This is a genomic window from Rhodanobacter sp. FW021-MT20 (genome assembly GCF_041107475.1).
In the GTDB taxonomy this organism is placed as follows: domain Bacteria; phylum Pseudomonadota; class Gammaproteobacteria; order Xanthomonadales; family Rhodanobacteraceae; genus Rhodanobacter_A; species Rhodanobacter_A glycinis.
Genome location: NZ_JBGBPX010000001.1, coordinates 336,382 through 394,052 on the forward strand (window position 1 = coordinate 336,382; position 57,671 = coordinate 394,052).

Genomic DNA, 57,671 nt, shown 5'->3' on the forward strand with positions numbered 1-57,671 from the left:
GCACGATGCGGTCGCGATCCTGCGGCGCGCTGCGCACCACGTAGTTGCCCATCATGCCGTCGGGTTGCGACGGATAGAACACGCTGGAATAGCGACCTCCGGGGCCACTGGTGGTCGGATCCATCGCCAGCACATCGCTGACCACGCCGACCACGGTCCAGCTTTTGCCGTTGGCATACAGCTGCTTGCCCAGCGCATCCTTGCCGGGCCAGAGCCGTTTCGCATCACTGGCAGTCACCAGCGCGACATGCGCAGTGGACTGGAAATCCTTCAAGCCGCTGTCCGCATATTCCTCGGCGTTGAAAAAGCGCCCTTGCAGAAGATGCAGCCCAAGCGCCTGCTCGCCGCCACGCCCCATGAAATACACCGACGTGTTCACTGTGGTCTTGCCGTCTGGTGTCGTGGTGAATCCGGTCAAGGCCGGACTCTGATCCAGCGGCATGCTGGTCACCGCTGCAGCCGCCGTGACGCCGGCAACGCCACGCAGGGCAGCCAGGTCACGCGGAATGTTGCTGGCGGCGAGTTTGGCATCGGTGCCGTTCACCGTGATGACCGAGATGCCGGCCTCGTCGATGCCATTGGGCCAATGGATGTTCGCCATGCGCTGGCCGATCATGAACACCGCATTGCACAGCACCGCGCAGGCCAGTGCGATCTCCAGCACGATCAACAGGGCCGGAATGCGATGCCGACGCAGGCTGGAGAAAATCGGACGGATTTCCATGGGTGTTCTCCTTTAGGCGTCTTTCAGTTGCGGGGCGGGCGCCACCACGCAGGCGCGCCACGCGGGCAGCAGGCCAGCAACCAGGCTGGCGGCCAGTGCCACCACGAAGGTAAACAGGAACATCGACAGATCCAGGTGCGCGAGGCTGGCGTACTGCGCCGGCTGATGGCGGATGCCGAGCAGGCCGAGTTCCGCGAAGCACAGGCCAAGCACGCCGCCGGCCAGACCCACGATGGCCGCCTCCACCATGAACTGCGCGAAGATCGCTCCGCGCGATGCCCCCAGCGCACGACGCACGCCGATCTCGCGCGAGCGCCGCAAACACTTGGCCAGCAGCAGACCCACCGTGTTCACCACGCAGATCAGCAGAAAGCCGAAGGCCAAACCCGCCTGCAGGCGCACGTCCTCGGGCACCACATGTTCGCTGCGCATCCACTCCATCAGGCCGGAAAGCGCCGTATGCGATTTCCGGAATCGGCCCAGACTCACCTGCTCCCTGGCGTAATTGCCCAGGAATGATCGATACGTCGAGACAGCGGCAGCGTTCGGCAACTGCACCCACAGACCTAGCCAGATCGCCTCGGCCGACTCCAGGTGATCCACATCAATCGACTTGCCATAGCCCATCATCGCGCTCGGCATCAGTCCATCGGCGCGCGCGCCCTGCAGTGGCAGGAACACCGCATCACCCTTGCCGTAGCTGCGCCCGCCCAGGTGCAGCGCATAGAAGCGCGGTTGCGGCGCCCATGCGCGCAACACTCCGATGATGCGGAAGTCGTGATCCTCGATGCGGATCATCTTTCCCACGCTATTCGCGCCACCGAACAACTTGTCATTGAGATAGCCTGCGATCACCACGACCTGCGCGCGGCTGTCATCGTCCGCCGCCGTCCACCCCGATCCATATTGGAATGGCGCGTCGAACATCGGGAAAAAGTCTGCCGTAGCCAGCACGCCCTGCGCGTAGAACGGCTTGCCCTCGCCCGATGGCGGCATCAGCTTGACCTGCGACATGGCCATCGCCGCCTGACGCTCCGCCTTGTGCGCATGAATCAGGTTCATCGCGTCGACATAGCTCATCAGGAACGGCAACCGCTTCCCGCTGCGCGAGAAGGGTTGGTTCGCCGGATAGGGGTCGAGTTGCGGATAGAACAGCTGCGCACTCTTCTGCGGAATCGGATCGCCCGACAGCAGCTTGAGCACGGTCAGCGTGGTGATGCACGCGCCGATACCCAGCGCCAGCGCCAGCACCATCAGCGTGGTCAACACCTTGTTGCGCCTCAGGCTGCGCAAGGCCAGGTCGAGGTAGTAACCGAACATCATCCCATCACTCCTGTTCCGCATGGTCCGCAGGAGCGCACCCTGTGCGCGAATGCACGTTGCGACACTGCTGCAGATTGTTTTCGCGCACATGGTGCGCTCCTACCGGTTCCCGGCCTCATCACACGCTCCTCGTTGCGACGACCGGCGGCACCGCCGCCGCACGCAAGGCCGGTCCCAGCACCGCCAGCTGTCCCAATCCCCACAGCGCCAACGCCCCGATCGGCAGGTAATACAGCGGCAAATGCGGCAGCTCGTAGAACTTCATCAGCACCGCGTTCAATACGAACGCCAGCAGCATGCCGATGGCGATGCCGAACGAGACAATCAGGAAATTCTCGGTCTGGAAGTAGCGCAGGATGTCGCCACGTGTCGCACCGATCGCGCGACGAATGCCGATCTGCTTGCGTCGCTGCGCGACCCAGAAGCTGGTCAGACCGACGATGCCCAATGCGGTGACACCGAGCAGGGTAAGGACCACGCCGATCAACAGATCGATCATGACGCGGTCGGACTTGAAGTAACTTCTACGCAGCTCGCTCAGCGTTTGGCTATCTTCACGATCCAACACCACGTCTGGAGCAATTTTCGCTACGGCGGCACGCGCGGCTTGCAACACGCGCCGCACGTCCTGTGGCTTGGCCCGCAGCAAGTAGGTGCCAGACAACGTGCCACCCGGCGCCGTCGGCGTGAATACCGTCCACTGTGCCTCTGACATGGCGTACTGGTGCGGCTGCGCGCGCGCAAAGTGATCCACTACACCGATGACGCGGAAGTGAAATTTGTCGCACCAAAAATCTTTGCCCAGCGGGTCTTCGTTCGGCCATGCATGTTCCGCCAGCGCACGAGTGACCAACACTTGCGCATCATTGGGGACGAAGCTGATGGCAGGTTGATAGTCGTCGAGTTGCGGCAGCCTGCCCGCGACCAGCTTCAAACCCAGCGCCTTGAACGTGCCCGGCCCACCCAGTACGAAATCCACTACGCCAATGATGTTCTTGAAGCTTCCTGGGTCATGCGACACGCCCGCGGCACCCGCCTGCGGCCCGAATGGCACCTCGTTGATCAAGGTCACCGATTTCATACCTGGAATGGCCTGAAGACCCGCCAGCATGCGTGCGTTGACATCCGTGGCCTGGGTCGGCTCGAAGCCATTGACCATCAGCACCGCCAACGAGCTTTCGTCGACGCCGCTTTTTGTCTGGATCATTTTCCAGCGCTGGGCCACCAGGAAGCAGGCGTTGCACAGCACCGCGCAAGCCAGCGCGATTTCGATCGCGATCAGCAACGTGGCGAGTCGATGGCGGCGCAGGGCGGCGAGTATCGGTCGAATCTGCATGGTCATCCTCCTCACAGCGCCTTGAGCTGCCAGGCCGGAACCACCCGGCTGGCACGCAATGCAGGGATCACTCCCGCCAACAGGCTGGTCCCGACCGCCATCACAAAGGTGACCAGGAACATGCCGGTATCCAGATGCGCCAGGTGGGCGTAATCCACCGGCTGTTGCCGCACCAGCCACAAGCCGCCGAGCGTCAGTAGCCAGCCACCAATGCCGCCCAGCAAGCCGATCACGCCGGCCTCGACCAGGCATTGCGAGAAAATTGCTCGTCGACTGGCGCCAAGCGCACGTCGCACCCCGATCTCGCCACTGCGGCGCAGGAATTTCGCCAGCAGCAGGCCTACCGCGTTGAACAGGCAGATAACGAGAAACGCAAACGCCAGCCATGCCTGCAAGCGCACATCGCCAGGCACCTGGCCGCGGGCTTCAAGCCACGTCATCACGTTGCGCAACCGGACATGCTCCCGACCTATCGCAAACCGTCCAAGCGCCTTCTGTCCGTCCGCGTATCCGCCCAGGAAACGCGCGTAATCGCGCACCTTCGCCGGGCTGTCCAGCTCCACCCACAGCCACACCCACACGCAATCCGAGTTCTGCATGTCACGCGGATCTTTGGGAACCTGCCAGCACGTATAAGGCTGAAAATTGCCTTTGTTGATTTCCAGGCCGCTGCTGAAAGGGGTGAACACGTCTTCCGTCTTGCTGAAGTTCTGGCTCCACGGATCGTAGAAAAGCGGCGCCGGGCGCCAGGACTTGAGCACGCCGACGATACGCATGTCGGAATCTTGCACTCGCAAGATGCGACCCACGCTATTGGCGCCCCCGAACAGTTTCTGGTTGAGGTCAGCCGAAATCACCGTCACGCGCGCATGGCTGGCGTCGTCCCCCGAGCTCCAACCGGAGCCGTACTGGAACGGCACGTCGAACATCTGGAAGAAATCCGACGAGGTGGAGAGCATGCTCAGCATCAGCGGCGGGTGGCTACCGTCGGGCACGCGCACTTTCACCGCGCTGGCGGTGATGATCGCCTGGCGGTCTGCACGATGCGCGTTCCACAGGTCGGTCGCCGAACGGTAGTCCATCGCCGGATACGGCTCGGGATGGCGTGCTGATGCAGGCGTCTCGGGATCGACCTGCGGGAAATACAGCTCGCTGCTCTTGTTCGGTATCGGGTCGCCTGACAGGAGATGCACCACTGTCAGCGTGGTCATCGACGCGCCAATGCCCACCGCGATCGCCAACACCATCAGCACCGTCAGCACCTTGTTGCGCTTCAGGCTGAGCATGGCCAGGTTGAAGTAGTAGCCGAACATCGTCAGTCTCCTGCAACAGTTGCAGCGCTTTCGGTAGGAGCCCGCTCGCGGGCGATGCTTTTGATTAGACCCACGCTTCGCACCGGAACAGGAGCATCGCCCGCGAGCGGGCTCCTACCGGAGATGGGAAGGCTCATGGTTTCGCGCTTCATCACACGCTCCTCGTCGCCACCACGGGTGGCACGTTCGACGCACGCAACGCAGGGCCAAGCACCGCGATCTGGCTGATGACCCACAGCGTCACCGCACCCACCGGGAAATACCAAGCCGGGAGATGCCCCAGTTCGTAGTGCAGCATCAGCAACAGGTTGAGGCCGTAGGCCAGCGCCATGCCCAACGCGATACCGAACGTGGCGATAAGGAAATTCTCGGTCTGGAAATAACGCAGGATGTCGCCACGGGTCGCACCGATGGCACGGCGGATGCCGATTTGCCTGCGCCGCTGCGCCACCCAGAAACTGGTGAGGCCTACGATGCCCACCGCCGTGACGATCAGCAGCAACAGGCACACGCCCACCAGCATCCATGCCATCGCACGGTCGTTGCGGTAGTACTTGGCCCGCGCCGCTTCAAGTGTGGTGGCATCCTTCGGCGACACCAGCCGCAGCGGACCATCAGTCTTCAGCGCGTGCAATGCGCCCTGGATTACCGCCTGCCGTTGTGAGGCGTCCCTGACTCGAATCAGGTATCTGCCTCGTGAATACGGCATCTCCACCGGGAACATCATGGCGTAGCCGTAATGCTCGCCCGGACCGTAATCGCGCGGCTGCACCAGACGGTTCACAACACCTACCACGGGGTTGGTGCCAAAGGCGTGGATGGTCTTGCCAACGGCCGACTGGCCCGGGAAGAAATGGTTCGCCAATGCCTTGGTGACGATGACGGGCACACCCGAACTGCCGTTTTCCAGCTGTGCGTAACGGATGAACTCGTCCGGCTTGAACCAGCGACCGTCTGCCAGCTTCAGGCCAAGCGTGTCGGCCAACTGCGCATTGCCGAAGTATTGGGCGACACGGACGCTGGGGGCCTGCGGCGCATCACTGAGGCTGACACCGCTGAAACTGATGTTATCGCCAAACAGTGTCTGATTGACGACGGCCACATTGGCCACATCGGGAATGGCGCGCAGCGCCACCAGGTCGGTGTGTGTCTGCGCCATGATCGCATCCGCCGAACCAGGCGTGACACTGCGCACGCCTACTTGGATCAGGTGCGCCTCGTCCACGCCGGTTGGCCGGTGCATGCGTTCCAGCCGCGTGCCGATCAGGAACAACGCGTTGCAGACCACCGCACAGGTGAAGGCGATCTCCAGCACCAGCAGGCATACCGCGATGCGATGACGTCCAAGCGCGCTGAGAATGTGGCGGAAATGCATGCAGCGCTCTCCTAGTTCGACTTGATCGCGATGGCAGGCGACAACTGCATCGCCCGCCACGCCGGCAGCAATCCGGCCAGCAGGCTGCTCGACAAGGCCAGCACGAAAGTGGCCAGCAGCATGCGCAGATCCATGTGGATGTAGGCGGCGTAATCGGTGGGCTGGTGGCGTACCAGAAGCACACCGAGGCCAGCCAGTACCAGCCCGAACACGCCGCCGACCATCCCCACCATGCCGGCCTCGATCAGGCATTGCAGGAAGATCGATCGGCGCGACGCACCCAGCGCGCGACGCACGCCAAGCTCACTGCCACGACGCAGGAACTTCGCCAGCAACAGGCCCACCGTGTTGATCAGGCAGATACCCAGGAAGCCCAACGCCAGCCACATCTGCAACCGTACGTCGGAAGGCACCACACCTTTGGCATCCAGCCACTGCATCACGTCCTGCAGCTCAAGTTGCCCGGAATGGGTGAAGCGTCCGGCCTTCTGCTGCAGGGCGATGTAATTCTGCAGATACTGACGGTAGGCAACCGCCTTTGCGGGTGTATCCAGTTGCGCCCAGTACTGCAGCCATATGCAGGGGGCATTGGCGTCGTGTGCATTGCCGTTGTTGCCCCAACACCATGTCTGGCCGCTGGTTGGCAGCTTCATGTCCAGCGCAGTGGACAGCGGTACAAACACGTCTTCGCTATCGCCGAACTGGCCATTGCTGAGATCGTAGAAACGTGGATTCATGTCCCAGTCGCCCAGCACACCAATGATGCGCAGGGACTGATCGCCAACCAGCAGTGCCTTGCCGACACTGTCCGCGCCGCCGAAAAGCTGCTCGTTGAGCGAGCCCGAAATCACCGCCACATGCGCATGGCCTGCGTCATCGCCACGGCCCCATGCATGGCCGTAGCGCAGCGGCACGTCGAACATGGGGAAAAAATCCGCATTGGTGTAACGCGCCTCCACGTTAAGTGGATCGCCCTGTGCGGACATGACCACCATCGAGCCCGCCGACATCGCCGCCTGCCGATCGCCGCGCGCATCATGCAGCAATGCTTCGGCATCGCGCCGGGTAAGGTTGTCAGGCACCCTGTCTCCACGCTTGAACGCGTCATCGGGAAACACGTTCATGCGCACGCGGAACAGTTGCGCGCTCTTCTGCGGAATCGGGTCGCCTGACAGCACGTGCATCACGGTCAACGTGGTCATGCTGGTGCCGATACCCAGCGCGATGGTCAGCACCATCAGCGCCGTCAGCACCTTGTTGCGCTTCAGGCTGAGCATGGCCAGGTTGAAGTAGTAGCCGAACATTCCCTTTCCCCGTGGTTGTCTCCTCCCCCTGCAAGCAAGGTAGAGATCGGGATGGGCGGCTTTTCCTCGCGGCAAGAGCACCCCACCCCAGCCCTCCCCTGCGCGTCCCAAAGGGACTTCCTTCGGTCGCAGGGGAGGGAGCAAAGCAAGTTCACGCCGCCCGCGTCGCCGACACCGGTGGCACGTTCGAGGCGCGCCGTGCCGGCACGAACACCGCGAGTTGGCCGAGGATCAGCATCGCGACCACGCCGACCAGCACGTAGAGCACCGGCATCCGGTCCATCTCGTAGCGGGTGATCAGCCACAGGTTGAGGCCGATCGAGAGCACCACACCGATCACCGCGCCGGCGCCGGCAATCAGCAGGTTCTCGATCTGGAAGTAGTGCAGGATGTCGATCTTGCGTGCGCCCAGCGCGCGGCGCACACCGATCTGCCGATGCCGCTGGCCGACCCAGAAACTGGTGAGGCCGACGATGCCTGCAGCGGTGACCGCGATCAGGATCAGGCAGATCACGCCCATCAGCACCGCCATGCCCTTGTCGGCACGGTAAGCCCTGGCGCGAATCTCGGAGAACGGCCTGACACTATGGTCGTCAAGCACGCGCAACGGGTTCACCTTGTACAGCAGCGGCGTCACCGCGCGCATGGTTGCGTCCAGCTGGCCGGGTTTGGTACGCACGGCGTAACGCGCAAAGTTCGCATCGATGCGGGTCGGCACCAGCGTCGAATACCACGCGAAATCATTGCCCCAGCTGCCACTAGCTGGCGTCTGCATGCGTGCAACCACACCGACGATGGTGCTCGGCGAACTACGGCCATCGCAGTAGATCGCCTTGCCAACGGCGTTGCCCTTCGGGAACAGCTTGTCGGCCAGCGCCTTGGTGACGATAACAATGGACCGTGGCGGGCTGTCACGAAGCCCCTGATGATGCTCGTCACTGGCATTAAACGCTCGGCCGGCGACCAGCTTCAGGCCCAGCGTGGGCAACACCTGCGCATCGGTGAAGTAATACGCGGTACGGGTACCGGTTTTGTCACCAATCGTAGCGCTCGGCTTGAGCGACACCGAACCCGTCCAGGACGAGTTGAGCAGCGGCAACGAGTTGATCGGCGCCACTGAGGCCACTCCGGGCAGATTGCGCAGCGCGGCGAGATCCTCGCGTTGCAGCGCGTCGAGTTTCTCCACACCATCGGGGGTATCCGCGCTGGGTGCGCCCACCCACTGCTGGCTGATCAGGAACAGGTTGCTTTCGTTCATACCGGTCGGACGGTTCACCCGTTCGACACGCTGGCCGATGATGAAGATCGCATTGCACACGATGGCCAGGGTCAGCGCGATCTGCAGCGCGATCAGCACCGTGCCGGCCTTGTGCTTGCGCAATGCGGCGAGGATGGGATGCAGTTTCATGGCTGTGTTTCCTTGAACGGGACCGACGGGACGCAGTTCGAACCGTAGGAGCCCGCTGGCGGGCGATGCTTTTCTCCATCCTGCTTTATCGCCCGCAAGCGAGCTCCTGCAGATGGCGAGAGCGATGAAAAAGTCATGGCCGTCATCCTCAATTGCTCTTCAACTGCCACGCGGGTTGCACGCGCGAGGCACGGTAGGTGGGATACAGGCCGGCGAGCATGGTCGCGATCACCGCCACCAGCAGGGTCAGCAGCAGCAGCGAGACATCCAGCCGCGCCAGCGCGGCGATGTCCTTGGGCAGCACCCAGCCCACGCTGGCCACGCCCACCGCCGTCAGTAGCAGGCCAAGCACGCCTCCGGCCGCGCCGACGATGCCGGCTTCGGTCAGGAACTGCGTATAGATCGCGGCGCGTGGTGCCCCCAGCGCGCGGCGCACGCCGATTTCGCTGCTGCGACGCAGGAACTTGGCCAGCAACAGGCCCACCGTGTTCACCAGGCACACCAGCAGCAAACCGAACGCCACCAGCAACGACACCTTGGTATCGCTGGGCACGATGTGCTGGCTGTCCAGCCATGCCGGCAGGTTGCGCAGGCGATTGTTCGGCGCCCAACTGAAGCGGCCCGCCTGCTGCTGGTCGCGTGCATAACCATTGAGATAATTGCGGTAGGCCGTCACCGCCGATGCACTGTCCAGCTCGGCCATGTAGGCGATCCACACACAGGAGGAATGTTGCAATCCGACGAAACCCGACTCCTTGGGCACCGCATTGCAATTGGTGTTGCCATCGTTCGGAATGGCTGCCTGGATGGCGGTCTGGAACGGCATGAACACCGCGTCCCCTTCCGTCGAAAAACCGCCGCTGTTGACCACGTCGTAGAAACGCGGCTGCGGGTTCCAGTCGTTCAGCACGCCGACCACGCGGTAATCCTGGCGTTCGAGGTTGATGCTCTTGCCCACGCTGTTGGCGCCACCGAACAGCTTCTGGTTGAGCTTGCTGCTGATCACCACCACTTGGGCGCGATTCTGGTCATCGCGGGCGCTCCAGCCGGTGCCGTACTTGAACGGCACATCGAGCATCGGAAAGAACTCGCTGTACACCGCGTGGCCGCTGACATTGATCGGATGCTTGGCCGCATCGGCAGGCACGATCGAGGGCGATATCTCATACATCGCCGACTGCAGTTTGGCTCGGTGATCGCGCATCAGCGCCACCGCGTCGGTGTAGTCCATCGCATTGGGAGGATCGCCATCGGCGCTGCGACCGTTCGGCCCCCACGCGTCGATCTGCGGCACGAACAGCTGCGAGGATTTCCACGGGATGGGATCGCCCGACACCGCGCGGAACACCGACCACGAAGTCATCGACGCGGCGACGCCGAAACCGATCGCCAGCACCATCAGCGCGGTGAGGCCGGGACTGCGTTTCAGGCTGCGTATTGCCAATTCAAGGTAATAGCCAAACATTCCGTCTCTCCAGATGGCAACGCCCCTTTCCCGTCGGGAGAGGGGTTGGGGTGAGGGTGCGACGAGGCCGAAACATCGCGCTTCGCCCGTACCCTCACCCGCCCTGCGGGCACCCTCTCCCAAGGGGAGAGGGGAAATTTCATACCGAACGTGTTGCCTCCACCGGCGACACGCGCGAGGCGCGCAGCGCCGGCGCCAGCACCGAGCCCTGGCCCAACAACAACAGCACGATCACGCCGACACCCACGTAGGCCATCGACATCCGGTCCATCTCGAAGCGCGTCACCATCCACAGGTTGATGCCAATCGCGAGCACCGTCCCCACGGCCACGCCGGCGATGCCGATCAACAGGTTTTCGGTGAGGAAGTAACTGAGGATGTCGTGCCGGGTAGCGCCGAGTGCACGACGCACGCCGATCTGCTTGCGCCGCTGGCCCACCCAGAAACTGGTGAGTCCGACAATGCCGGCCGCAGTGATCGCCAGCAGCACCGCGCTGATGATGCCCATCAGGATGGCCATGCCGCGGTCGCTGTCGAATACGCGATGGCGGATCTCGGCATAGTCCTGGATGCCGTCCTTCGGATCGATGATGCGCATGCGGCTCTGTGCGTACAGCGCCTTGGGTGCTTCGCGCATCGCGGCGGCGAGTTGACCGGGCTTGGCGCGCACGATGTAGAAGATGCCGCGTGCATCGTCCGGCCGTGTTGGCCAGATCAACGACTGTCCGGCATGGGCCTTGTCCCATTGGGACGCACCCTGCCGGTGCAGACGATCGACGATGCCGACGATCGTGGTCGGCGTGGCACTCATCGCATAAAAGCTCTTGCCCAGTGCCGAGCCGTCGGGAAACAACCGATCGGCCAATGCCTTGCTCACGATCACCACCGGCGGAATGACCGCCTGCTGGGTGCCCATCACGAGGACTTCGTCGGGGCGGAAATTGCGCCCCGCGATCAGCCGCAATCCCAGCGTGTGGAGCAGATGCTCGTCGCCCATGTACACCGCCGAGTCGGTGGTCGGCTTGACCTGGTCGGGTGTCATCGTGACGAAGTTGTCCCAGCCACCACCCTGCAGCGGATAACCGGTGGAAGGGGCCGCATCGCGCACGCTGGGCAGTTGTCGCAACGCAAGCATGTCGGCGCGTACCTGCGCATCGATCTGCTGGGTCGACCTTTCGGCAGCCCACTGGTTCTGGATCACGAACACGTTGGCCTCATCCACGCCACTGCGCTCGGACAGGTTGGCCAGGCGCTGGTGAATGATGAACAGCGCATTGCAGACGATCGCCAGGGTCAGCGCAATCTGCAGCGCGATCAGCAGCGTACCGGCCTTGTGTCGGCGCAGTGCGATGAGGATGGGTTTGATCTGCATGTTCATCACTGCCCCCTCAGTTCGACTTCAGCTGCCAGGCCGGCTGCACGTGCGCCGCGCGCCAGGCCGGATAGAACGCCGCGAGAACCGTCGCGATGATCGCCACCAGCAGGGTCAGCCCCACCAGCGAGACATCGAGATGCGCCAGCTTCGCGATCTGCGGCGGAAACAGCACGCCCACGCCAGCCACTCCAATGGCGGTCAGCAGCAACCCCAACACGCCACCAGCCAGACCCACCGTGCCAGCCTCGATCAGGTACTGCGTGTAGATCTCCCGGCGCGAAGCGCCCAGTGCACGCCGCACGCCGATTTCACCGGCACGGCGCATGAACTTCGCCAGCAGCAAACCAATGGTGTTGACCAGGCAGATCACGAAGAAGCCCAGCGCCACCAGCAGCGAGATGCGGCTTTCCGGCGGCACCACCTGGCGGAAGTCGAGCCATTGCATCACGTCGCGCAATCGCACGTTGGGTGCCCAGGCGAAACGGCCGGCCTTTTGCTGATCGGCGGCATAGCTTTCGAGGAAATGGCGATAGCGTGTGACGGCGGCGGCGTTGTTCAGCTCCACCCATGCGGTGATCCACACGCAATTGCTCTGCCGATAGTCTTCCCAACTGGTAAAGGTCAGGCTGCCGCGGCAGCTGTTGCCGCCGTTGCTGTACATCTGCAGATCCTGGGCGCGGGTGAACGGCATGTAGAAATCCGATGCGTCCTTGAAGCCACTGGTGTTGAACAGATCGAAAAAGCGCGGTTTGGGATTCCAGGGGCGAGTCACGCCCACCACGCGATAATCGTGGCCGCTGAAGTTGACCGTGCGTCCCACACTGTCGATACCGCCGAACAGCTTCTGGTTGAGTTCGCCGCTGATCACCACGTCCGCACTGCGCGCCTTGTCATCCTGTTCGCTCCAGCCGCTGCCATACTGGAACGGCACTTCGAACATCGGGAAGAAGTCGCCGTAGACCGCGTAGCCGTTCGCCGAAAGCGGCAGATCGCGGTTGCCACCCGGCATCACCGACATCTGCACCTGATACAACAGCGTCTGGCGCTTCGCTTCATGCGCACGCATCAACGCCATCGCATCCACGTAATCCAGCGCATCCGGCGGCTCGCCCCGGTTGTTCTGCTGCGGCCCCCAGTTGTCCACCAGCGGCGTGAACAGTTGCGCCGACTTGTCGGGAATCGGGTTGCCCGACACGGCGCGGAATACGGAGTACGTGGTCATCGACGCAGCCACGCCGAAACCGATCGCCATCACCATCAGTGCGGTAAGCGCGGGATTGCGGCGCAGGCTGCGCAGGCCAAGTTCAAGGTAGTAGGCAAACATATTCCTAGCTCCTCGCGCTCATGCCCCTCTCCCGTCGGAAGAGGGGTTGGGGTGAGGGTTCGGCCGAAGTGAGGCGCCACGCTTCACCCGTACCCTCACCCGCCTGCCGACACCCTCTCCCGGAGGGAGAGGGGAAGCTGCGGACAGGGTTCGGCAAGCATGTGCCGTTCATTGCAGCAACCCGTTGACGGCTTGCAGGTCCTGCACGTCGAGCGTGCCGGCGGCCTGCTTCAGCAGCAGTTTGTTGAGGATGAACTGGTGGCGCACGACGGTGTATTGGCTTTGCACGTTGGCCAGCGTCTGGATGGCGAACACCACGTTGGTGAGCGATTGGGTGCCGATGGCGTAGCCGGCGCGCATCGAGGCCAGCGACTTCTTCGCCGCCTCCACCGATCCGCGTGCGCTGTCCACCTGCTCGATGCCGTCCACCACCAGGTTGAAGTAATTGTTGGCGTCGCGCGCGGCCTGGCGCCGCTGGCTTTCCAGCGTGCCCTGGTCGGCATCGCGCTGGTAGATGGCCTGCTTCACCTGCGCATGGGTGAGACCGCCGCTGAACAGTGGCACGGTGAGCGTGAGCCCCACCGTGGTGGTTGCCGGCCCGTAGGCGGAAGTGCCTGGCATGGCGTTCGACCACTGTCCGAACTTGTTGTAGCCGACCCCGGCGCTGAGCGTGGGCAGGTGTTGCGCACGCGCTGCCGAAACCTTGTGCTCGTCGGCACTGACCGTGTAGCGGCCAGCCAGGATCACCGGGTTGGTCTTCAGCGCCGCATCCACCCAGGCCTTCGCATCGTCAGGCTTGGGCGGCTGCATCGGCAGGTCGTCACGCAGCTTCTTGAGCGTGCCGACCGGCTGGCCGGTGATCTGCTCCAGCGCCCGGCGCGCATCCTTCAACTGGTCTTGCGCGCTGATCCGCTGCGACTTGATATACAGGTAGTACGCCTTCGACTGTGCCACGTCCGCCGCCATCGCCAGGCCATTCTTGAAGCGCGTGCTGGTCTGGTCGTATTCCTGCTTGTAGGCGTTCTCGTAGGCACTGTTGATGTCAACGGAATCCTGCGCCACCAGCACGTTGAAGTAGGCCGAGGCCACGCGCACGTAGAGGTTCTGCAGGGCGGCGCGATAGGTCTGGTCCTGTGCGTCGCTGGCGGCATGCGCGGCACGCAGGTTGGCGAAGGCGGAGAGGTTGATGATCGGCTGGCTCAATGTGCCGCTGAGGCTGCGATCCCGGGTATGGCCACCGCCGCCGGTATTGACGATGTTGCCGTTGCCGTCAGTGGTCTGGCTGTTCCCGCCACTGTGGATCTGGTCCAGCTCCAGCCCGGCGGACAACTGCGGCAGCAACGCCGAACGCGCCACCGGCACGCCTTCGGCCACCAGCAGGCGTTGCGCATTGGCGGTCGCCAGCACCGGGTCGTTGGCAACGGCCTGGTGGTAGGCGTCCATCAAGTCCTCGCCGTGCCCCGGAAACGGGGCGACGGCGAGCAGGAGCAGAACGGGCAGCAACTTCACACGCATGGGTGGTTCTCGCAGACGGGGATCACGGAGACGGGCAATGCCGGCACTCAGGCCGGGTTGGTGTTTTCTCGCGCGGCCACCACGCTGCCGTGGAAGCGCGGGTCTTCGGCCAGATCGACCACCTGGCCATCGATGATGTGCACGTTGCGCTGTGCACGCGCGGCCAGTTCCGGGTCATGCGTGACCATCACGATGGTGGCGCCTTCGCGGTGGATTTCTTCCAGCAGTTCCAGCACGCCGCGGGCCATCTGCGTATCCAGGTTGCCGGTCGGTTCGTCGGCGAGCAGCAGGCGCGGGCTGCCGGCCAGTGCACGGGCAATCGCCACGCGCTGTTGCTGGCCGCCGGACAGTTCGGCCGGGTAGTGCTTGGCGCGCGAGGCCAGGCCCACGCGTTCCAGTGCGTCCATGATCCGCTGCTTGCGCTCGGGCGCCTTCATGCCGCGATAGCGCAACGGCACTTCCACGTTGTCGAACACGTTCAAGTCGGGAATCAGGTTGAACGCCTGGAAGATGAAGCCGATCTTCTCGTTGCGGATCTTCGAACGGGCGTTGTCGTTGAGGTTGCTCACCTCGATGCCGTCGAGGTGGTACTCGCCGCCGGTGAAGGTTTCCAGCAGGCCGGCGATGGTCAGGAAGGTGGTCTTGCCCGAGCCGGACGGACCGGTGACGGCGACGAATTCGCCTTCCTTCACGTCGATGTTGAAATCGCGCAGCGCGTAGGTCTCCACCACTTCGGTGCGGTAGACCTTGGACAGGTGGGTCATCTTCAGCATGGTTGGCGTTCCTTGGTGGTGGTGGATCTTTGGAGCCCCTCTCCCACTGGGAGAGGGGTTGGGGTGAGGGTCCGGCTGGAACGAAACACTGCGCTTCGTCCGAACCCTCATCCGCCCTTACTCGCGACATCCCTGTCGCTCGCCCCTGCGGGGCCAGCTTCGCTGTTCCGCAGGCGCATCCTGCGCCTGCAGGTCGGGCACCTTCTCCCGGAGGGAGAAGGAAAAATCGTTACCGGCTGATCGCCACGCGGTCAGCACCCTTGAAGCTATCGGTACCGGAGATCACGATCTGCTGGCCTTCCTTCAGGCCCTGCAGGATCTCCACCTTGTCGATGCTCGACGCACCCACGCGGATCGGTGTCTTGGTGGCGATGCCGTCTTTCACCACGTAGGCATAGCTGCCGCCGGATTCGTCCACGAACGAGCCGCGCTGCACGGTGAGCACGTTGTCGCGATGATCCAGAACGATGCGCACGGACAGGCGCTGGTTCTGGCGCAGCTGCTTCGGGGTGGCGCCATCGAAGCGCACGCGGGCAGCCACTTCGCCATTGACCACTTCCGGCGAGATGGCGCTGACCAGACCCTTCCAGGTGTGGCCGTTGCCGCTGATCTCGCCGGTCATGCCGATGGCCAGATCCCGCGCGAAGCTTTCCGGCACCTTCACTTCCACTTCCAGCGCGGTCAGGTCGATCACGCTGAGCAACTGGGCGTCCTTGGCCACGGTGGCCTGCGGCGCGATGAACAACTGGCCGACCTGGCCATCCACCGGCGAGCGCACGTCCAGGTCGTTCACCTGGCGCTGCAGGTCCTGCACCACCAGCATCTGGTTGTCGTGCGCCAGCTTCTTCGCCTGGATGTTGAAGTTCAGGCTATCGTTGTTCATGCCCAGGTCGGACTTGGCATGCGACAGCGCAATGCGCGCCTTCTCCAGCGCGTCCTTGGCCTGGTCGACTTCCACCCCGGTGGCGGCGCCGGCGGCAAACGCCTTCTGCTCACGGTCGAGATTGGTCTCGGCGCTCTTCTCGTCGATGCGCGCGTTGTCGAAGGACTTCTGCAGGTCGCCGCGCTTGGTGCGCGCATCCACCTGTGCCTGCAGGTAATCCACCTGCATCGCATCGGCCTTGGACTGTTCCTGCGCCAGCTTGTTGTGCAGCTCCGGGCTGTCGATCACGGCGAGGATCTGGCCCTTCTTCACGGTGTCGCCGGCACGTACCTTCAGCACGGCGGCACCGCCATACGTGGCATACAGCGTGGGGCTGTTGGCCGCCACCACCTTGCCCTCGGCGGCAATGTCGCGCACGAACGGGCCGCGCTCGACCGTGGCGAATGCCAGGCGCGACGCGCTGACCGACGATTGGGCGGAAAACAGCCGCAGGATGCCGGGCATCGCCAGCCCCAGCACCACCAGCACGGCCACGCCGATACCGATGAACAGCAAGCGGCGCTTGCGGTTGGGTTTGACCTCGACCATGCGGTCTTGAGCGGAGGTGTCGCGAATCATGATGCAGTCCCGGCCGCATACCGTGCGACCCCACACTCACTACAGCAATCCGCGTGCCAGCCTGACGTCGCCCATAAAATTCTTTCAGATCATCCACTTGGAAAACCACCCCGGGCACCATTCGGCGTCCGCGGACACTCTCGCGGACAGCCGGACGTCCGCCATACCGTCATCGGACAAGGGGAAGAACGCTGGCCAGTCGTCTGACCCGCCGCGGCCGGGACGACTCCCCGGCAAGCACATCACAGGGTTTGCCCGAGCGATGCCGCAGCCGCCACGCGATGGACATGATGCTTCCGGCGCGTGCCGACATGCGTAACACGCACGTTATGCACCACAAGGTATGATCAGCGCGTATCGTCCGTCAGGTTTTCTCATGCCCCTCGATTCGCCACATCGCGGGGACCCTGTCGCCGCCCCCTCCAGCGCCCGTGAGAAGCCACTGAAATTCAGTGGTGACAACGCCTTCCATCAGGAACTGCGACGGCGCGTCGATGCTGAGCTCAAGCGCACGGGACACAGCCAGCGCGACAGTGCGCGGATGTACCTGAAAACCGCCATCATCCTTGGCGTATTCGCGCTCTCCTACATCGCCCTGGTGTTCTTCGCCACCCGCGGATGGCAGGCCTGGCCACTAAGCATCGTGCTCGGGGTGGCGATGGCGGAAATCGGCTTCAACATCATGCACGACGGCGGCCACCAGGCGTATTCGAAGCACCGCTGGATCAACCAGGCAACGGCGGTCACGCTGGACATGGTCGGTGGCAGCTCCTACCTCTGGCAGTGGAAGCACGGCCGCTTCCACCACACCTGGGTCAACGTTGCCGGCCACGACAGCGACATCGACCTCGGCGTGCTGGGGCGGCTGTCGCCACGACAGCCGCGACGGCCATGGCACCGCTGGCAGCACTTCTATCTGTGGCCGCTGTACGGTGTCACCGCGATCCGCTGGCACTTGTATGGCAATTTCCGCGACATCATCACCGGCACCATCGGCGAGCGCCCGTTCGCGCGGCCGCGTGGCCGGGACCTGGTGATCTTCGTGCTCGGCAAGCTGGTGTTTTTCACGCTCGCCTTCGGCCTGCCACTGGTCTTTCACCCCATCGGCGTGGTGCTGCTTTTCTACACAGTGACGGCTGCGGTCGCCGGCATCTTGCTGGCGCTAGTGTTCCAGATGGCGCATGTCGTGGAAGAGGCGGCCTTTCCGGAGCCACGGGCCGACCGCATGCAGATGGACACGCCGTGGGCGATTCATCAGCTGGAAACCACCGTGGATTTCGCCCGCGACAATCGTGTACTCAGCTGGCTGGTCGGCGGTCTGAACTTCCAGGTGGAACACCACCTCTTTCCGCGCATCTCCCACGTGCACTACCCGGCGATTTCGCGCGTGGTGGAAGAGACTTGCCACGAGTTCGGCATTCCCTACCTGCAGAACCGCACGTTCGCTGCCGGCATCGCGTCGCACTACCGCCTGCTGCGCCGGCTGGGCATGCCGGTCATCGCTGCAACAGCAGAGCCGGTACCCGCGACTTGATCGAATGGCCGCCGCCAGCCTGAAGGCTGGACGGCGGCACATGTTCCGCAGGGAAAGCGAAAGCCGATCTCAGCAGATCGCGGGCCACTGCAGCTTCACCGCTTCGGCCTGCGCAATGCGCAGTGCAATATCCCGCCCCAGGGCCGAAATCGGCGTGGCCGCCGCGCGCCCCAGTGCCAGCAGCCCGGCCAGATGGCGGCGACGAAAACGTGTCACGCAGGCATCGCCCGCGCGCAATGCGTGGCGTCCGCGCGCAGCTTCCGGCGTCGGTGCAGCCGCTGCCAGCAAGGCGTCCCACGCGAGATAATCAGTATCGGGCAGCAGATGCAGCCGGGCACAGGCATTGCCGCGACGATCCAGGCATTCCAGCCATTCGCGCGGACCGTCGTCACTGACCATGCTGGCGGCCATCAACCAGTGCGTGTGCAGCAACGGGGCCAGTTCGCACTGTTCCACCAGCCAGCCAGGAGGTGGCTCGTCCAGCGCCGCGAGTGGACGCGCATCGGCCACGTACAGCACCTGCCCCAGCCGCGGCAGATGTTCGGTCAGTTGCAGGGGCGACATGCGGAAGCAGCGTCGCTGCACCGGTGGCGCAGAGGCACGCCGACACAGCGCCACGGGATGAGTTGCCAGCCAGCCGAACATGGAAACCTCCACGGATGCATGGATGGCCCGGCTGGCAACCGCTGGGGGCGGTATCGGCTTGGTCGGGGAAGGAAGAAGGAAGAGGCGCGGCACAGAGCCGTGCCATGCGAAGAGTCGGGCATCCCTGCCCGCCATGCACTTACTTGGTCAGGATCAGCTTGTCGTTGCGAGTCAGGCGCAGGTGGTATTCGTTGCCCTGGTGCTGGATCACCAGCTCGCGCTCGCCAGCCAACAGCGACTGGCTGGAAATGCGCCTGATGTCGCTCTCCGGCTCGCGGGTTGGGGAACGCTTCAGCGACAACAGGCGGAACGAACGCGGCAAGCTGGCCGCTTCGAGGGGAAGGCTCAAGGTGGTGGACAGCGACATGGCTGGACTCCGCATCAGTCAGGGGCGGAGTTGATGATAATGATTCTCATTTGACTGTCAAGCCTTTCCGCGACAGCTCCCGGGTCGGGGCTCGCACTGCTGCATTCCTTGGTTTCAGCCGCGATGCTTTCCACCGCACCCAGCGACGCAACCATCGCTACGAATAATCGCGTTGCCTGGTGATTTGAACCGCCAGCACGATCAACGCGCCGGCCACCGCCATCATCGAAACCAGCAACATCCACGGCGGCGCCCCCACCAGCAGCGCATGACGCGCATCGAAATACGGCATGGCCAAGCCGGACATGATGTGGTGGAGATTCAACGGATACCGATTCAATGGAGGGAACATCACCGTGACGGGATAAAAGATCATGAAAACGAACGACACGGCCAATGCGGCATATTCGCTGCGAAACAGCGTCGCGGCCAGAAACGCCACGGCAAAAAACACCGCCCCGCCGGCAAGCCATAGCAGGCCGAAGCGCCACATCTGCTCCAACGGATACGACACGTGCACCAGCCGTGAGCCCACGCCCAGCACGATCAGCGGCAGCGCCGACAGAGCCGCCACCTGCCCCAGTCCAAGCAGCGCCTGCGCACCTGCCAGCTGCGCACGACTCACGGGCAGCGCCAGCGTGAATCCCACCACTCGATGCAGGCGCTCACGCTGCAAGCCGCCCAACGCAAGCACCATGACCAGGATGGTAAACAAGCCGCGCGCCGCGCCGCCGTAGACCAGGCGGTAGATGTAACCCACATAGGGCGCGCCGACAAACGACGCGTTCGGGACAAACACCTTCATCAGGCTGCCGCGAAAGATGACGCCGGCGGCGCAGATTGTCGCCAGCAACGCGACGCTGAGCAGGAACCGCCCCCGGCTCTCGCGCCAGGCCTTGAACAGCAAAGGCATCATGGCATTCATGGAAAATCCCGACGTGCCGTGATGCCGCCGGCCACTCCGGTCAGACACAACGCCAGCAATGCATACAGACCCAGCGACAACCAGGGCAGTGGAACGGCAAAGGCGCCCAGCGATGCATTGCCCGGGGAGAGCAGCAGCTGCGCGCCGTGCATGGTGTCGATCAAATCGAGCGCCGGAAAGCGCTCAAACAGCGGCAGCCCCGCAGACATGGAACACCCGACCACCGCCGCCACGGAAGCGATCGCAGGCAAATAGGCCCCCGCCAGAACGGTCGAGAAGAAAAACGTCAGCGCAAAGATCACCATGCCGCAACCGGCCCACAGCACGCTGAACTGCAAGGCACGCAGGAACGGAAAGGTTTGTCCGACCCAGGGCGACAGCAACGGGATCAGCAACGCCGGCAACAGCGCGAGCACTGCCACCTCGACCCATCCCGTGACGGCCCGGGTGGCGACCAATCGCCACCGGCTCAGCGGCAGTGACAGCGTAAATCCAGCCGTACCCTGGGCACGCTCCTGCTGCACGCCGCCGAGTCCGAGCACGATCACCAACAGGATGTACAGATCCAGCGCGTTGGCCTTGTAAACCGCATGCCAGATATAGCGCACATAGCTCAAGGGTTCATCGGCATGGGCGCGTACTTGTTGTTGCAACAGCACCACGGCGCCGCACATCCACAACAAGGCCACCGCACTGATGGCGAAGCGAACCCGGCTCTCTCGCCACATCTTGTACCAAAGCATCAGGGCGCTTCCCTGACGAGGTCGAGGAAGACATCGCGCAAGTTCACGGGCGTCACCTGCACGGTGGCATCAAGCGTACGCGCATGGGCCACGATGCCCTCGACGTTGGAGCTGGCAAGCACCCAGACCTGCCGCCCCTTGATTCGCAACCGCTCGACCCCCGCAAGCGCGAACGCCGTCGGCACCGGGGCCTGCGCTCCGAACTCCATGACGATGTTGCGGTAGTTGTCGAGCAGGTCGCCGAGCCGGGCATTCATGACCAGTTGCCCGTGATCGATCATCAGCACACGGTCGGCAATCCGCTCCACCTCGCTCAGCTGATGCGAGGAAAAGAACACGCTGGTACCGCCGGCCCGCACCTCCTGCAAGGTTTGCAACAGCTCCTCGATGGAAACCGGATCGAGTCCTTCCGAAGGTTCGTCGAGGATGATCAGTTCGGGCCGTCGCGCCAGCGCCAGCAGCAGGGCCAACTTGGTGCGCATGCCTTTGGAAATCGCCTTGACCTTGCGCCCCGGCGGCAACTGGTATGCCTTGAGCAGATGCGCCTCGATGTGCGGCTGCCAATCCGGATAGAACGAGCGCGTGAAACGAATGAGTTCGGCAACGGTCATGTAGCCGTACAAGCCTTTGTCTTCGCCCACGTAGGCAATGCGTCGGCGAATCTGCAGACTCTGCGCGGGATCGGCGATGTTGTACCCCAGCACCCGGCCGGTGCCGGCCGTGGGACGGATCATGCCGAGCAGCATCTTGATCGTGGTGCTCTTGCCGGCACCATTGCGCCCGAGGAACCCCGTGATGCATTGACGCTCCACCGCCAGGCTCAGGCCACGCACCGCCTCGACCTTGCCGTAGTGCCTGGTCAGACCATGGGTTTCAATGGCCAGTTCGTCAGTCATGCATGCCGAAATCCGTCAGGTTTGATCGCATCATCCGCGAGCCGCTCGCAGGGTCATCTTGCAATGGAGGTTGAAAAACTGCCACGCCCGCAAACTCAAAAAAAACCGCGAGCCAGGCCAAGGTCCGGGCTCGATCCCGGTTCAGGCCACTGCTTGCTCAATGCGCTTTTGCACCGCTTCGTCCAGCTTCGGCAGGATCTCCAGCGCGCCGAGGTTGTGCTCCAGTTGTTCGCGCTTGCTGGCGCCCAGCATCACGGTGGAGACGTGCGGGTTGAGCAGGCACCAGGCGATGGCCAGTTGGGTGAGGCTTACACCCAGATCGTCGGCGATCGGTTGCAGGCGGCGCACCTTGGCGATGCGATCGCCCTTGCCCAACACTTCCTCGCGCAGCCATTCGTAACCCGGTTGCGACAAACGCGCATCGCCGGGGATGCCGTCGTTATATTTGCCGGTGAGCACGCCGGAGGCCAGCGGCGACCAGATCGTGGTGCCCATGCCGCAACTGTCGTACAGCGAGGCGTATTCCACTTCCACGCGCTCGCGGTGCAGCAGGTTGTATTGCGGCTGCTCCATGGTCGGCGCGGCCAGATGGTTTTCCTTCGCCACGCGATGCGCTTCGAGGATCGCCTCGGCCGGCCATTCGCTGGTACCCCAGTACATCACCTTGCCCTGGCGCACCAGCATGTCCATCGCCGCCACGGTCTCGACGATCGGTGTATCCGGATCGGGGCGATGGCAGAAATACAGGTCCAGGTGCTCCATGCGCAGGCGTTCCAGTGCCTGGTGGCAGGCCTCGATCACGTGCTTGCGCGACAGCCCGCGCTGGGTCGGCTTGGGGTCCTTCACCGCGCCGAAGTAGACCTTGCTGGACACGCAATAGCTGTCGCGCGGGAAGCGCAGGTCGGCCAGCACGTCGCCCATCACCCGCTCGGCTTCGCCATGGTTGTAGATCTCGGCGTTGTCGAAAAAATTGACGCCGTTGTCGTAGGCCAGCGCCAGCAGTTCGCGCGCCTGCGCACGCCCCACCTGCTGGCCGAAGGTGACCCAGGCGCCGAACGACAGCGCGGACAGTTGCAGGCCGGAATGACCAAGGCGACGGTATTGCATGGGGAAATCCTTCATCGATACAGGTAACGGGCGAGCATGCCGGGCAAAGACGTTGTCGTCCACGCCCGACCGATGCTCATGCGGTTTTTGGGTCGATTAAATCGGACTATATTCCACCGAGTGTCCGTCGCAACCCCGCGGGCAGCCAACTCGGGAGAGATGCATGGATCGTCGCCGTTTTCTGCTTGCCGGCTCGGCCGTCGCCGTATTGGGTGCCAGTGGCTCACGCCTGGCCACCGCCGCCGCAACGACACCCGCACCGACGAGCGCACGACCTCGCCCTTCCCCACAACAACTGCGCTGGCAACGCGAAGAACTGGCGATGTTCGTGCATCTCACGGTGAACACCTTCACCGGCAAGGAATGGGGCGACGGCACGGAATCACCGGCGATCTTCAATCCGCGCAAGCTCGACGCGCGGCAATGGGCACGCACGGCCAAGGCCGCCGGCTTCCGCAGCATGATCCTCACCGCCAAACACCACGACGGCTTCTGCCTGTGGCCCACGGCAACCACCACGCACTCGGTGGCGAGCAGCCCGTGGAAACACGGCAAGGGCGACGTGGTGCGCGAGTTCGTCGATGCCTGCCATGCCGAGGGCCTCGGCGCGGGACTCTACCTCTCGCCATGGGATCGCAACGCCAAGAGCTACGGCACCGGCGAGGCCTACAACAACTTCTACATCGCCCAGCTCACCGAACTGCTGACGCATTACGGCAAGATCGTGGAGGTGTGGTTCGACGGCGCCAACGGTGAAGGCCCGAACGGCCGCAAGCAGGCTTACGACTGGCCGCGCATCCACGCCACCGTGCGCCGACTGCAGCCCGACGCGATCATGTTTTCCGACGCCGGACCGGACGTGCGCTGGATCGGCGACGAACAAGGCAAGGCCGCCGACACCTGCTGGTCCACCGTCGACCCCGCCAGCGTGCCCTACCCCGGCTACGACCGCCCCTGGGTCGGCGACCTGCTCGGCCACGGCGATCCGCATGGGAGTGCATGGCGGCCCGGCGAATCGGACGTGTCGATCCGTCCCGGCTGGTTCTGGCACGCCGACCAGAACGACCAGGTGCGCACGCCGGACAACCTGATGGCGCTGTATTTCAGTTCGGTCGGCCATAACAGCAAACTGCTGCTCAACGTGCCGCCCAATCGCGACGGCCTGTTCGAAAGCGAAGACATTGCCACGTTGCAAGGCTTCACCGCGCAACGCGAGGCGCTGTTCGCCCACAACCTGCTGCGCGGCGCCCACGTGCGCGCCAGCAGCAGCGTCGCGCCCAACCTTCCCGCGCATGTGCTCGACGCCGACCCGGACACGTACTGGAGCGCGGCTTCAACGGCCCGCGACAGTTGGCTGGAATTCGAGCTGCCCCGCGAAATCGAGTTCGACACGCTGGAACTGGGCGAAGCGATCGCGCACGGGCAAAACATCGCCAACCACCTCGTCGAACACTGGGAGAACGATGCCTGGAAGCCGCTGTGCTGGGGCACCACCATCGGCCACAAGAAGCTCACCCGGATGGACCCGGTGCGCACCCGCAAACTACGCCTGTCGCTGGAATTCGGCTATGGCACGCCACGGCTGGCCCGGGTAGCGGCTTACCGTGGCCCCGACCATCGCTACGGACCGGGACACAACGAAAAGTGACGAGTCTGGTAGGAGCGCACCCGTGCGCGAAAGCTTTTGGCTTCGATCGGGCGTCAGGGCGTTCGCGCACAGGGTGCGCTCCTACCCAGCGTCGAAAGGTATTTCCGGGAGTGTCAAAGAAGCCGTCCCGAGGCCGAATTCAGCCGAGGAAATGCAGCGCGATCCCCAGCACCACCGCGGCGAAGATGCCGGCGATCACGTCGTCGATCATCACGCCGAGGCCGCCCTTGACGCGGCGGTCGAGCCAGCTGATCGGCCACGGCTTCCATACGTCGAACAGGCGGAACAGCACGAAGCCGGCGGCGACGCTCCACCACGTCGCCGGACTCCACGTCGTCAGACTCGTTGACTGGAAGCTTGGTTGGAAGGCCGGGAGCAGCAACGGGATCAGGGCGATCCACTGGCCGATGAATTCGTCCCATACGATGCTGCGGTGATCGGCCACGCCAAGCGCGCGGCTGGCCACGTTGCTGGCCCACACGCCCACGCCGAATCCGAGCAGCAGCACCAGCACATACAGCGGCAGCGAAAGATGGCGCAGCAGCAGCCACGGCAACAACGCCGCCAGCGAACCGAACGTGCCCTGTGCCTTGGGCGTGAGGCCGGAACCGAAACCGCAGGCGAGCCAGCCGGCCGGCGTGGCCAGCAAGGCGCGGCGCTGGTCGGGGCTCAGTGTTTTCCTGGCGCTCATGCGAAATGCTCCCAGCCTTTCATCGTGATGGCCTGCGGGCTGCCATCCGCCGCGCGCACGTGGACGCCAGCGCCGTCGACGATACGCCCGATCCGCGTCATCGGGCAGCCGATGCCGGCCAGTGTCGATTGCACTTGCGCCACCCGTTCGGGCGGCACGGTGAAGCAGAGTTCGTAGTTGTCGCCGCCGCCCAGCGCCAGTTGCAGCGACTCATCGTCGCCATGCAGTTCGCGCAGTGCGGCCGAACGCGGCAACTGCGACGCCTCCAGCTCCGCCCCCACGCGACTGCCTTCGCAGATATGGCCGAGGTCGGCCAGCAGGCCATCGGAGATATCCACGCAGGCCGTGGCCAGCCCACGCAAGGCGATACCCGCGGCAACCCGCGGTTCCGGCCGAGTCAGCCGGTCGACCAATGACTGGCGCAACGCGGCGCGGTGCGCGTCGTCGAGCGGCGGATCGCGCAACGCAAACAGCCCGGCCACCGCATCGCCCAGCGTGCCGGTGACCATCACTTCGTCGCCGATCCGCGCACCGGTACGGGTCAACGCCTGTCCCGGCGGCACGAAACCGTGCACGGCCACGCTCAGGCACAACGGCCCGCCGGTGGTGTCGCCGCCGACCAGGGCCAATCGATACCGGCCGGCTAGTTGCGCGAAGCCTTCGGCGAAACCCTCGACAAAATCCGCGTCGGCGCGCGGCAAGGTCAGCGCCAGCATGGCCCAGGCCGGCTCGGCACCCATCGCAGCCAGGTCCGACAGATTCACCGCCAGCGATTTCCAGCCCAGGTCGGCCGCTGCGGTACCGGGCAGGAAATGCGTGCCTTCGACCATGGTGTCGATGGCCATCACCAGCTCCCGCCCGGCCGGCATGGCCAGCACGGCGCCGTCGTCGCCGATGCCCAGCTTCACGTCGTCGCGCGGCTGGCCGGTAAGTTCGCGGATGCGATCGATCAGGCGGAATTCCATCGGCGTCGCGTCGTCAGGCTTCGTCGCGAACGAACACGTGGGTGGGGTCGCCGCGATACGTGGTTGCGTGTGAGAAGCGGAACCCCGCCTTGGTCGCAAGCCGGATGGATGCGGCGTTGTCCGGATCGATGATGCAGGTGGCGCGGTGCGCCCCGAAGTGGACCCGCCCCCAGGCCAGCACGGCGGCCAGCGCTTCGCTGGCGTAGCCCTTGCCTTGCGTGTCCCGGGCGAGTGCCCAGCCGAGCTCGGGCATGCCATCCAGCGGCGGCTCGATCTCGCGCTTGAAATCGGTGTAGCCGATATCGCCGATCATGCGTCCGCTGGCCTTCTCTTCGATGGCCCAAAAACCGTAGCCGAGCAGCGCCCACAGCCCGGGATAGCGCAACAGGCGCATCCACGATTCCTGCCAGCTGGACGGCGTACCGCCCATGTAGCGGATCACTTCGGGATCGGCCCAGATCGCGGCGAGTGCCTCGTGATCTTCAGCGCGATGGCCACGCAGGCGCAGCCGCTCGGTTTCCAGCACCGGCACCAGGCCATCCACGGCGGACCCCGCACCGGCGCGCTGCATCAGCCGCGCTTCTCGACCGCGCGCAGTTCGGTCGCCAGCTTGTCCAGCACGCCGTTGACGTAGCTGTGGCCATGGTCGGCACCGAAGCGCTTGGTGACTTCGATGGCCTCGTTGATGATGACCCGGTACGGCACGTCGGGACGGAACTTCAATTCATACGCGGCCAGGCGCAGGGCGGCGCGCTCGATCGGATCGATCTGGGCGACTTCGCGGTCGATATGCGGGCGCAGCGCTTCGTCGAGCACGTCGACGTTCTTCTCCACTCCGTGCAGCAGGTCTTCGAAGTATTCGAGATCGGCGATCTCCATGTCCTGCTCGTGGCGGAACTGGTCGATCACCGCGTTCATGTGGCTGCCGCTCAACTGCCATGCGTACAGCGCCTGCAATGCACGGCGCCGGGCGCGCGAGCGCGCGGCGAGATCGATACCCTCGGGGCGGTTGTTCATCACAGCTGACCGTACAGGTTGACCATTTCCAGCGCGGCCATGGCGGCGTCGGCGCCCTTGTTGCCGGCCTTGGTGCCGGAACGTTCGATCGCCTGCTCGATGCTGTCGGTGGTCAACACACCGAACGCCACCGGCACGCCGGCGCTGTAAGCGGCCTGGGCCAGGCCCTTGGCGCATTCGCCGGCCACGTAGTCGAAGTGCGGGGTGGAACCGCGGATCACCGCACCCAGCGCGATCACCGCCGCGTACTTGCCGGAGTTGGCCAGCTTGTGCGCCGCCAGCGCGATTTCCCACGCGCCCGGCACGCGCACCAGGTCGATCGCCGTGTCCTTCACGCCGTGGCGCACCAGCGCGTCGCGGGCACCGGCCACCAGCGGCTCGACGACGAAGCCGTTGAAACGGCCGGCGACGATGGCAAAACGGCCCTTGGGCGTGGCGAAATCGCCTTCGATGATCTTCATTGCGGATTTCCTTGGTTGGACGCACGGCCCATGCAGACCGGCCATTTTACGGGTTTGGCGTTGATCCTGCTTGCCCTTGCTCCCTCCCCTGCCTGCCGGGGACGGCTGGGGAGGAGCCAAGCGGCAAATGCGGATAGCCATGGAAATCCAGCCGCGCAGACCCGCCTTCCACCCGCAACCGCGCCGGCGCACCAAACGGCAGGGTGAGCTGGCGCGCGCCATGGCCGTGCGGCAAGCCATGCACCACCGGAATGCCCGCGACTCGTTCGATCTGCGCAAACGCCGCGGCAAGATCGTAGCCGTTGTCGTTGGGGCCGGGCCGGCAATGGCTGAAGCCACCCAGCACCAGCGCCTGCTGGCGGCCAAGCACGCCGGACAGATGCAGCTGGTACAGCAGCCGTTCGATGCGGAACGGCGGCTCGCCGACATCCTCGACAAACAGGATGCCGCCGTCGATCCCGCCACCCTTTGCACCGGGGAAATACGGCGTACCAAGCAGGCTGCACAACACGGCCAGGTTGCCGCCCCACAACGGCCCGCTGGCGTCGACGTCGGCCACGCCTGCGTCCGCCCATGCCAGCGTGGTCGACGATGACGTCAGCGTGGACCAGAAGTGCCGCCAGCTGAAGTCGTCGTCGTGGGCATCCGTTCCCAGGTCCGCCAGCAGCGGGCCGCTGAAAGTGCACAGACCGCTTTTTGCATGCAGTGCCAATTGCAAGGCGGTGAAATCGCTGTGGCCGACCAGCGGAATCGGTGTTTCTGCGAGGCGCTCGCGCAACGCGTCGTAGCGCAAATGCGGCAGCAGTCGCGAGGCCCCATAACCGCCGCGGGTGGTCAGTACCAGGTCTGGTAGCGTCGACAAATCGGCCAGGTGGTTGATATCTGCCAACCGCTCGGCGTCGCTGCCGGCGAAGCGCAGCTCGCTGCGTTCAAGCACGTCCAGGCCACTCAGCGCACAACCGGCTCCGCGCAGCCGTTCCACGCCCCGCGCCAGTGCGGCGCGATCATGCGGATAGCCCGACGGAGCAATCAGTTGGATCTGGATGGCGGGCATGGACTCGCTCGATGGAAGAAACCCGGATTATGCGGCGACAAGCATGTCGCTGCATGGCCAAACCATGTCCTGCGTCGGCCAATGCAGCCATTGCTGCGGCAGGAGCCCGCTGGCGGGCGATGCTTTTGCTTTCCGCTTACGGGAGCGTCAGAGCAAGAGCATCGCCCGCTAGCGGGTTCCTACACACATCATGTACGGCAGTGCGTCAGACGTGCTCCACCACTTCCAGCCCGAAACCACCCAGCCCCACCAGCTTGCGCGGCGTGCCGAGCACGCGCAGTTGGTGCACGCCGAGGTCGGCCAGCATCTGCGCGCCCAGACCGTGCTGGCGCCACTCCTGTTGCTGGGCATCTTCCGGTGCCACTTGCAGCGGCTGGCGCTGCAGATGCGCGAGCAGGGCTTCGGAAGTGTCTTCGCCGGACAGCACCAGCAGCACGCCGCGATCTTCATCGGCGATGCGGCGCAGGGCCGAGGTGACGGTGAGGCCAAGATCGTCGCGCTTCAGGTGCAGCACGTCGGACAAGGTATTGCGCACGTGCACGCGGGTGAGCACGGGTGCGCCGTCGTCCACCGCACCGCGCACCAGCGCGAAATGCAGGCCGCGCCGGATCACGTCGCGATAGGCCACCAGGCGGAACGCGCCGAATTCGGTCTCGACGGCTTCCTCGTGCACGCGCTGCACGGTCTTTTCGGTTTCCAGCCGGTAGCGGATCAGGTCGGCGATGCTGCCGATCTTCAAACCGTGCTTCCTGGCGAAGATCTCCAGTTCGGGACGGCGTGCCATCGAACCGTCCTCGTGCAGCACTTCGATCAGCACGGCGGAAGGCTCCAGCCCGGCCAGGCCGGCAAGGTCACAGCCAGCCTCGGTGTGGCCGGCGCGAGTCAGCACGCCGCCGGGTTGCGCGGTCAGCGGGAAGACGTGGCCAGGCTGGGCCAGGTCCTGCGGCTTCGCGTCGGCGTTCACCGCCACCTGGATGGTGCGTGCGCGGTCATGCGCGGAGATGCCGGTGGTAACGCCCTCGGCCGCCTCGATCGAGACGGTGAAGTTGGTGTGGTACGGCGAAGTGTTGTCGCTGACCATCGGACGCAGGCCGAGCTGGCGCGTGCGCTGCTCGGTAAGCGTGAGGCACAACAGACCGCGCGCCTCGCGCACCATGAAGTTGACGTCTTCCGGGCGCACCTTTTCGGCGGCCATGACGATGTCGCCCTCGTTCTCGCGATCTTCGTCGTCGAGGATCACGACCATGCGGCCGAGGCGGATGTCTTCGAGGATTTCGGGGATGGTGTTGAATGACATGGGTGTATTCCGGGAAAGGTTGATGCCGCTCGCTGTTGAAGGAGTGAGAAACGAGAAGTGAGGAGTGAGAGAAAGGCTGCACGTGCGAGACTTTCTCTCACTCCTCACTCCTCACTCCTCTCCACTCGCTCCCCGCTTTCAGGCGAAGCCGTGCTGCTTGAGGAACGCCTCGTCCAGCTTCGGTGCTTCGCCGCCGGACAGCAGCCGCTCGATATAGCGCGCCACCACGTCCACTTCGATGTTCACCGCGTCGCCCGCACGTCGTGCACGGAAGGCGGTGTGCTCGACCGTGTGCGGAATCAGGTTGACGCCGAAACGGAGGCCGGAAACCTCGTTGACGGTGAGGCTGGTGCCGTCGATGCAGATCGAACCCTTGGCGGCGATATAGCGCGCCAGCGCCGCCGGCACCTCGAAGGTCCAGCGTTGCGAGCGGCCGTCCGGGGTGATCGAAACCACCTTGCCGAGACCGTCGACATGGCCGGAAACCATGTGCCCGCCCAACCGGTCGGCCAGGCGCAGCGCCTTTTCCAGGTTCACCGGATCGCCGGGCTTCAGCGCGCCCAGCGTGGTGAGCGCCAGGGTTTCGTTGGAGACATCGGCGCCGAAGCCGTGCGGCGCCAGCGTCACCGCAGTCAGGCACACGCCGGACACCGCGATGGAATCGCCGAGTTGCACGTCGGTCAGATCGAGATCGGTACTGTCGACATGCAGACGCACGTCGCCGCCACGTGGTTCAAGCCGCGCGATGCGGCCCACGGTCTGGATGATGCCGGTAAACATCAGCGCACCTCCCGCGGGGCGGTGGCTGGAACTTTCGGATGAATCGTGATCATGAAACGTTCTCCGCGTTGAATGCGAGAACGCCCCAAGGCATGAGGCCGACGCGAAGCCGCAAGGCCTCGCGTCGAACCGTCTTCTCTTTATCCGGACTATGAGGCAGCGGTCACCCGCTACCAACCGTCGGCTCCGGCATTCGACCGGATCTGCTGACCCTTCGCGTTGCGGCGAAGGCGCTCGCGGGCTCGCCTCGAAAGGCCTACCGCCGGTGGGGAATTTCGCCCCGCCCTGAAGACGTCGTACTGATGCCGGCAGAAGTCGGCTTGCGCAGTCTAGCACTACCACCGCGGCCGCTTGTGTCCTGCCGGAGAACGCTGCGTCCGGCGCATGGGGCCGGATCGTCCCGCTCAGCTCGCCGGGCGAAAACGCAGGCGCTGGTCCTGCCCCAGCATGCGCTGGTCGCACAGTTGCAAGCGCCAGCGTGCCGCCATGTCGGCCAACGACGGCAGTTTCAGCAACGGACGCGCGCTGTCTCCGAGCAGGATCGGCGCCACGTAGAGCAGCAGTTCGTCGGCCAAACCCGCAGCGAACAGCGCCCCACAGAGGGTCGGACCGGCTTCGACGTGCACTTCGTTGACATCGTGGGCGGCCAGCAGGGCGAGGACCGCAGACAGGTCGAATGCCTCATTCCGTTCCGCGACAACCGCGCGTTCGACCTGCGAAAAACGATCGTCCGGGCAAGCCGCGGCGACACCGTGCAACAACAGGGTCGGCGCCGAGTCGTCCAGCACGTGGCTGTCGGGCGGAGTGCGCAAGTGACGGTCCAACACGACGCGCAGGGGCGGAACGGAGGCCATGGCCTCGGCATCAGGCGAGTCTGTCGCGAGCACCCGCCCCTCACCCTGCCCTCTCCCCATGGGGGAGAGGGAAAAACCTTCGTTCAATCGAGCGGTGAGGCGGGGGTTATCGGCCAGCACGGTGCCGCTGCCGGTGAGGATGGCGCTGCTGCGTGCGCGCCAGCGCTGCACGTCGGCGCGCGCGGCGGCACCGGTGATCCACTTCGATTCGCCATTGGCCAGCGCGGTGCGGCCATCCAGGCTCATGGCCAGCTTCACCCGCACGAACGGGCGACCACGCTCGATGCGGCTGAAGAAGCCGATGTTCAGCTCACGTGCCTGCTCGCGCAGCAGGCCGTTTTCCACCACGATGCCGGCGGCACGCAGCTTTTCGATGCCGCGCCCGGCCACCTTGGGGAACGGGTCTTCGGCCGCGATCACCACGCGGGCCACGCCCGCAGCCACCAGCGCATCGGCGCACGGCGGCGTGCGGCCGTGATGGGCACAAGGCTCAAGCGTGACGTAGGCGGTGGCGCCACGCGCACGCTCGCCAGCTTCGCGCAGCGCAAACACTTCCGCATGCGGTTCGCCGGCGCGTTGGTGGAATCCTGCCCCTACCACCTCGGCCCCCTGCGCGATGACGCAACCTACGCGCGGATTGGGCTGGGTGGTGAACAGTCCACGCTCGGCCAGACGCAGTGCATGCGCCATGTGCAGGTGATCGACGACGGTGAAGGTCATGCTTGTCTTCCTCTCCCCTCCGGGGAGAGGACCGAGGTGAGGGGACGGGCTGGCGATAGTGTCGCACTGGAGTGCGCTTCGAGCATACGGTGAGGCGAGAACGTCCTTTCACCCATCCTTCTCCTCATGTGGAGAGGAGAAGAAAGCCGTCAGCCCTTGCGGGGGCGACGCGACGCCGTACCCTGGTCGCCGCCGAGCAGCGAAAGCTGCAATTTCTCCAGTTCCGGCAGATCACGCTCGAGCTTCTCGATCTCTTCGCGGAAGGCCTGCACGTCCTCGAACTTGCGATACACCGAGGCGAAACGCACGTAAGCCACCTGGTCGAGCTTCTTCAACTCGCGCATCACCAGTTCGCCGACCTGACGCGAAGCCACTTCGCGTTCGCCACTGCGGCGCAGGTCGTTGATGATCTCGCGTACCGCCGTGTCCACCGCATCGCTGCTTACCGGCCGCTTCTGCAACGCACGCTCGAAGCTGATGCGCAGCTTGCGTTCGTCGAACGACTCCCGCCGCTCGCCGCTCTTGACGAGGGTGGGCAGCTTCAACTCCGCCGTCTCGAAGGTGTTGAAGCGCTCGCCGCACTGCGGACACTCACGACGACGACGAACGGTGGCACCGTCCTCGGCAAGCCGCGAATCGATCACGCGGGTGTCTTCGTGCTGGCAGAAGGGGCAATGCATGGGTCAGGAGTGAGGGTAGAGAAGTGAGGAGCGAGAGGAAAGCATCAGAAGCTGCGGCCGTCTCTCACTTCTCACTCCTCTTCACTCACTTCTCGCTCTCAGCCGTACACCGGGAATTTCTTGCACTGCGCCTCGACCTTGGCGCGCACGGCGGCGATCACCGCCTCGTCTTCCGGCGCATCGAGCACGTCGCAGATCCAGCCGGCCAGCTCCACGCAATCGGCTTCCTGGTAGCCGCGGGTGGTGACGGCGGGCGTACCCACGCGCAGACCGGAGGTGACAAAGGGTTTCTGCGGGTCGTTCGGCACGGCGTTCTTGTTGACCGTGATGTGCGCCTTGCCCAGCGCGGCTTCCGCGGCCTTGCCGGTGACGCCCTTGCCGATCATGTCGATCAGCATCAGGTGATTCTCGGTACCACCGGAAACGATCTTGTAGCCGCGCGCGATGATGGTCTTGGCCATCGCTTGCGCGTTCTTCACCACCTGCGTCTGGTAGGCCTTGAACGCCGGCTCCAGTGCTTCCTTGAACGCCACCGCCTTGGCCGCGATCACGTGCATCAGCGGGCCACCCTGGATGCCAGGGAACACGATCGACTGCAGCTTCTTCTCGATCTCCTCGCCCGCACCCTTGGCCAGGATGATGCCGCCACGCGGACCGCGCAGGGTCTTGTGCGTGGTGGAGGTGACCACGTGCGCGTGCGGCAACGGGCTCGGATACACGCCTGCGGCGACCAGACCGGCGACGTGCGCCATGTCCACGAACAGGTAGGCGCCGACCTTGTCGGCGATGGCGCGGAAACGCGCCCAGTCCATCACCTGCGAATAGGCGCTGAATCCGGCCACGATCATCTTCGGCTTGTGCTCCACGGCGAGGCGCTCGACCTCGTCCATGTCGACGATGCCGTTGTCATCCACGCCGTACTGCACGGCGTCGAGGAGCTTGCCGGAAATGTTGACCTTGGCGCCGTGGGTGAGATGGCCGCCATGCGCCAGGCTCATGCCCAGGATCTTGTCGCCCGGCTGCAGCAATGCGAAGTACACCGCCTGGTTGGCCTGCGAACCGGAATGCGGCTGCACGTTGGCGTAATCGCAATCGAACAGCTGCTTCACGCGCTCGATCGCCAGCTTCTCGGCCACGTCCACGTACTCGCAGCCACCGTAGTAGCGTTTGGACGGATAGCCTTCCGCATACTTGTTGGTGAGCTTGGAACCCTGTGCTTCCATCACCCGCGGGCTGGCGTAATTCTCCGAGGCGATCAACTCGACGTGGTCTTCCTGGCGGCGTCCTTCGTCGGCGATGGCCTTGGCCAGTTCGTCGTCATAACCGGCGATCGTGCAGTCCTTGGTGAACATTCGAGCCTCTGCGGGTGTGTGGTGGAGGTTAATCCCGAAAGTGTAGCGCCGCCGCCGGGTTGCGGCCACCGGCACCCGATTCGGCCGGTGCAACGCCGACACCATCACGTAACTGATGATCATCAGCAGCAGCCACGAACCCAGCTTGCCGGGCGGGACCATGTGCCAACCGTGCCGCTGCGCCGGATACAACCATGCGTGACTGTATGTACCGATGTTTTCGGCCCCCCAGATGAACAGCGCCACCAGCACGAAGCCCAACAGCAGCGGCATGCGCCGGTGTATCCGTCGGACCCGGTAGTGCACCTGGCAACGGCCGAACAGCACCGCCACCGCCACAAACAGCACCGGCCGGGCATCCGGAAGGTAGTGATGGGTAAAGAAATTGAGGTAGATGGCCACGGCCAGCGCCACCGTCGCCCCAAATGGCGGGTGCCGGCTGAAGCGGAAATCGAATAACCGCCAGGCACGGGCGATGTAGCTGCCCACGGCCGCGTACATGAAGCCGGTAAACAGCGGCACGCCGCCCAGTCGCAGCAGCGAGGGTTCCGGGTAGCTCCACGAGCCCACCGCGGTCTTGAACAGTTCCATCGCCGTGCCGACCACGTGGAACAGCAGGATCACCTTCGCCTCCTCGCGACTTTCCAGCCGGGCCAGCAGCAGGCCGCACTGGATCGCCACGGCGGCCAGGGTGAGGAAGTCGTAGCGGGCCAGCCACGCACCACGCGGGTACCAGCGCCAGCTCACCAGCAGCAAAGCCACCATCAGGCCGCCAAACAGGCAGGCAGAGGCCTGTTTCAGGCCAAAACAGACGAATTCATGGGCGAAGACGGCGAGTCGGCCACGCGCCATCGATCGCCCGCCCAGCCAGCGATCGAATGCCGCCAGCCGTACCCCGCCGCCCCGTTCCACGCTCCTGTTCATGTGCCCTGCCCCAGTCCGCTGAGCAGGCAGAATCACTGGCAGAGATGGCTTGTGCCGTGCGGCGGCATGGCAAAAGGCGGGCGCCGGTCGATCGCGGCAACCGCTATAATGGGGGTTTGTGCGGCACCCAGCCGGGTGCTCGCCGCAGTGCAGCCTCCGGAGTCGACATGCAGTACATCTACACCATGAACGGGGTCAGCAAGATCGTCCCGCCCAAGCGCCAGATCATCAAGGACATCTCGCTGTCGTTCTTCCCTGGCGCGAAGATCGGCCTGCTCGGCGTCAACGGCGCGGGCAAGTCCACCGTGCTGAAGATCATGGCCGGCGTGGATACCGACTTCCAGGGCGAAGCACGCGCCAACCCCGGCACCAAGGTCGGCTACCTGGCACAGGAACCGCAGCTCGATCCGGAAAAGACCGTGCGCGAAGCCGTCGAGGAAGGCGTTTCCGAAGTGCTCGACGCGCAGAAACGCCTCGAAGAGGTTTATGCGGCATACGCCGAGGAAGGCGCGGATTTCGACAAGCTGGCCAAGGAGCAGGAAGCGCTGGAGGGCATTCTTGCCGCCAACGACGCCCACGCGCTGGAGCGCCAGCTGGAAGTGGCGGCCGACGCCCTGCGCCTGCCGCCGTGGGACGCGAAGATCGGACCGCTGTCCGGCGGCGAGAAGCGCCGCGTGGCGCTGTGCCGCCTGCTGCTGTCCAAGCCGGACATGCTGCTGCTGGACGAGCCCACCAACCACCTGGACGCCGAGTCGGTGGACTGGCTGGAGCAGTTCCTGCACGACTACCCGGGCACCGTGGTGGCCGTCACCCATGACCGCTACTTCCTCGACAACGCCGCCGAGTGGATTCTCGAACTGGATCGCGGCCGCGGCATCCCGTGGAAGGGCAACTACACCGAGTGGCTGGAGCAGAAGGATCAGCGCCTGAAGCAGGAAGCGAACCAGGAGAAGTCGCGCCAGAAAGCGATCGAGAAGGAACTGGAGTGGGTGCGCTCGGCCGCCAAGGGCCGCCAGTCCAAGGGCAAGGCGCGCCTGAACCGCTTCGAGGAGCTGAACTCGGTCGAGTACCAGCACCGCAACGAGACCAACGAGATCTTCATTCCGCCGGGCGAGCGCCTGGGCCAGGAAGTGATCGAGTTCAAGAACGTCAGCAAGTCCTTCGGCGACCGCCTGCTGATCGACGACCTGTCGTTCAAGGTGCCGCCGGGCGCCATCGTCGGCGTGATCGGCCCGAACGGCGCCGGCAAATCCACCCTGATGAAACTGATCATCGGCAAGGAACAGCCGGATACCGGCGAAGTGAAGCTGGGCCATACGGTCAAGCTGGCCTACGTCGACCAGTCGCGCGCCATGCTCGACGACAAGAACAACGTGTGGCAGGAAGTGTCCGGCGGCTCGGACATCCTCACCATCGGCAACTTCGAGATCCAGTCGCGCGCCTACATCGGCCGCTTCAACTTCAAGGGCACCGACCAGCAGAAGATCGTCGGCAACCTGTCCGGCGGCGAACGCGGTCGCCTGCACCTGGCCAAGACCCTGTTGCAGGGCGGCAACGTGCTGCTGCTCGACGAACCGTCCAACGACCTGGACGTGGAAACCCTGCGCGCACTGGAAGACGCGATGCTGGAATTCCCCGGCTGCGCGATGGTGATCTCGCATGACCGCTGGTTCCTCGACCGCATCGCCACCCACATCATCGCCTTCGAAGGCGACTCGCACGTCGAATTCTTCCCCGGCAACTACAACGAGTACGAAGCCGACAAGAAGCGCCGCCTGGGCGACGAAGGCGCACGGCCGCACCGGGTGAAGTACAAGAAGCTGGCCTGACTGATGCGGGCAGGAGCGGCCGATCCGGTCGCCCTATCCATGTCGCCCTATCTATGATGAGGGAGCAGCAAATACTCCCCCTTCTGCACACCCGCTTGTAACGACCGTTTTTGTAGGAGCGCACCCTGTGCGCGAATGCTCTGGTGTCTGAGCGAAGCCAAGAGCATTCGCGCACAGGGTGCGCTCCTGCATGGTTTTCGAGCACGCTGTCCCCTCCTGCGGGAAAGGGATGCAGGCCAGCGTGATGATGCCGACCCCTACCAGCTGAAATCCGCGACCACGGGGAAGTGGTCGGACGGATAGACCTTGCCATGGTGCGTGGTGATGGTGCGGACGTCGTCGGCTTTCACGCCGCGATAGAGAATCCAGTCGATGCGGTTGGTCGCATGTCCGGTGAAACCGTGGAAGGTGCCTTCCGGGCCTTCATGCCGGGGCGCCGAGATGCGCGCGTCGTGCAGAACCTGGGTCAACACGGCATGCGTCTTGCTGTCGGGCGTGGTGTTGAAGTCGCCGGTCAGGATGAACGGCAGTGACGCCGGCAGCTTGGCCAGGCGTTTCCGGATTTCCGCGGCGCAGCGCTCGCGGATCGCGTCGGTCCGGGCGCCATCCTGATACGGGAAGTGCGTGTTGTAGTAGTAGAACGTCTTGCCGCTGCGCAAGTCCTGGAATTCCGCCCAGGTGACCATGCGCGGCATCGGCTGGCCGAAGCTCATGCTGCCCGGCTTGTCCGGCGTATCGGAAAACCAGAAGTTGCCCGACTTGAGCACTTTCAGGCGCGTGGTGTCGTAGAACACACCCATGTGCTCGTTGTCGTTCGTGTCGATCTCGTTGCCGTTGCGGCCCATGCCAAACCACTTGTAGCCGGGCAGGTGTTGCTGCAGATAGTCGCCCTGCGGCGAGAGCAGCTCCTGCGTCCCCAGGATGTCGGGGTGCTCCGAGCGGATCACCTGCACCATCAGGTCGCGGCGTTTGGGCCACGCATTGATGCCGTCCTTGGCCTCGCCGTAACGCACGTTGAAAGTCATGACACGAAGGTCATGCGTGCCCGGCGGCAGCACGGCACAGGCCATGCCCGAAGCAAGCGCGAGTCCGGATATCAGGAAAAGTCGCGGCAATAGACGCATGGTGCAGCTCCTTGTGGAGAAAAAGCGAGATGGAGAGCGTCTTCCGCCAGTGTAGGAGCCCGCTCGCGGGCGATGCCTTTCTTTCCACTCGCGGGAGCGCCAGAGCAGGAGCATCGCCCGCGAGCGGGCTCCTACTCGCGGAAGATGTCAGGTCACTGACGGACATGCCCCTGCGCCGTCATCGACGGCGGCGCATCGGCCGGGTCGGCGCCCCAGGCCTTGTTCGGTGTCGGTCCCATCGTGAGCACCAGCGTGGCGCCGTTGGCGATGTCCGACTGACTGAACCAGGGCTTGGTCCACGGCTTGCCGTTGAGCGTGGCCGACTGGATGTACTTGTTCGTGACCGAGTTGTTGCGCGCGACGATCTTGAGCACCTTGCCGTTGCCCATTTTCAGACTCATCGTGTCGAAGATCGGGCTGCCGATGATGTAATCAGGCATGGACGGATCGACCGGATAGAAGCCCATCGCGCTCAGCACGTACCACGACGATGTCGAGCCCTGGTCATCCATGCCGGGGAAGGCGTAACCGCTGGCGTCGCTGCCGTACATCTCGGTGAGGATGCGCCGTACCAGTGCCTGCGTCTTCCACGGCTGGCCGCTCCAGTCGTAGAGGTAGGCTGCCTGCTGATCGGGCTGATTGCCTTGCACGTATTGCCCGATCACGCCGGTGCAATCGCGGCAGATGCCCTTGGGCCGGTAGGGCTTGGTGAAGAACGTATCGAGCTTGGCGTTGAATGCTGCGCGTCCGCCGAGCAGGTCGATCAGGCCCTGCACGTCCTGCGGCACCAACCACAGCGTGGACCAGCCCGAGCCTTCCTTCGACATGAAGTTGTAGTACGGCTCGTCGGGATCGAACGGCGAAATCCATTTGCCGTCCGTGGTCTTGCCGCGCATGAAACCCACCGACGCGTCGAACACGTTGCGGTAGTTCGCGGCACGATCCATGAACATCTTCGCATCGGCCGTCTTGCCGAGCCGCTGCGCCATGTTGGCCATCGCGTGATCGTCCCAGGCGTATTCCAGCGTGGTGGCGACGCCGGCCTTGCCGCCGGCATACGGCGGACTGGGATTGCCCGGTGGCACGATGTCGGAGATCCAGCCGTTCTTTTCGTACTCGGCCAGGTAATGGCGCGGCCCGTTCGGGTCGGTGGCGTTCTTGCGCAGGTAGACGTACGCGGCGGCGTAGTCGAACGGAATGCCGCGCTGCCACGCGCCGTCATACAGGAACACCGCATTGTCGCCATGGAACGAGGTGTCCATGTAGCCGCGTTCGCGTGCCATGTCGAGCTCGGAGCGCATGATGTCCTGCACCACCTTCGGCTCAAGCAGCATCAGCAGCACGATCTGGTTGCGGCCGGTATCCCAGAACGGCACGGTGCCGTAGCGGTCGTACTTCGCCACCCGGACTTGGCCGTCGACGTCGGTGAACCGCTGGCCCTTGCGGGCCACCAGTCGCGGGCTGGCGAAAGATCCGTAAAGCGTGGAGTAGAACAGCATGCGCTGCTTCGGCGTGCCGCCGGTGACCTGGACGCGGTCAAACAGTTTCGCCCACGCCTCGCGCGCCTGCTTGTGCACGCGGGCGAAGTCCCAGTCCGGGTCTTCCTCGTGCAGTCGCTGCTCGGCTTCGGCGGCAGTCGGGCCATGGGCGATCTTCACCAGCACCTGCTCGCCGGCCTGCGTATCGAAGGTCACATAGGCGCCCGCGTAACTGCCCGATGTCACGCGCCGATTGGCCTGCACGTCCTTGTCGCCAATGCCCCAGTCTTCATGGCTCGGAACTGCGTGAAACGTGCCAAAACTGGCAAACGGCCGCGAGAACTCGGCGACGAACCACTCGCCCTGCTTGCCATGCCAGCCTGCGTCGACACCGCGGATGGTGCGATCGCCGACCACTTCCACGTTGCCGCCAAGGCGACGCAGGTTGATGATGACGTTGGAACGATGGCTCGCCGGAAAGGTGAAGCGCATCAGGCTGGTCCACTGCGTCGCCGTCAGTTCGACCCGGGTATGGAATGTGTTGAGCCAGACCGAGTAGTAGCCGGGCGAGGCTTTCTCGCGCGTCTTGTCGTAATACGACTGCGCGTAGTCCGGCGGCACCGTCCAGTCGCCCACCACCGGCATGATCATCGGTTCGGCGCCACCGCCGTAGGTCGAACCGCCACCGCCGGTGAAACCGATCATCGTCGGGTTGGGATAGTAGTAAGGCGTGCCCACGCCGGTGGGATAGCTGAGATCGAGATTGTTGTTGACCGGCGCCGCCTCGACCGCACTGTGCGGCAAACGCGCGCCCGGCGAATCCATGCCCGAATACAGCGGCTCGCCCGGAGGCGGCGCATTGCCGATCAGTGACTGCTTGTCCAGCGGCGCGGTGCCCACCAATGGGTTGGCTTCGTCGACGGACTGCATCGCCTGCGGCGATCCCTTGTCGTCATGCGCATGAATCGCACTCGCGCCGCCCAAGGCGAAGAGCACCAGCATGGCTGCCAACGCGCTGGAGCGATTGCGGATCGATGACGTGCGGCAACGGGGGTTCGCTGCAGATGTGTTCATGGTTTTTCCGGTGGGAAGATGGAGGTGTGCCCTTCTCCATGCATGGGCCCGGAGCCGACGCATGGCGGCCGGAGACTGCGGCGGATGACGCGCAGACCGGGTCGGGATACGTGGGCCATTTTTCATCGAGCCGTCCGCTCGATGCCTTGCCGGTATGCCGGGCCTCCCCCATGGGAGGCCCGGCATCCGCGCGAGGTCAGGGGGGAGGGCCTGACCCCGCGCCCGCGCCTTGCTACTTACTTGCCATCGCCAAACTTGTACGTGACGCCCACGTAGTACTGGCGTCCGGCGTATTCCAGCTGGTTCAGTCGCGCCGAGGTATCGCCACCCAGGTAGGAGCGCTCCAGGGACTTCGTCAGGTTGATGATCGACGCGGTCACCGTGAAGTGCTTGTTGAACTCGTAGTCACCGTTCAGATCGATCTGGTGGTACGGCCGCGTATAGACCGGCAGACCCGACGACAGACCCTGCATGGTGCGGCCCGTCCAGTTCTCGGAGGCACGCAGCAGCAGGCCGTTCTTCTGATAGAACAGCGACACGTTCGCCGCGTACTTGGCGCTGCCGATCAGCTCCGACTTGCCCACCTGCGTATCACCCAGCGAAACCGGCGTCTCGCTGGTCTTGTTGAGAGTGTAGTTGGCGATGTAGCCAAAGCCCGACTCGTAGGTGTGCTGCGTGTAGAGCTCCACACCCTTGGACGTGCCCGAACGGCCATTGGCGTTGGTGCTGTACTGCAGGAAGTTCTGCTGCGTGCCGCCCACATCCACGTTGATGTTGTTGACGGTGACCGGCACGACGAAGTTCTTCACCTTCTTCTGGAACAGGTCCACGCCGATGACGGACTCCGGCGCGTAGTACCACTCGCCCGCCAGGTCGAACTGGGTGGCGGTGAACGGCTTCAGGTCAGCATTGGCGCCGCTGCCGTACCAGCCCGGAGGCGGTGCGCCGAACTGGCTGCGATCGTTGTAGTAGGCCTGCGTGTTGTTGGTCAGGCTGCCCAGCTGGGCCAGGTCGGTGTAGTTGGCGCGGGCCATCGCCTGCGAACCGGCGGCACGGATCACGAAGTTGTTCGGCAGCGTCCAGGCGATGTTGAAGCTGGGCAACAGCTTGTTGTACCGCTTGCTGGTGGTCGCGTTGGTGAACGACTGGATCACCGACTGTTCGCGCGGCAGATACTGGAAGTCACCCGGTGCGCACGGTCCGCCACCGGCGTTCACGCCACTGGCCGGGCAGATCAGGATGTTGCCGCTCGCATCGTGGTAATACACCGCATTGTTGGTGGTGATCTCGTCGGCCACCGTGAGGTCCTGCTGCGTGCTGACGAAACGCAGGCCGACATTGCCACGCAACGAATCCGTGGCGAAGTTCGCCTGGACGTAGGCCGCGGCAATCTTCTCCTGGATCGACGACTTGTTTTCGGGGTGGTTGTAGAGCACCCGATCGTAGGTCGAGTTGAGGTGGTTGTAGTAAGCCGGGAAATTGATCGCCGGGAAGAGGTTGTCGTTGAAGGCCTCGTTGTTGCCATTCAGCGCATTCGGCAGCAGGAAGCCCGCCGGCAACTGGCCGGCATTCGGGTCGCAGGTCTGGAACTGCAGCGTGGTGCCCTTGCAGTACCAGCGCAATTCGTTGCTCTGCTGTTCGGCGTGGTTGTCGCGGTACTTCACGCCAAACTGCAGCGATTGCATCCAGCTGTCGTCGAAGGCCCAGGTGAAGTCTGCCTGGGCGAAGTTCTGCGAGGTGCTGGTGTTGACCATGCCGGAGCCGGTCGAGCCCAGATCCACCTGTCCCTGGCCTGCCAGCATGTTCTGCAACACGTTGGGCGAGACCATGATGGTCGGCTTGCCATTCAGCGTCCATGCGGCGCCGGTGCTGCCGTCCACCCACTGGCCGTTGACGAAGTTGCGCGGCTTGGCGGCCATGCCCAGCTCGATCGACGGGCCGCCGGTTGCCCAGGTGCGGCCGACGTTGAACGTGGCGCTGAGGTTGCCACTGCCGTCCCACTCGCCTTCGAGGTTGACGGTCTGCGACGTCGCCTTTTCAACCGAGTAATTGCCGTTGAGCCATGGAATCTCGGTGGAGCAGACATTCACCGCCTGGCGCTGTGCGCCGGTGCTGGGATTCGTCGTCGCGTTGCAGCCGACGCCGGCCGGCGGCAACACGTAATTGGCGCCGGTGACCACGGTGCCCGACGGATCGAAAGTCAGGCCGTTCGGCGCAAGCAGGCGGCCTTGCTGGTCGGTGTAATCGTGGTTGCTGGGCAGGCCCCACTCGGGCACTTCCAGGGTATTGGTGATCTGTGTCTGCTGATGCTGGAAGCGGAAGTAGTTGCCGGTCAGCAGGAAATGGTCGGTGGGCTTGAACTGCACCGTGGCCTGCAGGCCCTTGGTCTTCAGGCTCAACTGGTTCTGGCTGGTGCTGAACTGCTGCGGCATCCAGTAACCCGAGTAGACCTTGCCGGACTGGTCGACCACGCCACCACCCGGCCACAGGGCCAGGTTGGGCGCCACGTCGGGCCCGTACGGCTGGCCGCTGACGTTGGTCGGCGGCGCGGTGCAGCTCGCGTAGTCGGTGCAGTTGTTCGACCACCAGTGCCAGCTCGACGCATTGGCCGTGTAATCGGTGTCGTGACGCTCCTGGTACGAGCCGGCGACCAGGAAGCCGAACGTCTCGTCCTTGTTTTTCCAGGACCACAAGGCGGATACCTGCGGCTTGATCTTGCTGTTGTTGTCGGCACCCGCGCCATTGACGGAGACGAAACCGTCATTGGCGGCCATCTCCAGCGGACGGCGTGTGCGCAAGTCGACATTGCCGCCGATGCCGCCTTCGTCCAGACGTGCTTCCAGGCTCTTGTAGAGCTTGATGTCCGAGAACATGTTGGCCGGCATCAGGGTGTAATTGAACGAACGCGTCAGGCCGGACGAGGTGTCGGCCGAAGCCACGTAGTTGCCGTTCAATTCGGTCAGCGTGAGCTCAGGCGCCAGGCCGCGGATGCTGACCGTCTTGCCTTCGCCGGATTCGCGCGTGATGACCACGCCAGGTACGTGGGCCAGCGCGTCGGCAATGTTCTTGGCCGGGAACTGCGATATGTTCTGCGCGTTGATGACCTCGACGATCGAGTTCGAATAGCGCTTGTCCTGCAGGTTCTGATCGATCGACTGGCGATAGCCCGTGACGATGACCGCTGCGAGCTCGGTCGGATTGTTGGCGCCGTTGCCCTTTTTCTTGCCGGCCTTCTTTTTTGCGTTCGCGCTGTCCGATGCCTGCGTCTGCGGCGACGTGGTCGCAGGCGTCGCGGCAGGCGTGGCGGGCTGCGCGGCAAAGGCAACCTCGGGCACACCCAGATAGCCGCCGAATGACAAGGTCACCAGGGCGAGCGCGGTATACAACGGCTTGCGGGTAGAAACATGCAGCAGGTCAGTCATGTTGTTTGATCCCCATTTGATGTGCGTTCTTCCGGATTCGATGCGGTGATCCCCCGTTTGATCACATGCAACTGGAAGCGTGATTCTTGCGGTTGTTGCCTTGCTTTTTTCATGAAGTTGGATCGATCTAAATTTTACCCACCAGCGCTCCGGCGGCTCAGCATCGACACCGGATGTTTCAGGACCGCGCTTGCGCGACGGCGAATGATCGGCCTGGGTGCAGGAAAAGCCGCTGGCGGTCGTCCGCTGCGCCACCGGAAGCGACGGCAGGCATCGCGATCCACATCCGTACACGGGTCGTGTCCGGGCGTGCCATCGCGAAAATGCGGGCGAATTCAGGTTTCATGCGGCTTTCCACCTCTCCTCGAATCTGTCTGGCGGAAAGTCGTGGCCATGGCGACACGCGTCGGCGTGCCCTGCCCCTCCCCACCTCGGACCGATCCAGCCATGCGAGTCTTTCGGACTGCGGCATGATCTGGATCACGATAAATTTGGATCGATCTAAGCTCCCTGGAGCCAATTAGTACGCCGACGGCGAAAGATGTCACGCTGCGGCGCAAAAAAACCGGAACCCCATGCGGAAACCGGATACATCCGCGAAGGGCTGATCCACCGAAGATGACCGTAGGAAGCCACCTTGACGGCCATCAGTGGCTGCAGCCACCGTTTCGCCGATCATCGCCGACGGCCGGCGAAACGGACGTCGCCGCGGCACCGTGCAGGGCAAACATCCGCGTATAGGCCCGTTGGACGGGAGTTCACACACCCTTCGGGGACCTTGCACAGGGCCCGGGCACGTCCACGCACCCGCCAGGCGAAGGAGCACGCGAACGGGCCGCTTCGCTAGACTATACGGCCCGTTCCCTGCCGGAGATCCATGCGATGCGCTTCCACGACACCCTGCAAAAGCGCTGGCGCGAGCATGGCACCCTGGTCTGCGTGGGCCTGGATCCGGAACCGGCGAAATTCCCCGCCCACCTGCGAAATGCGCCGGATGCGGTGTTCGATTTCTGTGCCGCCATTGTCGATGCCACCGCCGACCTGGCCTGCACGTTCAAGCCGCAGATCGCGCATTTCGCCGCCTTGCGCGCCGAAGACGTGCTGGAACGGCTGATTGCGCATATCCACGAACACCACCCGGATGTACCGGTGATCCTGGACGCCAAGCGCGGCGACATCGGCAGCACCGCAAAGCATTACGCCAGCGAGGCATTCGAGCGCTACCAGGCCGATGCGGTGACGCTGAACCCGTATCTCGGTCGCGACTCGATCCAGCCGTTCCTCGATCATGCCGACAAGGGCGTGATCCTGCTCTGCCGCACATCCAATCCCGGCGGCGCGGATTTCCAGGCACTCGATTGCGGCGGCGCGCCGTTGTACCTGCGCGTGGCCGAAACCATCGCCCGCGACTGGAATGCGAATGGCAATTGCGCGCTGGTCACCGGCGCCACCTGGCCGGAAGAACTGGGCGAAGTCCGCGCCCGCGTCGGTGACATGCCGCTGCTGGTACCCGGCATCGGTGCCCAGGGCGGCGACGTGGAAGCCGTGCTGCGCCATGGCCTCACCGCCGATGGCACCGGCCTGATGATCAGCTCGTCGCGCGCCATTCTCTATGCCGGAAGTGGCGAGGATTTCGCCACGGCGGCACGCGCGGCGGCACAAACGCTACGCGACACGATCAACCGGCACCGCCACGGCTGAACAATCGGCGACAGCTGCTGCGATCAGCTCTCCACGATCCGCGCAGCCTGCAGTGACTTGGCCTTCTGATCCAGCGTATCGGCCGCATCCAGCAGTGCGCGCGCAAAGCTGCGCACTTCGCCGGGACGCAAGGCATACCAGCGTTCCGCCACCGCCTTGGCATCGTGGCTCGTGCGCGAAACGCAGTGCGGCCGGAAGATGACCATGCCGCTCAATGATTCGGAGCTGATGTCGGCTGAAACGATCCGCACGTGGTTGACGTCATCTTTTTTCATTGCGGAGACCTTCGTTCATGCCAGTCCCTGCAGACTACGCCGTGCAGCGGTCCAATGCGCGTTGCATATGCCCGAAAACCCGAAATACCTGGCTGCCTTGCCCGAAATCTTCGCCTGCGTTCAGTGAGCCGGCCGGCGACTTCCGGCAGGGGGCTGGCGCCTGCTGAAATCGACGACACCCGGGGCATGCGATCAGCCGATCATTCCAGCGCGAATATCCGCTCGTCCGATCGCACCGGCGAAACGCGGTACGCGCGACATGTTGATCCACGCCACGACCAGGTCCGATCACCACCAAGCGGCCCAATGGCCTCAGCGCGCGTGTACCCAGTACACCTCGATCCCCTTGGCATGGTCGTCGGCACGATGTCCCGTGCGCCGGTCCACCACCACGCCCCAGGTCGAGCGAGGCACGCCGGCCTTCAGCTGGTCGACGCGCACATGCTCGTCGCGGGGAATGACGAAATCAGCCTCGATCACCATTACCTTGCCGCGCTCGAACACCAGCGTGGCGGGCCGGCCCGTGCCGGCGCCCCAGCCCACGTGCAGCTCGCACGCCACCGGTGAAAACACGCCGCGATTGTCCAGGCTCCAGCCTTCGGTCTTGCTGAGCAGCGATTGCAACTGGGGGTCGCTCCAGTCGACGCTGCTGCCTACCACGGGTTTGTCAAAACGGCTCATGTTCGATGCGACTCCCTTTGAAAGCCACGAAAGCCGGCCGCCCGATGTCCAGCGAAGCGGTCAGCATGTGCCCCCCGAATGCTGCCAAGCCCGGAACGCTGCTCAGTCGTCCGCCGGCAACTGTCCCGGAAACAACACGTCGGTAAAACCAAACTTCGCGAAGTCGGTGATGCGCGACGGATACAACCGACCGATCAGGTGGTCGCATTCATGCTGCACCACGCGGGCATGGAAGCCTTCGGCGGTGCGATCGATCTTCGCGCCTTTCGGATCGAGGCCCTGGTAGCGGATCAAGGTGTAGCGACTCACCGCACCACGCAGCCCGGGCACCGAAAGACAGCCTTCCCAACCTTCTTCCATGTCCTGCGAAAGCGGGGTGATGGCGGGATTGAGCAGGATCGTCTGCGGCACTTCGGGCGCGTCGGGATAGCGCTCGGAATGCTCGAAACCGAAGATCACCAGCTGCAGATCCACGCCGATCTGCGGCGCGGCCAGGCCCACGCCGTCGGCAGCGTGCATGGTGTCGAACATGTCGGCGATCAACGCGTCCAGTTCGGCGCTGCCGATCATCGCATCGGGTACCGGTGGCGCCACGCGCAGCAGGCGCGGGTCACCCATTTTCAGGATCTCGCGAATCATCGGAACCTCGTCGTGCGCGGGTGGGGACTTCGTTGACTTTAGCCGGAACGGCGTCATGCCGGCGTACTGATCCGTGAACGCCCGGCCGTACAGGTGCAGGAACCCGTAGGAGCCCGCTCGCGGGCGATGCTCTTGCTCTGGCGCTCCCGTAAGCGGAAAACAAAAACATCGCCCGCGAGCGGGCTCCTGCACAGATCGCTATGTGACGTCGCGATCCGTTCAGCCGCCGCCGAACACCTTCTTCAACAGGTCGGTGCTGCGGGCGGCGGGATTGTCGCGAATGGATTTTTCCTGCTCGCCGATGGTGGTGAACAGGCCATCGATGGTCTTTTCGGTCACGTAGTCATCCAGGTCCAGCGGACTGTTGCTCTTGCTTCCGTGATGTCCACCCAACGCACCGAGCATCCCGCCCAGTGCGCCGCCACCGACACCACCGGTGCTGGCGGTGAGCGCCTTGTACTTTTCGGTGGCGCCGACGCTGTTGGTGGCCTTGTCCACGATCGGCCTGATGCGTGCCGTGAGCGCCGGACCGGCCACGCGGCGGAAGTAGTCGGTGGCCGCGTGATCGCCGCCACCGAGAATCCCGCGCGCATCGCTCAAGGTCATCTTGCGAATCGCATCGCCGAAGATGTCTGCCACTTGCGGCACGGCTTTTTCCGCGGCGCGATTGAGGCTCAACTCGAACGCATCCACCTTGGCACCCATGCCCATCTTGCGCGCCAGGCTGGCAACTTGCTCCAGCTTGCCGGGCAGCGGAATACGTACTTTCGGGTTGTTCCAGAAGCCGTTGTTGCGACCCAGGCTGTTGATCGCGTTGGTGGTGCCTTTCGCCAAAGCCTCCTTGAGACCGGCGGCGATGTCGCTGGTGGGCAGATTGGCGCCAGCCTGCGAATTGTCGGAGAGATGAGTCGCCTGTTTGGCCCTGTTGAGCAGGTCCTTGAACTGGGTACCCGAGGCAGCCACCGGCAAGGTGACGGCAGCGAGCAAAATCAGGCACGGAAGGTGACGCGGACGGATGCGCATGACGCGGGCTCCTGCAGGTCAAGGTGGACCCAGTGTATGCCGTGATCCGCCCTGCCGGCACCATTCCGGCGCCACCGGCATTCGACCAATGGCTAACGCTCTTGCCATTGACCCCCTGCCACGCGGAGGGGGACTCTTGCGGGGAGTTCCCGGGGAGATCCCTCATGCACAGTGCAACAGTCAAAACCAGTCCGGCGGGGAAGATCCTCTGGGCTGCCATCGCCATCGTCGGTGCGTTCTGCCTCGGCGTGGTCGCGCTGCGTCGCGGCGAGCCGATCAACGCCATCTGGCTGGTCGCCGCCGCCATCGCGGTGTTCGTGATCGGCTACCGCTTCTACGGCAAGTTCGTCGAATACTCCGTCCTGAAGATGGACCCCACCCGCGCACCACCCTCGGTGTTGCGCAACGACGGCCTGGACTACGTGCCCACCGACAAGTGGGTGGTGTTCGGCCACCACTTCGCCGCCATCGCGGGCGCCGGTCCACTGGTCGGCCCGGTACTGGCCGCGCAGATGGGTTATCTGCCCGGCACGCTGTGGATCCTGTTCGGCGTGGTGTTTGCCGGTGCGGTGCAGGACTTCATGATCCTCGGCCTGTCGCTGCGTCGCGACGGCCGCTCGCTGGGCCACATGCTGCGCGAGGAACTGGGGCCAGCCCCCGGCATCGTCGCGATGATCGGCGTGCTGGTGCTGATGATGATCGTGCTGGCGGTGCTGGCGCTGGTCGTGGTGAAAGCACTCACGCACAGCCCGTGGGGCACCTTCACCGTGGCCGCGACGATTCCGATCGCGTTCCTGATGGGCGCCTACCTGCGCTGGGTGCGGCCGGGCCGCATTCTCGAAGTGTCGATCGTCGGCCTGGTGCTGTTGCTGCTGTCGATCTGGGGCGGCAAGTACATCGCCGACTCGGCCACGCTGGCACCGATCTTCGACATGGACGCGAAGTCGCTGGCCTGGTGGCTGATCGGTTACGGTTTCATCGCCTCGGTGTTGCCGGTATGGCTGCTGCTGGCGCCGCGCGATTACCTGTCCACCTTCCTGAAGATCGGCACCATCGCGCTGCTGGCGCTGGCGATCTTCCTCGCCGCGCCGATGCTGCGCTTGCCGGCGGTGACCCAGTTCATCGACGGCAGCGGCCCGGTGTTCAAGGGCAACCTGTTCCCGTTCCTGTTCATCACCATCGCCTGCGGCGCGGTGTCGGGCTGGCATTCGATCATCGCCTCGGGCACCACGCCCAAGCTGCTGGCGAATGAAGGCCAGGCGCGCATGGTGGGTTACGGCGGCATGCTGTGCGAAGCCTTCGTGGCGATCATGGCACTGGTCGCCGCCGCCTCGCTGCACCCGGGCGTGTACTTCGCGATGAACTCGCCCAGCGCGATCATCGGCACCACCGTGGAACATGCCGCCGCCACGATCAGCCAGTGGGGCTTCGTGGTCACTCCGGCCGACCTGATCCAGACCGCCAAGGACGTGGGCGAGCACAGCATCTTGAGCCGCGCCGGCGGTGCGCCGACGCTGGCGGTGGGCATGGCCCAACTGCTGCACAACGTGATTCCCGGCGAAGGCATGATGGCGTTCTGGTACCACTACGCGATCCTGTTCGAAGCGCTGTTCATCCTCACCACGGTGGACGCCGGCACGCGCGTGGGCCGCTTCATGATCCAGGAGATCGCCGGCCTGGTGCACAAGCCGCTGCAGGAAACCAGCTCGCTGGCCGGCAACCTGCTGGCCACCGCCATCTGCGTGGCGTTGTGGGGCTACTTCCTGTACCAGGGCGCGGTCGATCCGCTGGGCGGCATCAACACGCTGTGGCCGCTGTTCGGCATCGCCAACCAGATGCTGGCCGCGATTGCGCTGATGCTGGCCACCGTGGTGGTGGTGAAACTCAAGCGTGAGCGCTTCGCATGGGTGCCGGGCATCCCGGCGATCTGGCTGATCGTGTGCACGCTAGCCGCCGGCTGGGAAAAACTCAGCGGCCCGATCAGCTTCACCGCCGCCGCCAACAAGTACTCGGCCGCGCTGCAGAACGGCCAGTTGCTGGCCCCGGCCAAGACCCCGGCCGCGATGCAGCAGATCGTCACCAACAACTACGTGGACATGGCGCTGACCGGCCTGTTCATGGCCCTGATCGTGGCGATGGTGCTGTTCAGCCTGCGGGCGCTGGTCAAGGCCTGGCAGACCAACCACCCGACCGCCCACGAGGAACCCTACGTGGCGCTGGACAGCGTGGCGGCTACCATGGGCGCGAGCCACTGAGGACGACGCGATGAACGCGAGCTTCCAGTCCGTGCGCAAGTGGGCGGTGCAAACCGCCCGCCTGTGCTGCGGCGTACCCGACTACGACGTCTACGTGAAGCACCTGCGCGAGCATCATCCCGAGCGCACGGTGCCTACCTACGCGGAGTTCTTTCGCGAGCGGCAGGAGGCGCGATACAAGGGGGGCGGCGGACGCTGCTGCTGAACCCGTGTTGACCCGAGGCCACGCCGACACGCTCGGCGTGGCCTTTGATTTTTGCCGAGCCGGTCCGCGCCGCCCTCCGCCCCTGCCATTGCGCACTGGCCATTCATCCACCAGCGCGGACAATGGAAACTTCGATCCACGTCACTCCGATTCCGCATGTCCGAGTTCGAAACCACTGCCACTGCCCGTTCCATCACGCAGACGGCACCCGCCTCGCCACACCGCGCCGGCCTGCGCGTCATCGCCTTCTACGAGATCATCAAGACGCTCTGCCTGTTGCTGGTGGCTGCGGCGGCATTCCATCTTGATCACGCGGAAAACTTCGAGCATATGGTGCACTGGCTGGAACACCTGCCGCTGACCGACAGCAGTGGCCTGCGCTGGAAGCTGGTGTCGACGCTGGTGGATTTCGGACCGAGCAAGTTCGTGGCGGTGGGTCTGGTGACGCTGGGCTATGCCGTGCTGTTCGGCATCGAAGGCGTAGGCCTGCTGATGGGCAAGTACTGGGCGGAATGGTTCACCGTGATCGCCACCGCCTCGCTGATTCCGCTGGAACTGTACGAAACCTTGCACCGCTTCGGCTGGCTCAAGCTGGCCGCACTGGTCGGCAACGTGGCGATCGTGGTGTACCTGGTGCGCGTGGCCATGCAGACCCGGGCGATGCGCCGCATGCAATGAGCCCGATGCGATGAACCGAGTGCAATGAACCGGGTGCGGTGACTTGCAGCACTGATCCGGTTCGCCCAGCCGTTCTAGGCTGGCTCCCGGGATCTTGGGAGCGGGACATGGACACCATCGACACTCGCCGGCGCAAGGTCGTCGGCATGCTTGCGACCACCCTGGTTGCCGGAAGCGGCGGACTGGCGCCCTTCAAGTCGCTGGCGAAACCGGTGACGCATAGCTGGCCGCTGTGGTCGATCCGGCGCGGCGGCCGGAACATCTATCTCACGGCCGAAACACCGCCGCAGCCCGCCGACTGGCGCGACTCGCGCATCGAGCGGCTTCTCTCGCATTGCTCGGCCCTGTGGACCGAGACCAACAACGTCTACAAGCAGCCGCAGGGCACGCTCATCCAGCGCTACGGCATCGATCCCAAGCACCCCCTCGACGACTGGCTCAATGCGCGCGACAAGGCGCGGCTGGTCGAGGCCGCCCGCTACTGCAAGATGAGCCTCGGCGACCTGGCGCCGTACAGACCGTGGCTCGTCGGTTCGCTGCTCCAGGAGCAGTACTACCGTAGCGCCGGATGGAAAGGAAAATCCGCGCGCGAGGTGCTGGCTGGACAGGCCACGCAGGCAGGCATGCCCTGGCATTGCGAGTTCGAGACCAAGGACGAGGTACTGGCCTGGTTCGGCGCGCTGACGCCGTTGCAGGACGTTCAGTTCCTGCGCTACGCACTCGACGAAGTGCTCGCCGGGCCGGCGGCCGATGCGCGCATCTTCAAGGCCTGGGCGGCAGGCCAGCGTGAGTTGGCGGCTGCAGAAGTAGCACGCTACAACCATGCCTATCCGGAACTGGCGCAACGGCTCACGTTCGCGCGCAACCAAGCCTGGCTGCTCCGGTTCGAGAACATGCTCGACGCCAAGGGCACGCCGCTGGTCGTCGTCGGCCTTTACCACATGGTCGGGCCATCCGGCATTCTCGCCAGCGCCAGCCGCCAAGGCTGGACGGTGGATGCGATCTAGGCTGGCAAGGCACGACCCGGGTGGGAATGGCGGCAAGACGCAGGTGCGCGCCAGAAAGGTGCCGGCTCCGGCCTGCCATCACACCTCGTGATGCACTGCCTCGGCCGGTAGTGCCGTCACCGTCTTGCGACGCGGCGCCAGCTCCACCAGGTACATCGCCGCCAGCACCAGGCCACCGCCCACCAGCATCCGCCAACCGAGTACATCCGTGCCGAAGGCCACCGCGAACGCGGCGGCGAAGACCGGTTCGGTAGTCATCACGATCGCCGCACGCGTGGCCGGCAGATGCGACTGGGCCCAAGTCTGCAACAGCATCGCGCCGGCGCCGGCGATCAGCGCCATGTACAACACGGCAAGCCACGCAGCGGAATCCGGCGGCAGCATCGGACCACCATGCGGCACCGTGGCCAATCCGCAGACCAGCGCAATCGCCACCATCTGCATGGCCGACAAACCGAACGCGTCGTCCGAACGTGCCCAGCGGCCAAGCACCACGATGTGCAGCGCGTACATCACCGCCGAGGCCAGGGTCAGCCACACGCCCGCGCCGACCGAGAAACCGTGCAGCGACAGCAACCCCAGCCCCAGCGTGGCCAGCAGCGTTGCGCCCCACACCCGCGCCCGCACGTGCTGGCGGAACAGCAGCGCGGCAAGGATCGGCGTGAACACCACGTACATGCCGGTGGTGAATCCACTGACGCTGGGGGAGATCAGTGCCAGGCCCCAGGTCTGCAGCAGTTGCCCCACACCGTAGATCGCACCGAGCACCAGACCGCGCATGATGCCGACCCGCCCCAGCCGCCAGACATGCCGGGGAAACAGTGCCAGCATCGCCACCGCCGCCACCGCGAAACGCACGGCGAGGAAATCCGCCACCGGCATCCGCGCGATCACATCCTTGATCATGACGAAGGTCGACCCCCACACGGCCGTCATCAGCAGCAGGCCGAGAGTGGCGAGGGTGGCGAGACGCGAGGTACTCATGGCGCAGGGTCAAAAGTGAGTGAAGAGGAGTGAGAAGTGAGAGAGAGCAAGGCATCGCCCGCTGCGGGGTTCTGGCTTTCTCTCACTTCTCACTCCTCATTTCTCACTCCTCGCCTTAAGCGTTTGCCCGGGAATCTGCAGCGCGAAGTGCGTCCAGATGCCCAGCCATACCGCCGCCGCGACGAACGGATTGCGCGCAGCCGGATCGAACTTGCGGAACCAGCGCCACATGCCGCGATGCTTGTAGCGGCTGACGAACACCGGTCGGTGTCGGCTGGAGCCGCCCTTGCCGTGCAGCACGCGCACGTCGCCGGCCAGCAGCACGCGCCGCCCCGTGTCACGCACGCGGCGGCACAGGTCCAGGTCTTCGCAGTGCAGGAAGTAGCCTTCGTCGAAACCGTCGATGCGCTCGAACAACGTGCGCCGCATCAGCATCAGCGCACCGGAGACCGCTTCGGCCTCGACCACGCGGTCCGGTATCGCGCCCTTGATGTTGACGCCCTCGCCAGGCGTGCCCAACAGATCGACCAGCGCGCGACGCAGCAGCGGATCGCGCCGGTACGAAGCCGGATCGGGCACGCCTTGCGCATCACAGACCACCGCGCCGACCAGCCCCGTCTTCGGGTCATCGTCCAGCACGTCGAGCAGGCGTTGAAGGCTGGCCTGATCGAGCATGCAATCGGGATTGAGCACCAGCAGCACCTCTCCACGCGCCTGCGCGGCCGCACGATTCACCGCGGGCCCGAAGCCGAGGTTGGCGCGGTTGTAGAGCAGTTTCAGGCGCGGCTCGTGCTCCTGCGCGCGAGCGATTGCCTGCGGCACGCCATCGGCCGAGGCGTTGTCGATCAGGATCAGCTCCAGCGGCACCTGGCAGGCCAGCACGTGGCCCACGCAATCGCGCAGGGTCTCGCCACTGTCGGCGGACACCACGATGACGCTGAGCGGCAAATTGACCGATCCGGGGGAAGAAGCGGGGCTGTTCACTGCGCAAGTATGCGGTAGATGCCGGCGCCGGAGAATGCCGGGGCAAGAAAATCGCCTGCGGCATGGCGGCGGGAAGCCCCTCTCCCGTCGGGAGAGGGGGTTGGGGTGAGGGTACGGGCGAAGCGAAGCATCACGCTTCGCCTGTACCTTCACCCGGCTGCCGCCACTCTCTCCCGATGGGAGAGGGATGCACTCGGCAAACACCTCCCGCAACCAGACATCAAGGCTCCAGGTCGTCATGCCCCAGCACGTGTGCCAGGCCAAGCGGGGCGTCATCCTTGCCACGATTCAGCCATGGCTGGCCGGCATGCCAGCCGCACAGCTGCCAGCCACGCAGGCGGTGCAGCCTGTTGCGCTGGCGGTCCAGCAGCACGGTGCCGCGTCCGGCCATCAACGGCATCGCCAGCCAGCGGCCATCGGCGCTGAAACAGCAGCGTGGCTCGACGCCGTCGACACGACGATCGTCGGCCAGCGTCAACACGCGGCCGCTGGCGTGCAGCGTGCCGCCACGGGGGTCGGCAACCCCCTCGCCCACATCCAGCCAGGTCGGCGGCTGCAATTCGATAATGGCCACCGCCGGGCCGATCGGCGCCATCGCCAGCTCGCTCCACTCGGCCGATGACATCGGCGACGGCTGGCGCGGCCGGTCGCGATCCAGCCAGTTGTCCAGCAACACCAGCAGCGAAAAACCGGCCAGCGCGGCCGACATGGTCAACACCCATGCGCGGGGACCACCGCCCAGCACCAGCAGCACCGACAGCAACCAGCCCGGCACGCCCCAGTGCAGCCCCCGGCGCAGCATGCCGGTGTATTCGGCCAGCCGCGCCACCTGCGACAGCAGGGCGGCGGCCAGCGCCAGCAGCAACGGCAATCCCAGCCACCATGGCAGCGACGCCAGCAACAGCAGCCAGGCGACGGTCAGCGCCAACGCCGACCATCGCGGTGGCAACGAAGGTCGGCTCAGCCGCACCACGTCCGCGCGTTGCGGAACATGCGCATCCAGGGCGAATCCTCGCCCCAGGACTCCGGATGCCAGCTCAACTGCACGGTGCGGAACACGCGTTCCGGATGCGGCATCAGAATCGTCACGCGGCCACCCGCAGCGGTGAAGCCGGCCAGGCCGCCCGGCGAGCCGTTCGGATTCAGCGGGAAGTTCTCGGTCGGCTTGCCGCGGTTGTCGACGAAGCGCACCGCACCACCCGATTTCGACGGACTGCACGCATGCGGGAAACTCACCCGTCCCTCGCCGTGCGCCACCGCTACCGGAATGCGCGAACCGGCCATGCCCTTGAAGAACAGGCTGGGCGAATCGAGCACTTCCAGCGTGGCCACGCGCGCCTCGTACTGTTCCGAGGCATTGCGCAGGAACTTCGGCCAGTGCTGCGCGCCGGGAATGATGTCCTTCAGCTGGCTGAGCATCTGGCAACCGTTGCACACGCCCAGCGCGAATTTCGTCTCGTCGGCGAAAAACGCGGTGAACTGCGCGCACAACATGTCGTTGTAGAGGATCGAGGTGGCCCAGCCGCGTCCAGCGCCCAGCACGTCGCCGTAGGAGAAGCCGCCGCAAGCCGCGATACCACGGAAATCGGCCAGCTTCACCCGGCCGCTGGCGAGGTCGGACATGTGCACGTCCACCGCGTCGAAACCGGCGCGGGTGAACGCCGCCGCCATTTCCACCTGGCCGTTGACGCCCTGCTCGCGCAGGATCGCCACGCGCGGCCGCTCGCCCTTGGCGATGAGTGGCGCGGCGATGTCCTCGGCCGGGTCGAAGGTGAGCTTCGGGCTGATGCCCGGATCGGCGTCGTCGATGCGCCACTCCAGCTCGGCATCGGCACTGAGCGGGTTGTCACGCAGGCGCTGCATGGCGTGGCTGGTTTCGTTCCAGGCGCCGAACAGCGTGGTCCATTGCCACTTGAACACCGCTTCGCTGCCCAGGAAGAACTTGATGCCGAGCTTTTCCTTCGGCCGTCCGATGCGATGGCTCATGCCGGCCAGGCTGTATTTGACCAGCAAGGCCTCGAACGTCTCACGATTGGCCGTGGCCACCTGCAGCACCGCGCCCAGCTCTTCGTTGAACAGCGCGCGCAAGGTCGCCTCGGCCCAGCCGTCCAGATGGATTTCCAGGCCGCAATGCCCGGCAAAGGCCATCTCCAGCAAGGTGACGATGGCGCCGCCGTCGGAGCGGTCGTGATAGGCCAGCAACAGGCCGGCGCGGTTGGCTTCCTGCACCAGATCGAACAAGGCCTTCAGGCGCTTGGCGTCATCGAGATCCGGCGGCACGCCGCCCTTGCGGTTGAACACCTGCGCCAGCGCCGAGCCGCCCAGGCGATCACGCCCGGCGCCCAGGTCGACCAGCCACAGGTCGGAATCGCCGCGATCCAGCTGCAATTGCGGGGTCAGCGTGCGACGCACGTCGTCGACGCGAACGAAACCGGTGATCGCCAGTGACACCGGCGACACGGTGCGCTGCGGCGTCTCGCCGTCGGTCCACACCGTCTGCATCGACAGCGAATCCTTGCCCACCGGAATCGAGATATCCAGTGCCGGGCACAGTTCCATGCCCACCGCCTTGACCGCGTCGAACAACGCGGCATCCTCGCCCGGGTGGTTCACCGCGGCCATCCAGTTGGCGGACAGGCGGACCTCGCTCAGGTCGGCAATGGAAGCGGCGGCCAGGTTGGTGATCGCCTCGCCCACGGCCAGTCGCGCCGCGTCGGCACTGCTGAGCAGGGCCACCGGTGCGCGCTCGGCCATCGCCATCGCCTCGCCGGCATAGCCGTCGAAATCGGTCATGGTCACCGCGCAATCGGCCACCGGCACCTGCCACGGGCCGACCATCGGATCGCGGTGATTGAGGCCGCCCACGGTGCGATCGCCGATGGTGATGAGAAAGTTCTTGCTGCCCACGGTGGGCAG

Annotated in this window: 50 protein-coding genes, 1 pseudogene and 1 riboswitch (2 of these 52 only partly in view); of the genes and pseudogenes, 8 read left to right on the forward strand and 43 right to left on the reverse strand. The window is 64.7% G+C overall.

Going from position 1 to position 57,671, the window contains the following annotated elements:
* From AB7849_RS01720 to AB7849_RS01780, 13 genes are all read right to left on the reverse strand, one after another.
* Positions 1-724, reverse strand: the 5' portion of a protein-coding gene (locus AB7849_RS01720) for an ABC transporter permease (RefSeq protein WP_008216033.1). The gene continues 482 nt to the left of window position 1, outside the view; the window shows 724 of its 1,206 coding nt (coding positions 1-724); the start codon lies at positions 722-724; its stop codon lies off the left edge, out of view.
* 12 nt (positions 725-736) lie between these two features.
* Positions 737-2,044, reverse strand: a complete 1,308-nt coding sequence (locus AB7849_RS01725) for an ABC transporter permease (protein WP_037102178.1) — start codon at positions 2,042-2,044, stop codon at positions 737-739.
* Between the two features lie 121 nt (positions 2,045-2,165).
* A complete protein-coding gene (locus AB7849_RS01730) occupies positions 2,166-3,383 on the reverse strand; it encodes an ABC transporter permease (RefSeq protein ID WP_008216038.1) in 1,218 nt (405 codons plus the stop codon).
* Positions 3,384-3,394: 11 nt separating this feature from the next.
* Positions 3,395-4,696 (reverse strand): ABC transporter permease, encoded by a 1,302-nt coding sequence (locus tag AB7849_RS01735; RefSeq protein WP_369500496.1) that lies wholly within the window; start codon positions 4,694-4,696, stop codon positions 3,395-3,397.
* A 151-nt stretch (positions 4,697-4,847) separates the two neighbouring features.
* Positions 4,848-6,071: an ABC transporter permease gene (locus tag AB7849_RS01740; protein WP_369500497.1), complete on the reverse strand. Its 1,224-nt coding sequence runs from the start codon at positions 6,069-6,071 to the stop codon at positions 4,848-4,850.
* A gap of 11 nt (positions 6,072-6,082) precedes the next feature.
* Positions 6,083-7,375, reverse strand: a complete 1,293-nt coding sequence (locus tag AB7849_RS01745) for an ABC transporter permease (protein WP_369500498.1) — start codon at positions 7,373-7,375, stop codon at positions 6,083-6,085.
* Between the two features lie 151 nt (positions 7,376-7,526).
* Entirely contained in the window at positions 7,527-8,783 is a 1,257-nt protein-coding gene (locus tag AB7849_RS01750) for an ABC transporter permease (protein ID WP_008216049.1), read from the reverse strand.
* Between the two features lie 148 nt (positions 8,784-8,931).
* Positions 8,932-10,248 carry an ABC transporter permease gene (locus tag AB7849_RS01755; protein WP_008216052.1) on the reverse strand — a complete coding sequence of 439 codons (1,317 nt, stop codon included), beginning with the start codon at positions 10,246-10,248 and terminating at the stop codon, positions 8,932-8,934.
* A gap of 139 nt (positions 10,249-10,387) precedes the next feature.
* On the reverse strand, positions 10,388-11,626 hold the full coding sequence (locus AB7849_RS01760) for an ABC transporter permease (RefSeq protein ID WP_008214430.1): 1,239 nt from the start codon (positions 11,624-11,626) through the stop codon (positions 10,388-10,390).
* A 10-nt stretch (positions 11,627-11,636) separates the two neighbouring features.
* On the reverse strand, positions 11,637-12,947 hold the full coding sequence (locus AB7849_RS01765; RefSeq protein ID WP_008214431.1) for an ABC transporter permease: 1,311 nt from the start codon (positions 12,945-12,947) through the stop codon (positions 11,637-11,639).
* Between the two features lie 168 nt (positions 12,948-13,115).
* The gene (locus tag AB7849_RS01770) at positions 13,116-14,462 is read right to left on the reverse strand and encodes a TolC family outer membrane protein (RefSeq protein ID WP_008214432.1); all 1,347 of its coding nucleotides are present in this window, start codon (positions 14,460-14,462) and stop codon (positions 13,116-13,118) included.
* A 47-nt stretch (positions 14,463-14,509) separates the two neighbouring features.
* Positions 14,510-15,235 carry an ABC transporter ATP-binding protein gene (locus AB7849_RS01775; RefSeq protein WP_008214433.1) on the reverse strand — a complete coding sequence of 242 codons (726 nt, stop codon included), beginning with the start codon at positions 15,233-15,235 and terminating at the stop codon, positions 14,510-14,512.
* Positions 15,236-15,464: 229 nt separating this feature from the next.
* Positions 15,465-16,736: an efflux RND transporter periplasmic adaptor subunit gene (locus AB7849_RS01780; RefSeq protein ID WP_008214434.1), complete on the reverse strand. Its 1,272-nt coding sequence runs from the start codon at positions 16,734-16,736 to the stop codon at positions 15,465-15,467.
* 376 nt (positions 16,737-17,112) lie between these two features.
* Here AB7849_RS01780 and AB7849_RS01785 point away from each other — a divergent pair, with 376 nt between their 5' ends.
* Entirely contained in the window at positions 17,113-18,270 is a 1,158-nt protein-coding gene (locus tag AB7849_RS01785) for a fatty acid desaturase family protein (protein ID WP_237711898.1), read from the forward strand.
* 69 nt (positions 18,271-18,339) lie between these two features.
* On the opposite strand, the gene AB7849_RS01790 is transcribed toward AB7849_RS01785, so the two are convergent.
* The 6 genes from AB7849_RS01790 to AB7849_RS01815 all read right to left on the reverse strand — a co-directional run bounded on the left by AB7849_RS01790 (position 18,340) and on the right by AB7849_RS01815 (position 22,953).
* Complete coding sequence (locus tag AB7849_RS01790) at positions 18,340-18,915, reverse strand: hypothetical protein (protein WP_008214437.1); 576 nt, start codon at positions 18,913-18,915, stop codon at positions 18,340-18,342.
* A gap of 139 nt (positions 18,916-19,054) precedes the next feature.
* Entirely contained in the window at positions 19,055-19,282 is a 228-nt protein-coding gene (hemP, locus tag AB7849_RS01795; protein ID WP_008214439.1) for a hemin uptake protein HemP, read from the reverse strand.
* Positions 19,283-19,439: 157 nt separating this feature from the next.
* Entirely contained in the window at positions 19,440-20,207 is a 768-nt protein-coding gene (locus tag AB7849_RS01800; protein WP_369500499.1) for a hypothetical protein, read from the reverse strand.
* Entirely contained in the window at positions 20,204-20,869 is a 666-nt protein-coding gene (locus AB7849_RS01805) for a hypothetical protein (protein WP_157618180.1), read from the reverse strand. Before AB7849_RS01805 ends, AB7849_RS01800 begins: the two co-directional genes overlap by 4 nt.
* Positions 20,870-20,949: 80 nt before the next feature.
* Entirely contained in the window at positions 20,950-21,846 is an 897-nt protein-coding gene (locus AB7849_RS01810; RefSeq protein WP_008214444.1) for an ABC transporter ATP-binding protein, read from the reverse strand.
* Positions 21,847-21,987: 141 nt separating this feature from the next.
* Positions 21,988-22,953 carry a potassium channel beta subunit family protein gene (locus tag AB7849_RS01815; RefSeq protein WP_008214446.1) on the reverse strand — a complete coding sequence of 322 codons (966 nt, stop codon included), beginning with the start codon at positions 22,951-22,953 and terminating at the stop codon, positions 21,988-21,990.
* A gap of 163 nt (positions 22,954-23,116) precedes the next feature.
* Between AB7849_RS01815 and AB7849_RS01820 the strand changes: the two genes are divergently transcribed.
* On the forward strand, positions 23,117-24,601 hold the full coding sequence (locus AB7849_RS01820; protein ID WP_008214447.1) for an alpha-L-fucosidase: 1,485 nt from the start codon (positions 23,117-23,119) through the stop codon (positions 24,599-24,601).
* A 139-nt stretch (positions 24,602-24,740) separates the two neighbouring features.
* On the opposite strand, the gene AB7849_RS01825 is transcribed toward AB7849_RS01820, so the two are convergent.
* The 12 genes and pseudogenes from AB7849_RS01825 to AB7849_RS01880 all read right to left on the reverse strand — a co-directional run.
* The gene (locus tag AB7849_RS01825; RefSeq protein ID WP_008214449.1) at positions 24,741-25,292 is read right to left on the reverse strand and encodes a phosphatidylglycerophosphatase A family protein; all 552 of its coding nucleotides are present in this window, start codon (positions 25,290-25,292) and stop codon (positions 24,741-24,743) included.
* On the reverse strand, positions 25,289-26,257 hold the full coding sequence (gene thiL / locus AB7849_RS01830) for a thiamine-phosphate kinase (RefSeq protein WP_369500500.1): 969 nt from the start codon (positions 26,255-26,257) through the stop codon (positions 25,289-25,291). Before thiL ends, AB7849_RS01825 begins: the two co-directional genes overlap by 4 nt.
* Before the next feature lie 13 nt (positions 26,258-26,270).
* On the reverse strand, positions 26,271-26,828 hold the full coding sequence (locus AB7849_RS01835) for a GNAT family N-acetyltransferase (RefSeq protein WP_008214452.1): 558 nt from the start codon (positions 26,826-26,828) through the stop codon (positions 26,271-26,273).
* Entirely contained in the window at positions 26,828-27,274 is a 447-nt protein-coding gene (gene nusB / locus AB7849_RS01840) for a transcription antitermination factor NusB (RefSeq protein ID WP_037101506.1), read from the reverse strand. Before nusB ends, AB7849_RS01835 begins: the two co-directional genes overlap by 1 nt.
* Positions 27,274-27,735 (reverse strand): 6,7-dimethyl-8-ribityllumazine synthase, encoded by a 462-nt coding sequence (gene ribH, locus AB7849_RS01845; protein ID WP_008214455.1) that lies wholly within the window; start codon positions 27,733-27,735, stop codon positions 27,274-27,276. Before ribH ends, nusB begins: the two co-directional genes overlap by 1 nt.
* 46 nt (positions 27,736-27,781) lie before the next feature.
* A complete protein-coding gene (locus AB7849_RS01850; RefSeq protein ID WP_008214456.1) occupies positions 27,782-28,789 on the reverse strand; it encodes an LD-carboxypeptidase in 1,008 nt (335 codons plus the stop codon).
* A gap of 205 nt (positions 28,790-28,994) precedes the next feature.
* Complete coding sequence (gene ribB / locus AB7849_RS01855; protein ID WP_008214457.1) at positions 28,995-30,086, reverse strand: 3,4-dihydroxy-2-butanone-4-phosphate synthase; 1,092 nt, start codon at positions 30,084-30,086, stop codon at positions 28,995-28,997.
* A 138-nt stretch (positions 30,087-30,224) separates the two neighbouring features.
* Positions 30,225-30,866, reverse strand: coding sequence for a riboflavin synthase (locus AB7849_RS01860; RefSeq protein ID WP_008214458.1), 642 nt, complete (start codon positions 30,864-30,866; stop codon positions 30,225-30,227).
* Between the two features lie 127 nt (positions 30,867-30,993).
* Positions 30,994-31,163: riboswitch (FMN riboswitch) on the reverse strand.
* Positions 31,164-31,270: 107 nt separating this feature from the next.
* A complete protein-coding gene (gene ribD, locus AB7849_RS01865) occupies positions 31,271-32,440 on the reverse strand; it encodes a bifunctional diaminohydroxyphosphoribosylaminopyrimidine deaminase/5-amino-6-(5-phosphoribosylamino)uracil reductase RibD (RefSeq protein ID WP_008214459.1) in 1,170 nt (389 codons plus the stop codon).
* A gap of 149 nt (positions 32,441-32,589) precedes the next feature.
* Positions 32,590-33,120, reverse strand: coding sequence for a transcriptional regulator NrdR (nrdR, locus tag AB7849_RS01870; protein ID WP_037101497.1), 531 nt, complete (start codon positions 33,118-33,120; stop codon positions 32,590-32,592).
* A gap of 98 nt (positions 33,121-33,218) precedes the next feature.
* Positions 33,219-34,472, reverse strand: a complete 1,254-nt coding sequence (glyA, locus tag AB7849_RS01875) for a serine hydroxymethyltransferase (RefSeq protein WP_008214461.1) — start codon at positions 34,470-34,472, stop codon at positions 33,219-33,221.
* A gap of 120 nt (positions 34,473-34,592) precedes the next feature.
* A pseudogene (locus AB7849_RS01880) lies at positions 34,593-35,396 on the reverse strand (DUF817 domain-containing protein); the annotation flags it as partial.
* Positions 35,397-35,563: 167 nt separating this feature from the next.
* Here AB7849_RS01880 and ettA point away from each other — a divergent pair.
* Complete coding sequence (gene ettA, locus AB7849_RS01885; RefSeq protein ID WP_147627921.1) at positions 35,564-37,225, forward strand: energy-dependent translational throttle protein EttA; 1,662 nt, start codon at positions 35,564-35,566, stop codon at positions 37,223-37,225.
* A 257-nt stretch (positions 37,226-37,482) separates the two neighbouring features.
* On the opposite strand, the gene AB7849_RS01890 is transcribed toward ettA, so the two are convergent.
* From AB7849_RS01890 to AB7849_RS01905, 4 genes are all read right to left on the reverse strand, one after another.
* A complete protein-coding gene (locus AB7849_RS01890; protein ID WP_037101851.1) occupies positions 37,483-38,349 on the reverse strand; it encodes an endonuclease/exonuclease/phosphatase family protein in 867 nt (288 codons plus the stop codon).
* A gap of 152 nt (positions 38,350-38,501) precedes the next feature.
* Entirely contained in the window at positions 38,502-40,901 is a 2,400-nt protein-coding gene (locus AB7849_RS01895) for a GH92 family glycosyl hydrolase (protein ID WP_037101848.1), read from the reverse strand.
* 236 nt (positions 40,902-41,137) lie between these two features.
* Complete coding sequence (locus AB7849_RS01900) at positions 41,138-44,323, reverse strand: TonB-dependent receptor (protein WP_008215257.1); 3,186 nt, start codon at positions 44,321-44,323, stop codon at positions 41,138-41,140.
* A gap of 178 nt (positions 44,324-44,501) precedes the next feature.
* Positions 44,502-44,669: a hypothetical protein gene (locus AB7849_RS01905; protein WP_157618197.1), complete on the reverse strand. Its 168-nt coding sequence runs from the start codon at positions 44,667-44,669 to the stop codon at positions 44,502-44,504.
* A gap of 536 nt (positions 44,670-45,205) precedes the next feature.
* On the opposite strand from AB7849_RS01905, the gene pyrF reads away from it, so the two are divergent.
* Complete coding sequence (gene pyrF / locus AB7849_RS01910; RefSeq protein WP_008215256.1) at positions 45,206-46,024, forward strand: orotidine-5'-phosphate decarboxylase; 819 nt, start codon at positions 45,206-45,208, stop codon at positions 46,022-46,024.
* A gap of 23 nt (positions 46,025-46,047) precedes the next feature.
* On the opposite strand, the gene AB7849_RS01915 is transcribed toward pyrF, so the two are convergent.
* The 4 genes from AB7849_RS01915 to AB7849_RS01930 form a co-directional block, all read right to left on the reverse strand.
* Positions 46,048-46,299 (reverse strand): hypothetical protein, encoded by a 252-nt coding sequence (locus AB7849_RS01915; RefSeq protein WP_008215254.1) that lies wholly within the window; start codon positions 46,297-46,299, stop codon positions 46,048-46,050.
* A 312-nt stretch (positions 46,300-46,611) separates the two neighbouring features.
* Entirely contained in the window at positions 46,612-46,980 is a 369-nt protein-coding gene (locus tag AB7849_RS01920; RefSeq protein ID WP_008215252.1) for a hypothetical protein, read from the reverse strand.
* A 102-nt stretch (positions 46,981-47,082) separates the two neighbouring features.
* Positions 47,083-47,619 (reverse strand): peptide deformylase, encoded by a 537-nt coding sequence (gene def, locus AB7849_RS01925; RefSeq protein ID WP_008215250.1) that lies wholly within the window; start codon positions 47,617-47,619, stop codon positions 47,083-47,085.
* A 219-nt stretch (positions 47,620-47,838) separates the two neighbouring features.
* Positions 47,839-48,642, reverse strand: a complete 804-nt coding sequence (locus tag AB7849_RS01930; RefSeq protein WP_008215249.1) for a DUF4197 domain-containing protein — start codon at positions 48,640-48,642, stop codon at positions 47,839-47,841.
* Between the two features lie 164 nt (positions 48,643-48,806).
* Between AB7849_RS01930 and AB7849_RS01935 the strand changes: the two genes are divergently transcribed.
* The 4 genes from AB7849_RS01935 (at position 48,807) to AB7849_RS01950 (ending at position 52,787) form a co-directional block, all read left to right on the forward strand.
* Positions 48,807-50,897, forward strand: a complete 2,091-nt coding sequence (locus AB7849_RS01935; protein WP_008215247.1) for a carbon starvation CstA family protein — start codon at positions 48,807-48,809, stop codon at positions 50,895-50,897.
* A 10-nt stretch (positions 50,898-50,907) separates the two neighbouring features.
* Positions 50,908-51,102 (forward strand): YbdD/YjiX family protein, encoded by a 195-nt coding sequence (locus tag AB7849_RS01940; protein ID WP_008215244.1) that lies wholly within the window; start codon positions 50,908-50,910, stop codon positions 51,100-51,102.
* A 156-nt stretch (positions 51,103-51,258) separates the two neighbouring features.
* Positions 51,259-51,780: a DUF2127 domain-containing protein gene (locus tag AB7849_RS01945; RefSeq protein ID WP_008215242.1), complete on the forward strand. Its 522-nt coding sequence runs from the start codon at positions 51,259-51,261 to the stop codon at positions 51,778-51,780.
* A gap of 107 nt (positions 51,781-51,887) precedes the next feature.
* On the forward strand, positions 51,888-52,787 hold the full coding sequence (locus AB7849_RS01950; protein WP_008215240.1) for a TraB/GumN family protein: 900 nt from the start codon (positions 51,888-51,890) through the stop codon (positions 52,785-52,787).
* A 78-nt stretch (positions 52,788-52,865) separates the two neighbouring features.
* On the opposite strand, the gene AB7849_RS01955 is transcribed toward AB7849_RS01950, so the two are convergent.
* The 4 genes from AB7849_RS01955 to purL all read right to left on the reverse strand — a co-directional run.
* The gene (locus tag AB7849_RS01955; protein ID WP_008215237.1) at positions 52,866-53,771 is read right to left on the reverse strand and encodes a DMT family transporter; all 906 of its coding nucleotides are present in this window, start codon (positions 53,769-53,771) and stop codon (positions 52,866-52,868) included.
* A 96-nt stretch (positions 53,772-53,867) separates the two neighbouring features.
* On the reverse strand, positions 53,868-54,719 hold the full coding sequence (locus tag AB7849_RS01960) for a glycosyltransferase family 2 protein (protein ID WP_008215234.1): 852 nt from the start codon (positions 54,717-54,719) through the stop codon (positions 53,868-53,870).
* A 256-nt stretch (positions 54,720-54,975) separates the two neighbouring features.
* A complete protein-coding gene (locus AB7849_RS01965) occupies positions 54,976-55,704 on the reverse strand; it encodes a hypothetical protein (RefSeq protein WP_050984382.1) in 729 nt (242 codons plus the stop codon).
* A gap of 11 nt (positions 55,705-55,715) precedes the next feature.
* Positions 55,716-57,671: the 3' portion of a phosphoribosylformylglycinamidine synthase gene (gene purL, locus AB7849_RS01970; RefSeq protein WP_008215231.1), read on the reverse strand. The gene runs 1,905 nt beyond the window's last position; only the last 1,956 of its 3,861 coding nucleotides appear in the window; its start codon lies beyond the right edge, outside the window; its stop codon occupies positions 55,716-55,718.

Coding starts and splice junctions, on each gene's coding strand:
- AB7849_RS01915 (WP_008215254.1), bottom strand. CDS start 46,299: ATGAAAAAAGATGACGTCAACCACGTGCGGATCGTTTCAGCCGACATC.
- AB7849_RS01950 (WP_008215240.1), top strand. CDS start 51,888: ATGGACACCATCGACACTCGCCGGCGCAAGGTCGTCGGCATGCTTGCG.
- AB7849_RS01815 (WP_008214446.1), bottom strand. CDS start 22,953: ATGCAATACCGTCGCCTTGGTCATTCCGGCCTGCAACTGTCCGCGCTG.
- AB7849_RS01735 (WP_369500496.1), bottom strand. CDS start 4,696: ATGTTCGGCTACTACTTCAACCTGGCCATGCTCAGCCTGAAGCGCAAC.
- AB7849_RS01740 (WP_369500497.1), bottom strand. CDS start 6,071: ATGCATTTCCGCCACATTCTCAGCGCGCTTGGACGTCATCGCATCGCG.
- AB7849_RS01945 (WP_008215242.1), top strand. CDS start 51,259: ATGTCCGAGTTCGAAACCACTGCCACTGCCCGTTCCATCACGCAGACG.
- def (WP_008215250.1), bottom strand. CDS start 47,619: ATGATTCGCGAGATCCTGAAAATGGGTGACCCGCGCCTGCTGCGCGTG.
- hemP (WP_008214439.1), bottom strand. CDS start 19,282: ATGTCGCTGTCCACCACCTTGAGCCTTCCCCTCGAAGCGGCCAGCTTG.
- AB7849_RS01800 (WP_369500499.1), bottom strand. CDS start 20,207: ATGAATGCCATGATGCCTTTGCTGTTCAAGGCCTGGCGCGAGAGCCGG.
- AB7849_RS01780 (WP_008214434.1), bottom strand. CDS start 16,736: ATGATTCGCGACACCTCCGCTCAAGACCGCATGGTCGAGGTCAAACCC.
- AB7849_RS01835 (WP_008214452.1), bottom strand. CDS start 26,828: ATGCAGCGCGCCGGTGCGGGGTCCGCCGTGGATGGCCTGGTGCCGGTG.
- ribH (WP_008214455.1), bottom strand. CDS start 27,735: ATGAAGATCATCGAAGGCGATTTCGCCACGCCCAAGGGCCGTTTTGCC.
- nusB (WP_037101506.1), bottom strand. CDS start 27,274: ATGAACAACCGCCCCGAGGGTATCGATCTCGCCGCGCGCTCGCGCGCC.
- thiL (WP_369500500.1), bottom strand. CDS start 26,257: ATGGAATTCCGCCTGATCGATCGCATCCGCGAACTTACCGGCCAGCCG.
- AB7849_RS01730 (WP_008216038.1), bottom strand. CDS start 3,383: ATGCAGATTCGACCGATACTCGCCGCCCTGCGCCGCCATCGACTCGCC.
- AB7849_RS01860 (WP_008214458.1), bottom strand. CDS start 30,866: ATGTTTACCGGCATCATCCAGACCGTGGGCCGCATCGCGCGGCTTGAA.
- AB7849_RS01935 (WP_008215247.1), top strand. CDS start 48,807: ATGCACAGTGCAACAGTCAAAACCAGTCCGGCGGGGAAGATCCTCTGG.
- AB7849_RS01905 (WP_157618197.1), bottom strand. CDS start 44,669: ATGAAACCTGAATTCGCCCGCATTTTCGCGATGGCACGCCCGGACACG.
- AB7849_RS01745 (WP_369500498.1), bottom strand. CDS start 7,375: ATGTTCGGCTACTACTTCAACCTGGCCATGCTCAGCCTGAAGCGCAAC.
- ribB (WP_008214457.1), bottom strand. CDS start 30,086: ATGTCATTCAACACCATCCCCGAAATCCTCGAAGACATCCGCCTCGGC.
- AB7849_RS01725 (WP_037102178.1), bottom strand. CDS start 2,044: ATGTTCGGTTACTACCTCGACCTGGCCTTGCGCAGCCTGAGGCGCAAC.
- AB7849_RS01785 (WP_237711898.1), top strand. CDS start 17,113: ATGCCCCTCGATTCGCCACATCGCGGGGACCCTGTCGCCGCCCCCTCC.
- AB7849_RS01930 (WP_008215249.1), bottom strand. CDS start 48,642: ATGCGCATCCGTCCGCGTCACCTTCCGTGCCTGATTTTGCTCGCTGCC.
- nrdR (WP_037101497.1), bottom strand. CDS start 33,120: ATGCATTGCCCCTTCTGCCAGCACGAAGACACCCGCGTGATCGATTCG.
- AB7849_RS01920 (WP_008215252.1), bottom strand. CDS start 46,980: ATGAGCCGTTTTGACAAACCCGTGGTAGGCAGCAGCGTCGACTGGAGC.
- ettA (WP_147627921.1), top strand. CDS start 35,564: ATGCAGTACATCTACACCATGAACGGGGTCAGCAAGATCGTCCCGCCC.
- AB7849_RS01750 (WP_008216049.1), bottom strand. CDS start 8,783: ATGAAACTGCATCCCATCCTCGCCGCATTGCGCAAGCACAAGGCCGGC.
- AB7849_RS01900 (WP_008215257.1), bottom strand. CDS start 44,323: ATGACTGACCTGCTGCATGTTTCTACCCGCAAGCCGTTGTATACCGCG.
- AB7849_RS01825 (WP_008214449.1), bottom strand. CDS start 25,292: ATGAGCGCCAGGAAAACACTGAGCCCCGACCAGCGCCGCGCCTTGCTG.
- AB7849_RS01760 (WP_008214430.1), bottom strand. CDS start 11,626: ATGAACATGCAGATCAAACCCATCCTCATCGCACTGCGCCGACACAAG.
- AB7849_RS01955 (WP_008215237.1), bottom strand. CDS start 53,771: ATGAGTACCTCGCGTCTCGCCACCCTCGCCACTCTCGGCCTGCTGCTG.
- AB7849_RS01775 (WP_008214433.1), bottom strand. CDS start 15,235: ATGCTGAAGATGACCCACCTGTCCAAGGTCTACCGCACCGAAGTGGTG.
- glyA (WP_008214461.1), bottom strand. CDS start 34,472: ATGTTCACCAAGGACTGCACGATCGCCGGTTATGACGACGAACTGGCC.
- AB7849_RS01770 (WP_008214432.1), bottom strand. CDS start 14,462: ATGCGTGTGAAGTTGCTGCCCGTTCTGCTCCTGCTCGCCGTCGCCCCG.
- AB7849_RS01810 (WP_008214444.1), bottom strand. CDS start 21,846: ATGACTGACGAACTGGCCATTGAAACCCATGGTCTGACCAGGCACTAC.
- AB7849_RS01850 (WP_008214456.1), bottom strand. CDS start 28,789: ATGCCCGCCATCCAGATCCAACTGATTGCTCCGTCGGGCTATCCGCAT.
- AB7849_RS01940 (WP_008215244.1), top strand. CDS start 50,908: ATGAACGCGAGCTTCCAGTCCGTGCGCAAGTGGGCGGTGCAAACCGCC.
- pyrF (WP_008215256.1), top strand. CDS start 45,206: ATGCGCTTCCACGACACCCTGCAAAAGCGCTGGCGCGAGCATGGCACC.
- AB7849_RS01890 (WP_037101851.1), bottom strand. CDS start 38,349: ATGCGTCTATTGCCGCGACTTTTCCTGATATCCGGACTCGCGCTTGCT.
- AB7849_RS01820 (WP_008214447.1), top strand. CDS start 23,117: ATGGATCGTCGCCGTTTTCTGCTTGCCGGCTCGGCCGTCGCCGTATTG.
- AB7849_RS01765 (WP_008214431.1), bottom strand. CDS start 12,947: ATGTTTGCCTACTACCTTGAACTTGGCCTGCGCAGCCTGCGCCGCAAT.
- ribD (WP_008214459.1), bottom strand. CDS start 32,440: ATGACCTTCACCGTCGTCGATCACCTGCACATGGCGCATGCACTGCGT.
- AB7849_RS01895 (WP_037101848.1), bottom strand. CDS start 40,901: ATGAACACATCTGCAGCGAACCCCCGTTGCCGCACGTCATCGATCCGC.
- AB7849_RS01755 (WP_008216052.1), bottom strand. CDS start 10,248: ATGTTTGGCTATTACCTTGAATTGGCAATACGCAGCCTGAAACGCAGT.
- AB7849_RS01790 (WP_008214437.1), bottom strand. CDS start 18,915: ATGTTCGGCTGGCTGGCAACTCATCCCGTGGCGCTGTGTCGGCGTGCC.